Below are 46,453 nucleotides of genomic sequence, written 5' to 3' on the forward strand. Positions count from 1 at the left end.
ACTCGGTGTTCGCCTACAAGAACAAGCCTGCAGCGCTGGCGGACGTCGCGCGCGACCTTGGCGTCCGCTTCGTTGTCGAGGGGAGCGTCCGCCGCACCGGCGAGCAGATCCGCCTCAATGCCCAGCTCATCGATACGGCAACGGGCGACAATCTGTGGGCCAACCGGTTCGACCGTGGCATGGCCGGCGTGTTTGCCGTCCAGCACGAGATGAGCGGCGAGATCGCCAAGGCGCTTGGCATGCAACCTTCGGCAGCGGAAAGCGAGCGCATGGCGCGGCCGCCGACGAGCAATCTCGAGGCCTATGATTACTATCTACAAGCCGAGACGGCGTCACGCAGCGTCCTGCAGGCCGGCCTGCGGGAGGCGCTCACGCTCTACGACAAGGCGGAGGAGCTTGACCCCGCCTTTGCCGAAGCCTTCGCGGCCGACGCGCGCACCACAATCTATATCTGGCGGGAGGCCTTCAACGACGTCATCCAGAGCGCGCCAGCACGAAAGAGAGCATATGAGAAGGCGAGCCGAGCTTTGGAACTCGACCCTGACCTTTCGTCGCCCTATGCAATTCTTGGGATCATGCAGGTCGTGAATCGCCGCTACGAAGATGCGATTGCCTCTGCCAAGAAGGCTGTTTCAATCGGTCCGGGCGATGCAGAGGCGCAAGCAGCCCTTGGATATGTTCAGTTATACGCCGGCAATCATGCCGAGGCAGCCACTGCGGTCGAGACGGCGCTCAGGCTCGACCCCGACCTCTCAGCGATCAACCGGGAAACTGCTGGGCTGGTTTTTCTGCTCCAGGGCAATGTCGAGAAAGCGATCGAGACTCTCGAGCACACACGCGACGATGCGTCCACGGTTGGCAACTTTCGGTTTACGCTCGCTGCGGCGTATGTCCGCGGCGGCCGCCTACCGAATGCGAAAGCCGCAATCGCCGAGGGGCTCCGCCTCGTAGCAGGGTCCAGCTACGTGGACTCTTTGGCTGGGTGGGAGATGACTCATGCACATTTTCGGAATCCGCAGGATCTGGCGATACTCGTCGCCGCACTGCGCCAGGCGGGCCTCCCCCAATGGCGCTTCGGCTTTACCCCGGCCGAACAGGACCAGTTACAGGGTGCCGAGATCGCGTCCCTCGTCATTGGCCATACACTGCAAGGCCAGATCGAACCCGGTCTCCAACCAGCCTTCCTTCAGATCGGAAGCGACGGCAAGGCGGCCTTCCGCTCTACGACGCGGCTAGTCACCGAGACCGTCTACGTCGATGGCGATCTGTTGTGCGAGCAGAGCGAGAACCTGTTCGGTCGCCCCGACTGTGGTCCCGTCTACAGACGCAACGACGCAGCCGGCAAAAGCTACTCCTATGCCAATACAAGCAAGGTGTTTCACTTCACCGTGGTTCGGTAGACGCACACGCGCGTCTCAATGATAGTGATCGAGTTCCAAATTGGCCGCGACCTTCGGCCAGTTGGCATCGGCTTTCGGGATATTTTCAGCTGCATGCGCGGCGAAATCATCCGCATTGTCGACGTCGTAGATCAGGTAGAGCTTGCCGTCGATAATCTTGAATGCCTCAGGATCGACATTGACCGTGACCCCCCCGCCCACGACTTCGCCGGCGCAGTACCCGCCATATTGAGGAGCGTACTTGACCGGTTCGCTCATGAACATTTCCTGGTGTTTCTTGCTGGCGAAATGCCAAGGTGTCCCCAGCCATTCATAAGTGAACTCTTCGGAGCCCTTCACGGCCTTGCCGTCAGTGAAGTAAGCGACCGTGTCGTAGCCCATGATCGCCACACCACCAAAATAGCCGGTGTTTACCGAATCGTCGGCACATGCCGATCCCGCGCCGGCGACCACAGCTACCGCGACCAGGGCAGCCGTCCCCAAACTCCGAACCAGTCGTAGCTTGATCATCGTGCTCATCTGTATCCTCCGTTAATCGTGGATCTCGGCGCACTTCGCCGCGTTCGCCTCGCCAAGAATTTTGGCTTGGCAGGTAGCACCATGGCGTTTGAAAAGTCGTATGATATCCGTGTTGCCCTTCCAGAATGCGCGCGTTATCGGCATGTAGCCATGCCCCTCGGCATGGTTCACATTGGCACCTTTCGCAATGAGGAACTCGGCCAGTTGAATGTGGTTTTCCTCGCCGGCCACCAGCAACGGCGTAGCACCCGCCTTGTTGGCGGCATCGTCGAGCACCGCGCCTTTTTCCAGCAGCAGCTTGGCGATCGGCAGGCTGCCCGAGAAGGCCGCCGCATGAAGCGGGGTAAAGCCGCCCGAGTTACGCGCCATGATGTCGGCACCCTTGGCCAGCAAGAAGTCGGCGATTTCCGGCTGGTTATCGAGCGCTGCAGCGATGAGCAGCGTTGCCTGGTCGCGCGCCCGGCTGTCGACGTCGGCACCGCCTGCCAGGGCTTGCTCCACGGCACCCTTGTCGCCGGCGGCGATGGAGTCGAACAACTGCTCACCTGCGGCTGCTGTTGTAGCCGCCAAAACCAGCATTCCAAGTGCCAGCAATCCGCGCATTGTGCAAGGTAGCATATTAGCTTGTGGTCATACAAGCTGTCCTGGGCACATCAGGTGGATCCAAGGCGGACGGCGCGGCCAGACATAGCGAACGCGGCCCAGGGCGGGAAGGCGTTAGTGCTACTGGCTTCGTCAGTACGGCACCGGTCCAGGCTGAATTTTGAAGAGCGTCGATTACCGAGGCGCCGAGCGGCGTCGAACGTAACCGCCTGTTGCTCCGTTGGGATAGCCGGTAAGCGCAAAGGTGGCCGTTGGCGGAAGTGTCCGCTTTCGGATGCAACTATGGCTTGCTCAATGACCGACATGGGGCGCAAAGCTGCCATTCGTAACCGGCGTACACATAGGAAGTGCATAGGACATTTCAGGAAAAGGCCCATTCCGCATCGGACGGCGTGACCAACCCCTGCCGCAGTCGGCTGTGAAGTTCATTCCACGACGGGTCTGTCACGAAGCCTTTCATGCTTCCACAAGCCTCGGCGAAGGAAATGTCGCCCAAACGGCCGATGAGATCACTCATCGCGCCGTTCCTGCCCTTCAGGAATAGCTCGAGCGGATCATCATCACACTCAATTACCCGATGTCCCCAAGCACCCGGTACGTCGTCGCTTGCGAGAGCCTGCTGAAGATCTTCATCCACGCCTGTGGCCTCAAGCGCCCGGGAGACGACATAGCGCATCAGGGGGTAATAGATCGGCTGATAGCTGCCTCCAAGCGCGCGCACGCCGGGCAGGATCGACAAAACCAGAAACATCAGCAGGAGATTCGGGACAAGGCTGCGATTTGCCAGCCGCTCAAGGATATCGGGGGCTGTGAAGCACGCCACCTTCATACCGGTCGCGGGATCGATGAGCTCTCCGGCAACCAGACGCAGCGGAAGGCGTTTGCCATTTTCGTAGAGCCAGAAGAAGTCGGTACCGCGCGCGAGCCAGCCACTCCAGGGGCCGGACGCGAGCCCATCGATGCCGGCAAGGATATTGGAGGCGAACTTCGGGTCTTCCAGCAGTCTCATGCGTAGCCAGGAATTTTCGTCCGACAGATGGTCGGCCACCAAGTCGGCGATATCCTCGTCGTCGATCTGCAGGAAGGCAAAGCGGTGTCCGAACATTCTTGGCCAAAGGATGAGATTGGCTGCCTTGATGGCATGCGCCGGCCGGTCGAATTGCGTTTTCGGCAGAAGGCTACGAAGCAGCGTGAGCGCGTCTCCCCCAGTATTTGGCTCCCTCGGTAACAACTCGAACCTGTAAGGTCCCGGCCCGGCTAGCAGGCTGTATCCGATCATCCGGCTTCGGCTCAGGCCAAAGACGTTGACCGGCTTGCCGTCAACGGTGATCCAGCCTGGTCCCTTGCGTGGCTTTTCGACGAGATTCACCGTCGAAACGGCGTAGGAAACGTAGGTCGAACAGCCATGCGCCGAGAGACCAAGGAGGCTGAAGATATGCGTATAATAGGCTTCCGGCTCCAGGAGGAGAAACAAATGAGGGCCTGTCTGCAACACGCGGCGCCTTTGGAAATCCCTGCAGATTTCCAAGGCGGTATCGGCAGACAACCCGTTTCGTGTCGCTGCCTTCCTGATGATGTCGAGTAGTTTGGTGAAGGCTCGGAGCCGGATTTCTGGCATGGGAACCGAAGCCGGCGCCGTAAACAGGCGAAACGCATAATCACGGATCGGCCGGGAATGGTATGGGCTCATCCAGGGGTAGAGTGCCGTCAGCGACCCCAGGACTGCCTGTTTCGCATCTACGCCTGCTGTTAGCTCTTCCACCTCACGTTTCACCTTTTTCTCGTGTCTGAATTACACCCACGCTCAAACACAAAATACTGACGAGGAGCGCCACGCCAAAGCTCAAGAAAATCGTCGAAGGAAATGCTCGATCTCCGACAGCGGCGGCGATGCCGAAGATGAGTAACCCGAGCACCACGGCCACACTATGCATAATGCCTTTGGCCCGGCCCAAAAGATAAATGGATACATGCGACTGCAATGTGACTTCAACGCTGACGCGTCCAAGATTGTATAGAAATCCGAGCGCGACAAAAAGGATCACTGTCCAGGGCGTGGGCAGAGATGCCAGCGCCATGAGTACCAGCGCCGTTAAGCCCAAAAGCATGAGATGCCGCACGTGGGTACTCATCGCTCTTTCAATCCGGAACAGAGAGACCGCACCGATCAGTGAGCCCGCCGACCATGCAGCCTCAAGGTAGCCGAAATCCGCGGCAGTACCCTTCTGCTCCTGGAAGACGAAGCTAGATCCCATGACGCTGACAAGCACCGCGCTTGTGTAGAGAAGCGCGTAGACGCCGATGAGACGACGCAGGCTTGGATCTAATTGTGCTGCCGAGATTTTGGCGAAGCGGACATCACGCGAAACCGGTTGCAGCCGCATCAAGGCTAGGCAGCCCGATGAAAACAAAAAGAAGGCAGCAATAACGGTGAATGGCAGGACTGGGGAGCGATCATGCAGCAAAGGCCCTGCAAGCAAAGCTGCGCCGAGATTGCCGACCTGCATGACGAAGAAGACGGCGGAATTCGAGGCTACAAGATCGCGGCCGTCAGCTATCACGGGGATCATTGATTGAGAGCTTGTAAGCGCGACACGGTCGCAAAACGAAAAGAGGGCCGCTGACAGACAGATAATCACAAACACGTCCATGTCGAGAAGCGCGCAAGCGGTAGCCAGCATAACGACGAAGCGGCTGAGGTCTGCCGCAACGTTCAAGCATCGCCTGTCAAATCGATCCGCCGCTACACCGGCCAGAGGGCTCGCGATGAATTCGACAACGCTGACGATCGCAAGGAACGTCGCCACGCCGGCGGTTCCGTACCCTCGCTCGACGAGAATCCAGGCGGATGCGATGTAGTAGCCGTTTCGGGCAACGGCCGCCGATAGCGTGCTGGCCAGGAATCCGAGGCAGGGACTGGACCGGCCGGCCCGTCCTTTGCCATGATGAACTCGAACCAGGTTTGACATGAGCGGCGTATCCGGCTGACCGCCGATGGATACCGTCTTCCGCCAAGCCTGCTTTACTGTGATGTTGGGGTTTTCCGATACTTGCTGAGAACCGACAAGCGGGGGGCTAGATTCTGCAGTTACGACGAAACTCCGTCGGGACCGCGCCGAATGCCCGCTTAAAGGCGGTCGTGAAATGGCTCGAGCTGCCGAAACCACATTCCATCGCGATTTCCGTCGCCGACAGACTGGTCGATCGCAGCATGTCCGCGGCCTGCTCCAGCCGTCGCTGCGCAATGAATGCGTGCGGCGTCATGCCTGTCGACTGCTTGAAGGCCCTCCAGAAATGGAACCGGCTAACCCCAATTTCTTTCGCCAGATCGGCGAGCGTAGGTCTGCCGTCCGACAACGTCTCGATCATGTCCACCGCCCGCTTGAGATCGAACGATGACAAACCGCCTTTTGCCGGCTCCTGATGGAAGCCGTTCAACCTCAACATTTGGCCGAGCAATTGCGTGGCGTGGCACTCCACCATCGTTGCGCTGATGGGGTCAGGCTGCTTGAGCTCCAAGGCAATCCTCTGCAACGCCAACTCTACAGTGCCGTCCCGAAACCCGATCGACGGCGGCAGCACTGCCGGGCGATGGCGAGCCGTTCCCGCAAACACATCGTCGGCGAACTCTTTTGCAATCGAGACTAGGAGGTAGGAAGCGGTCGCGTCCCCCTCGTCCCACCCATTCCAATCACTGCCGGCGGGCATGAAGATTATCGAACCGGCCCGGCGCGGCAAAAAGGCAATCCGGCGCCCATCCACGATGTCTTCTCCGCGGCACGCCGTGCCCTTCAGGTTCATCAGGAACAAATGGTTTGGCTGCAGGATTCTTGTTTCCTGGCGCTCAAGCCCGGTTCTTTTGACCACGTCCGCCCGCACGCTCCCCCAATTCTCATATTTGTGTGTAAGCGACTGGTGCCGGGAACGGCGATTCTGGGTCGGGTCGAGCGCAAGAGTATTCACGTATCCGCAGCCTCCTTACTGGCGAGCGGCCAGTCGGCGCATGATGTGGCGAACCATGGGTTGCTGAACAACACGCAAATAACTCTGGATTGGTAGAAGATGTGACTTTAGCGAAAAAATGGCAAACGAGTGAAAGCCGCCTGTATCCGGCAGGCCTACCAGTTGGCTCAGCCAATACTTGAGCCCGGTGAAATATTAGACCCCACTTATCTTGGTGGAATTTCCCCCATCGACGTATCGGCATCTCACCAATGGAACGGTGCTGGAGGCATACTGCGATGCGTGGACTCGACGACTTTCTGGCTGAGTGCGACCACGGCCCACGGATCAACGGACTGGCAGGCTTTTTCGCGGCGACCGCCGCTGGCAAGAGCGGGATGCCAATCCGCAAGCCCGTCGCCGACGCCCGGCTTCTGCCGAGCGATGAACTGCTGCGCGGCCTGGTCAGCCTGCATGCGGCACGACAAGGCTTTTTTGACCAGCATTATCACGGCAGCATTCCCTACAGATTGGAGGAGGAGTGCCGGACGGCCTACGCAATGCTGAAATACGCACGGGATCGTGGTGGTCCGCATTCGCTATACAGCCTTGGAACAGCGGAAGGCACGATGGCGAGGACACTGTCCGAACTGTCGGAGGGACAGATACGCACACTGTCGTGCAGCCCGAACGCGGAGAATTACAATTGCTTCATGGCTTATGGCGAACCGCCGCACGCTGACTTCTTCGTCGGCCCCTTTCATCATTTGACAAAGGACGTCCTGCGTTCAGATCCGCGACTGGCAAATTTTGCCCACGGGTTCGACATCATTCTCGAAGATACGACCTTTCAGATGTACTCGCCCAACAGAGCAAGCCAGATCGAATTCGTGACCCAGCACCTCAAGCAGGACGGAATCTTCGTCTTCGTCGAAAAGTTCCGGGCAACCGAGGAGCCGGACTACAGGCGTCGCGAATACCAGAAGGATTTTGGGTTCAAGGCGCGCTATTTTCCCCCAGATGAAATCGAGAAGAAGCAAACCCTCGTTCTGGATACGATGTTCGGCAATGAGGTGACTTTGGCACAGATGGCCGACGCCATACGCCAGCATTTCAGCTACTGCTCACTGACGTGGAACAGCGGAAATTTCTGTAGCCTGGCGGCGAGCAATAGCGAGGAAAACCTAAACCGGTACCTCTCCCAGATGGCCACTCCGGCCATTCCGCACGAGTACGTCTACGAAACGAGCTTGTGTCCGCCCCTGCCCGTTAGCGTCCCTGCCGCGCAGGAATAGGCTCCTGCGCCTTGGGACAGGTCGACAACACGCTCCGCCGTTTGGACCATGTCTTCGCAGCTGTCGACCATGGCAGCCTCAGGCAGGCTGCAAGAGTTCTCAGAGTGAGGGAATCCTGTGTCAGCCGCAACATCGTAGCTCTCGAGCAGTTGCTCGACATGCAGTTGTTTGACCGCGACGTCCATGGCGTTCGGCTGACCGAGGCAGGCCGGGCCTGGGTCGATCTTGTCCGGGCCCATTATGAAGGCTTGCAGGATGCACTGGCTGGAGGTAGTCGCGGTCACCAGGATGTCAAAACGCTCAGGATAGGATTATGCGCCCAGATGGGGCGCACGTTCGTGACACGTCTCATCGATCGTTTTGGCCGTTTACATCCAGACGTGTGCGTCGAGATCGAAGACGTTCCACTCGAACAGTGCCTGGCGGCTATACGCCGCCGGCGCCTCGACATCGTCTTCACGCACGGGCTTGAGAACGCCGCCCTGTGCCGAAGCGAGATATTTGCGCACGAGCGTTTGTTCGTTCTCCTGCCCTGCTACCATCCGCTTGCAGAAAAGCCTGCGGTCAGATGGGCAGATCTTGCAGATACGTGTCTGCTGGTTTCAGGCGAATCCTCCCGGGATCCGCAATTGCTGGAGCATATCGCTGCGAATGGTGGCCCCGCTATCCAGATATGTCGCGCCAGCGAAGCAACGGTCATCCTCAAGGTGCAACTCGGTCAAGGCGTCACTCTGGCGGGCGAGGGTTTTGCCAGGACAGTCGCCATCGACGCCACAGTGTGGAAACCGATCCGTGGGCAGAGCAGCATCAGTTGGATCAAGGCAGTGTGGCTTGAATCGAACCCAAAGCGCGCGCTCTTGCGGCTGGTTGGGACCGCAAGAAACATGGCGACAGCAGCACGACCCGGGACCTGTCAATGGAGGAGCTCGCCGCGGCGCGATTTCTGAAGTCACGCCATGAATGGGAGGCGCGACTGACCGGTTCGACTTCGGTCCCCAGGCCCTTAGCCAGCACTTTCCGAACGCTTTGCCCTGGCAAAGCCCCGATCCGTCGCAATGAACCGCTCCAACATCGCAACGATGAGGCGCGGCGCATCGGCGGGCCGGTGCCCCGCTTCGCGGCCGAGGATCTCGGCATAAGCGGTCAGGTCACGGTGCAATGCCGCGGGAAGCTCCACCATGACCTTGACAGGTTTGTCGTCAGCGATTGGCCCCAGTTTCAGCTTGGCCATTTCAGCCTCCATAAGGTTCAAGCACGAGATCGCGCGTGACGATGACGCGCACCGGGTATCCCGGTCGGATGGTGAGTGTCGGCGCTATATTGAGCTGCCGCTGCACGATCTGCTGGCCTGTCTGGCTGATGCTGTCGGAAGCACCCTGACGAAGAGCGCGCATGATGTCGCTCTCCTGGCCCGATGAGCCTGCCTGCGCGCCGATGCTCAGAACCGTGGAGAGCGCTGCAGCCTTGAAGAGCTCGCCCCAGTGATAGTCAACGCCGTCCTCGAGCCCAGCATAGCCTTCCGCGTCCGCGCCAGGCTGACGTTCCAGAATGATGGAGCGGCCGTTCGGAAAAATCAGTCTGGTCCAGACCAGCAACACGCGACGCTGGCCGAAGCCGACACCATTGTCATACTGGCCGATGAGGCGCGTCCCCTGCGGAATGAGACGGACTTGTCCGGTGGGGCTGTCATAGACATTCTCCGTCACCTGCGCGGTAATCTGACCCGGCAGGTCGGAGCGAATGCCGGTGATGAGGGCGGCCGCGATGACAGCGCCCGCCTGCAGGACGTTTTTCGACGCCGGCGCCGCGACGCGATCAGGCGAGACGGTTCGCTTGTCCGCCGGCTGATCAAGGAACGCGCGCTGCCGGTCCTGCGCCGAGGGCGTGGCCGGCTGCGGCGCGAACCCAAGGCTGGAGAGATCAGGCCGTGGCACGGTTTCTGTCGTGACTTGAGCGACGGTCGTGTCACTTGCAGGCCGCGTTTGCGTGGACGCGAACAAGCGCGCCGTCCTCGCCGCTTCCAGTTCCTGCTCCCGGCGCTGCTCCTCCTGGTCCAGTCCAACGGGACCTGTTGATAGCGCGGGGCCGCCATTCTGCGCGGCGAGGATCGGGCGGCCGAGATCGCCGGGAAGCGGTGGGCCAAGCTTTGGGACGCCTGCATAGTCCTTTGGCAGGCCGGCGAGCCCATCGGGCGTCGAGCGATTGTCGGTTGAGTACAGCTCCTGACCCTGGCCTTGTTGACGGTTCTGCAGCGCGTAGATCAGCGCACCGCCGACAGCGAGGCTTGCGGTGAGCCCCAACGCGGCCAGCGCCTTGCGGGACAGACGCGTCACCCGCGGTTGCTCGGCGCGCAGCCGCATGGCTGCGGCCGGCTCGCCTGTCAGGGGCCGGGCGTCATCCTCGACCGACGCCTCCGGCCGGGCGTCATCCGCCGGCCCCCGGCCCTCTTCCTTCCCTGGATCCAATCTGTCGCTCATGATGACGACCCTCCCCTGTTTGTTCGGAGGGACGTCGCTTGCGGGGTCTCACCAGGGCCACGCATCCATGAAAATCGACTGCTCTTCACCCCATCGGTGCGGGAGATGCGGATGCGCTGCTGGTTCTTGCCGGCGCCGAAGCGCAACTCGGCGGCGGCAAACAGCCGGTCGACGATCATGTAGTTGCCGCGCACGCGATAGTTGACCAGCTCGGACGTGTCACCGTCCGGCCCGACGACGAAGAGTGGCGGCATCTCGCCCTGGCCGATGCCCCGCGGGAATTCGATGAACACCTGCTTACCATCGTCGAAGGCGCGCAACGGCCGCCAGGGTGCGCGATCGCCAGTCACGTCGTAGCGGAAATTGACGCGAGAAAGATCGATGCCCGTCGAGACCGGCTGCACAGCTTCAGCCTCTTGGTTCTGACGCCGCAAAGCGATGAGTTGGTCCTGCGGATATTGCCAGGAAACCGATGCCATATAGGTCGACGGCGTCGAGCGCAGTTCCATGTGATAGGTCCGCCGATCGGTGTTGATGACGAGATTGGTGAGAAGGTCGGCGCGCGTCGGCTTGACGAGGATGTGGACCTGCTTGGCGCCGCCCGTACCGCTCTCGGTATCGCCGATGATCCAGCGCACGGTGTCGCCGGCGGCGACGGGACCGGAGCCGACGAGCTGCTCGCCGGGCTGCAGCGCGATGTCGGTGATCTGCCCCGGCGAGGCATAAACCTGATAGAGCGCGCCATCGACGAACGGATAGACCTGCATCGAGTTGATGAAGCCGTTGCGGACAGGCTGGACGCGCGCGGCCGCATTGGCCAGGTTCACGCGCGCGGCCGGATCGGTCGGTTCCGGGTCGGGCTTTGCGGCCTTGCCGACCGGCTTCAACTGGCCTGGAAGCGGCAGCGGCTTGGACAGCTCCACCACCTTGACGGGCGGGGGCGGATCGACCGCCTGCACGGCCGGGACCGGATCGTCATAGGAAATCTCCGGCGGCTTCTGCCTGGTGGCACAGCCCGCAAGCGCCGAGGTCAAAAGCAGAAGTGCTGGAAAGGCCATTTTGCGTAAGGCCGGCATTGCGCGAACGAGGAAAGCCGGACACCCCCGGGGGGCGGTGTTGCAGAGTGCGGGCATCATTGTCCAAGCTCCTTCGACCAGTTGATGGCGTTGATGTAGATGCCGAGCGGATTCTTCCTCAGCGTGTCGGCGTCGCGCGGGGGCTGCATGACAATGGTGAGAATGGCCGACCAGCGCTCCGTGGAAGCGAGTGATCCATCCTGATAGCGGCGTTCGATCCAGGCGATGCGGAAGCTCGCCGGCGATGCGCGGATGACCGACGACACGTCGACGGCGACCTGCTGTTTGCCGACCTTGGTGAACGGGTCATTGGCGCGCGCATAGTCGTTGAGGGCCAGCGCCCCGCTCTTCGTCGCGAAGTCATAGGCGCGCAGCCAGTTCTGCCGCACGATGACCGGATCGGCGGGGATCGACCTCACCTGTTCGATGAAGTGTGCCAGGTAGAAGGCAATCTGCGGATCGCTCGGCTGATAGTCGCCGATCGCGGGTCCCACGGCCTGCGCCTGGCCGAGACGATCGACCTGCACCACCCAAGGCACGATCGAGCCTTTCGCGGATTGCCAGATGAGCGCTGCGAAGAAGCCCGCGGCGAGCGCCAGGCAACCGAAAGCCATATACCGCCAGTTGCGCGCCTGCACGCGAGCGGAACCGATGCGCTCGTCCCAGACCTGCGCAGCACGCTGGTAGGGCGTCTCGGGTTGTGGGGATCTGCCGTAGTGCGTGGACGGTCGTTTGAACATGCTTAGTCTCTTTCAGAGAGGTTGATCGAGGAGCCGCCGCCATGGCTGTCGCCACTGCGGACAGCGTGGGCGGCGGCCTGGACGCCATGGGACATCTGTTGCGAGCGCTTCATGCGCTTCGCCCAGGCAGGCTGACTTTCAGTGGCGGAGGACGCAACGGGAGCGGAGCTGGCTTCGGGCGCGTTCGCGCCGATTGTGCCAGCCGTGGAGGATCCGCCTGTCGTCTGGAAGGCAGCGCGAGCGCCGGACTGGAAGCTCTGCTTCATGCTGCCTGCCGCATTATTTGCCGCTCGCTTCAGCGGTGAGATGGCGCCCTGCGCGCCGGCGCTGATGACACCGCCGAGCCCGGATGCGACGCCGGAAAAGCCTGACTGTCCCGCCGCGCCGAGGCCGTAGGCTGTGGATGCCCTGCCCGCGGTGGCGGCACCGCCACGGGCCGCCGTTGCAGCACCGCTGCTGACAGCCACGCCTCCGGACACGATGGCGCCGCCGGCCGCTGTGCCCACTGCTGCCATGCCGCCGGCGGCGAGCCCGGTGCCGACCGCCGCACCCGCGCCGAGCTGCGGGCCGCCGGAGACGAGACCGTTGGCGATACCAGGTCCAAATATGCCAAGGCCGAGCAGCGACAGCGCGGCCAGCACGATCGCCATGGCGTCGTCGATCGACGGCGTGGTCCCGCCGAATCCGGAAGTGAACTCGGAGAAAAGGGTTGAGCCGATGCCGATGATGACGGCGAGCACGAGCACCTTGATGCCGGACGAGATGACGTTGCCAAGCACCCGCTCGGCCATGAACGCGGATTTGCCGAACAGACCGAAGGGTATCAGCACGAAACCGGCGAGCGTCGTCAGCTTGAACTCGATCAGGGTGACGAAGAGCTGGATCGCCAGGATGAAGAAGGCCAGCAGCACCAGCGCCCAGGCGAAGAACATGCAGGCGATCTGGATGAAGTTCTCGAAGAAGGACCAATAGCCCATCATGTTCGAGATCGAGTCCAGCAACGGCCGGCCGGCATCGAGCCCGGTCTGCGCCACCTTGCCCGGGCGCATGAGATCGTTGACGGTAAAACCCGTACCCGAGGCCTTCAGGCCAAGCCCGGCGAAGCTTTCGAAGACGATGCGGGCGAGATTGTTCCAGTTGGAAATGAGGTAGGCGAAGACGCCGACGAAGAGCGTCTTCTTGACGAGGCGCGCCATGATGTCCTCGTCGGCACCCCAGGACCAGAAGAGCGCCGCCAGCGTCACGTCGATGACGATCAGAGTTGTGGCGATGAAGCCCACCTCGCCGCCGAGCAGGCCGAAGCCGCTGTCGATGTAGCGTGTGAAGACTTCGAGGAAATGGTCGATGACGCCCATGCCACCCATGTCAGCGCGGCTCCGGCCGAGGCGGCTCGACCTGCATCGCGGGAGCGGTCACATCCGTCCCCTCCCCTTCTTGCCGGTCGCCTGACGCGGGCACATTCGGAAACAGCGTTGTCGGCGCTACCGGCGCAGGCGCGGTTGCCGAGTCACGTTGACGGAGAAACCGGCGCCGGCTCTCTGCCCAGGCTTTCAGACAACCGGGATCGCGAGGACCGGCCTCGCCGATCCCGGAACAGCGGCGCAATTCGAACGCGAGCAGGTCTTGTGACGCGGTGGAACGGTCCCGTGTCCCAAGGGCGTCAGGCTCATCGTCCTTGCTGCTCATCTCGATCGCGGTCACTGTCAAAGCGACCGCGATGAAGACGACCGCACTGACACGAGCGAGGATCTTGCCATCCATCGCTCCGGCCTCAGTTCTTGCCATAGAACATCTGCGCACTGCCGGGTTGGTAGCCCGAGCCCTGCGTCAGGAAGCGGCGGCGCTGCTCCCGGCCCTGGTCGGCGGCGGTGGCCTGCTCGGCCGATTGCAACGCTTGCGCCCGACCATTCGCGGCGACGACAGCGGTGAGATCGGCAAGCTGCTGCGCCTGAAGCCCGAGGAGCTGGTTGCCGGCCTGTGTTGCCTGAAGCGCGCCCGTCGCACCCTGGCTTTGGCCGACCAGTGCCGACATCTCACTGCGATTGGTGTCAATGTTGCCGACGACGCCCGCCTGCACACGCATGGCATCCTGAAGGCCACCAACCGTGTTGCCCCAGCGCGAGCGCGCGTCGGCGACGAGTTGCTGATCCGAAGCCGATAGCGAGACGTTGCCGTATTTCTGCTGGAAGGCCTGATCGATCTGCCGCACGTCATAGGCAACGTTCTGCGCCTGACTGAGCAGTTGCTGCGTACGCTGCACGGACTGCTGAAGCTGTTCCAGCGAGGAGAACGGCAGGCTTGCGAGATTGCGCGCCTGGTTGATGAGCATCTGCGCCTGGTTCTGGAGCGAGGTGATCTGGTTGGTGATCTGTTCGAGCGAGCGCGCTGCCGTCAGGACGTTTTGCGAATAGTTCGAGGGATCGAAAACGATGATGGCGTGTGCCGGCGTCGCCAGGAAGGGCGAGAATGCGGCGGGTGCGACAAGCAGTGCGGCGGCGAACCGCATGCCAAGGGAACGGCGCAGTTTCATGGGGACTTCTCCTTGTTGGTGAGGGCGGGGCTGGTTAGGGCGGGAACAAGTTCAGCGGCCCAGCCGACGCCACGATGGCTAAGCCAGGCTGCGAGGAATCCGTCGCGGCCGTGCTCGGCGAAGATGCGTGCGATCGCGGCCTGGTCGGTCTTCGAGGACACAGCGCAGAGCGCGAGCCCCACATCCGACAGACCGAGCTCGAACAGCCGGTTGCCGCGTCGGGACTGGCAGTAATAGTCGCGCTTCGGCATCGCCCGCGCGATGATCTCGATCTGCCGATCGTTGAGGCCGAAGCGACGATAGATCGCCGTGATCTGCGGCTCGATGGCGCGCTCGTTCGGCAGCAGAAGACGGGTCTGGCAGCTCTCGATGATCGCGGGCGCGATTGCCGAGCCGTCAATGTCGCTGAGCGACTGCGTGGCGAAGATGACGCTGGAGTTCTTCTTGCGCAGCGTCTTCAGCCATTCGCGGAGCTGGCCGGCAAAGCCCTCATCGTCCAGCGCAAGCCAGCCTTCGTCGATGATGAGGAGGGTTGGCGAGCCATCGAGCCGGTCCTCGATGCGATGGAAGAGATAGGACAGGACCGCGGGCGCAGCACCCGTTCCGATCAGCCCTTCGGTTTCGAATGCCTGGACCGACGCCGATCCGAGTTGCTCGCGCTCGGCATCGAGCAGGCGGCCGTAGGGACCCCCAACGCAATAGGGGCGCAGCGCCTGCTTGAGATCATTTGATTGCAGCAGGACGACCAGACCGGTGATGGTGCGCTCCTCGACAGGCGCGGACGCCAGGGAGCTCAACGCCGTCCAGATATGCTCCTTGACCTCAGGCGTCATCGCCACGTTCTCCCGCGTCAGGATCGACACGATCCAGTCGGCGGCCCAGGCGCGCTCGGGGACATGATGAATGCGGGCGAACGGCTGAAGGCTGACGCTGTCGATCGCCCCATCACTGAGATCGCCGCCGAGATCATGCCAGTCGCCGCCCATGGCGAGTGCCGCCGCGCGGATCGAGCCGCCGAAATCGAAGGCGTATACCTGGGACCCTGCATAGCGGCGGAACTGCAGCGCCATCAGTGCCAGCAGCACGGACTTGCCCGCGCCGGTCGGGCCGACGATCAGCGTGTGGCCGACGTCGCCGACGTGAAGCGAAAGCCGGAACGGGGTCGAGCCTTCGGTCTTGCCGAAGAGCAGAGGGGGCGCTGCAAAATGCTCGTCCCGCACCTCGCCCGCCCACACCGCGGAAAGCGGAATGATGTGGGCGAGATTAAGCGTGGAGATGGGAGGTTGACGGACGTTGGCGTAGACGTGACCCGGCAGGCTGCCGAGCCAGGCGTCAACGGCGTTGATGGTTTCGATGATCGCTGTGAAATCGCGGCCCTGGATGACCTTTTCGACCCGGCGCAGTTTTTCGTCGGCGGCGTGGGGATCATCGTCCCACACCGTCACCGTCGCGGTGACATAGGCCATGCCGGCATAGTCGGCGCCGAGCTCCTGCAGCGCCATGTCGGCGTCGGCGGCCTTGTTTGCGGCGTCGGTGTCGACGAGGACGGACGCCTCGTTGGTCATCACCTCCTTGAGGATCGCCGCGACCGACTTGCGCTTGGCGAACCATTGACGGCGGATCTTTGTCAGCAGCCTGGTGGCATCGGTCTTGTCGAGCAGGATCGCGCGTGTCGACCAGCGATACGGAAAGGCCAGCCGGTTCAGTTCGTCGAGCAGACCCGGCGTGGTCGCGGTCGGGAACCCCGTGACCGTGAGAATGCGCAGATGCGACGCTCCAAGCCGGGGCTCGAGCCCGCCGGTCAGCGGCTGATCGGCCAGCATGGCATCGAGATACATCGGCGTTTCGGGCACGCGGACACGGTGGCGATTGGCCGAGACGCAGCCATGCAGATAGGTGAGCGTCTCGGCGTCATCGAGCCAGCGGCACTCCGGCATGAAGGCTTCGACAAGGCGCAGGACGCGGTCGCTGCGGTCAGTGAACCCGGTCAGCACCGCATTGGGGTCGAGGCCCCTCTTCTCGCGGCCTTCGTAGAGCCAGCTTTCCGCTCGCGCAGTATCTTCGGCGGGCGCGAGATAGGTGAGCGTCAGGAAGTAGCTGGACTCGAAATGCGCGCCAGCCTCCTCGAAGCCCGCCTTGCGCTCCGCGTCGACCAGCGTCGAGGCCGCATCCGGAAAGCTGCTGTCGGGATAACGGGTCGAGGCATGGCGCTGCGCCTCGACGAAGATCGCCCAACCGGAGCCGAGACGGCGGAAGGCATTGTTGAGGCGGCCGGCGACGGCAACCAGTTCGGCCGGAACGGCGCTGTCGAGATCGGGACCGCGAAAGCGCGCGGTGCGCTGGAAGCTGCCGTCCTTGTTGAGGACGACGCCGGCGCCGACCAATGCCACCCAGGGCAGGAAGTCGGCGAGCCGGCTGCTACGGTTACGATATTCGGCAAGGTTCATCATCGGCGCGACCTCGCTTAGGCCGTGAGACGCGCGGGGATGCGCAGATGCCGGCGAACGACGTCGACGAAGAGCGGATCGCGCTTGGCGGCCCAGACGGCGGCAACATGGCCGATCGCCCAGATGACGATGCCGACGAGCCACAGACGCAGCCCCAGCCCCACGGCGCCCGCAAGCGTCCCGTTCATGATGGCAATGGCGCGCGGGGCGCCACCGAGCAGGATCGGCTCGGTCAGCGCCCGGTGCACGAGGACCGCATAACCCGGCACTGCGTAGTCCGGCATTGACCCGCTCTGTTCGACCGAACCCGCCATCAGACCAGCGCTCCGCCGCCGAACGAGAAGAACGACAGGAAGAAGCTCGACGCCGCGAAAGCGATGGACAGGCCGAACACGATCTGGATGAGCCGGCGGAAGCCGCCCGACGTGTCGCCGAAGGCGAGTGTCAGGCCCGTGACGATGATGATGATCACCGCCATGATCTTGGCGACCGGGCCCTCGATCGACTGGAGGATCTGTTGCAGCGGTTGTTCCCACGGCATCGACGAGCCGGAGGCAAAAGCGGGCGCGGCCATCCCCAGGATGAGCGTGGGAACGAAAACTGTCATGGCGAGAGGATGGCGAGCGAGGCGCAGGCGTTGGATCACGGATTTTCTCCTTCAGGGCTTTGGATGTGCAAGGTCGGGCTGTCGCCGCTCGCGAGGACGGCTGGCGCGACCTGGTAATCGCCGTCCGGGCGCAGGCCATCGACACGGGCGAGTTCGGACAGCCGGCGCGCGGAACCGCGGCCGGAAAGGACGGCAATCAGGTCGATCGTCTCCGCGATCAAAGCGCGCGGGACCGTGACGACGGCTTCCTGGATGAGTTGCTCCATGCGTCGGAGCGCGCCGGTGGCGCTGCCGGCGTGGATCGTGCCGAGGCCACCGGGGTGGCCGGTGCCCCAGGCCTTGAGCAGCTCGAGCGCCTCGGACCCGCGCACCTCGCCGACCGGAATGCGGTCGGGGCGCAGGCGCAGCGATGAGCGAACGAGATCGGAGAGTGACGCGACGCCGTCTTTCGTGCGCATCGCCACGAGATTTGGCGCGGCGCATTGCAGTTCGCGCGTATCCTCGATGATGACGACGCGATCGGCGGTCTTGGCCACTTCAGCGAGCAGCGCGTTGATCAGCGTGGTCTTGCCCGTGGATGTGCCGCCAGCGACGAGAATGTTCGCCCGGTTGGCAACGCCCTGGCGCAGCGCGTCCGCCTGCTGCGCCGACATGATCCCCGCCGCGACATAGTCCTCAAGGGTGAAGATGGCGACGGCGGGCTTGCGGATCGCGAAGGCGGGCGCCGCGACGACGGGAGGAAGAAGCCCCTCGAACCGCTCCCCCGTCTCGGGCAGCTCGGCCGAGACGCGTGGCGCGCCGGCATGGACTTCGGCACCGACATGATGAGCGACGAGCCGAACGATACGTTCGCCGTCCGCCGCCGACAGACGCTCTCCAGTGTCGGATAGTCCCTCGGACAGGCGATCGATCCACAAACGCCCATCGGGGTTGAGCATCACTTCGACGATGCCCGCATCGTCGAGATAGCGCGCGATCGCGGGTCCAAGCGCTGTGCGCAACATGCGTGCGCCGCGCGCCAGACCTTCTGAATTGTGAGGCGAAGCTGCCATCCTGTCCCCGTTTCGATCCGGGGGAACATGGGCGGCCCCTGGACGGGGATGATTAAGAGAGCCACATCTCGAGTGGTTTCAACACCTATGTCGAGGCGTAGTGGCGTAGCGTGCAAATACAGGCGGTCGGCGGGATGTCCGGCGACCAGCATTGACGATCTCGCCTCAAATCTCTTAGGCGTCACTTAGCTCTGGGCAATTCTTCTGCTCGGTTCCAGCATCCAGGTAATCCACTGCCGGTCCCTCCTTTCCTGCCAAGCTCTCCAGATTGGGACAAAGCTTCGGCTCGGAACCCGCCATGGGGATCCGCCAAGCCGCGCCAATCCGCCTGCCAGTTACGTGTCTGCATTGCTGCCCTGGCTGACCAAGCGACACCATTGGAGGTCAGGAGGCGCTTCAGGCTTGCGCCTCTGGAGGAAGGGAAGCTCCTCCCGTCGATCTAAAAAATGTTGGTCACCAGTTTGTCCAACCGGGAGTTCTCGCGGTAAGCCAATCGCACCACAATGGCCCCAAGGACCCCAGTGATGGCACCGCCGATCACGTCGGTGACATAGTGGGTGCCGATATAGATTCTCGACCAGCAAATCAGGAATGCCATAATGATGAATGCCAGCGCCCGGCGCGGCAGAGCTTGCATCGCGAAGGCTGCAACGATCGCAAAGCTTGCAGTCGCGTGGTCTGACGGGAACGACCAATCGGCGCTGGGCGCAATCAACAGATGCGTGACTCCGGCATCGTAGGGCGTACCCGATGCACGAACAGAAGAATGAGCTGGTTGATCGCGAGACCCAGCAGGAACGCCAGACCGGTCGACAAGGCCGCGTGTCGAACGTGATAGCGGTCGACTTTCACCCACCACTGCAGAACCACAGCCAGCACCATGACCGGAACGCCTATTTGTGAGACGCCGATCATTGCCCTATCAAGCACCGGGTGAAGCCCGGCTACCGCGTTGATCCAATGGGTGAGAGTTGCATCCATTCTTGCTTGCTTCCGTTGTTGTCGATCGCGAGGTGAATTTTGTCGACGAACGTCGCATTCATCAGATTTTTGAAGTCAGCGTCTGGCTCAAGGGTGCGCACGCCCTGATCGAATGCCTTGGCGGGGTCCTGCTTTATCTCGTCAGCACAAACACCATTGCCTCGTGGGTCAATGCCTTCACCCAAGACGAATTGATCGAAGATCCGAATGATTTCATAGCTGGCTATCTGTCGCAGATGGCACGCCATTTTTCGATCGCCAGCAAGGAGTTCTACGCCTTCTACCTCCTTAGCCACGGCCTGATAAAGCTGCTCCTGGTCGTTGGGCTTTTGCGAGACAAGCTGTGGTCGTATCCGGCTTCGCTCGCGGCGCTGGGAGCGTTCATGATCTATCAAGTCTACCGCTATTCCTACACCTACTCTCCGGGCCTACTCGTGCTGACCGTCTTCGACGCGGTCGTCATGGTGCTGATCTGGCACGAATGGGGTGTAATGCGGCGGCACAGGCTCGCATAACAACGGGTTATCCGCCTTGCCTTGTTCACGGTGATTGACCGCAGACCAGCAAAGAATGGCCGAGGCGGGCCGACCCACTATGCTGCAAGAACGTCGGTGGGATAGAAATCAATTGTGGGCTCTTCGGCAAAGCCGTCTGTTCAAGCGGCCTCAGCACGAGTTGACCGTCGAGGCTTGTGGCGAACCACCACGTCGACCTTGTAGTCGAGCCGGTCCAGACACCTAACCAGCCTGTCTATTGAAAACTTCCCCGTTCGTCCGGTGACGATCGCGGAGACGTCCGGCTGCTTCATTCCGAGCAGTTCAGCCGACTTCGCCTGGGTCAGGCGCCGGCGCTTGATAATGGCGCGGATCTCGCGGGCCAGCTTGGCCTTGAGCAATTCCTCTTCGGGATTGTCAAAGCCGAGGTCCGCAAACACGTTTCCGCTGCTCACTTCGGCGGTGATGTCTTCTGTCATGACTTTGTTCCTTTCCCATAGTTTTCGCGGTAATGCGCCTCGGCCGCCTTCAATCGCACTGTCACGAGATCGATTTCTTGCTTGGGCGTCTCCCTGCCCTTCTTCGACTTCTTCTGGAAGCAATGAAGGACATAGATCATACCAGCGAAGCGGACGGTGTAGACGGCGCGGTAGGTATCTCCGTCGAAATCGTCGACCACCTCGAGGATGCTGCGGCCCCCAAACCCTTTCAGGGCTTTGACAGCCGGGTGCTCCTCGCCATTCTGGGCGTCGTTGATTGCGACACCCATCAACCGGCGAACATCGACCGGAAACTCGCGCAGATCATCCTTCGACGACCCCATCCATACTGCGGGCTTTTGGTTTTTCATTCTTCCTTGCCTTATAGCATACAGACTATAATTCTCAACGAAAAATCCTGATCGAGGTTTGCAAAATCGCGGTCCGCCCGCCCATTTATCCCACGGGCCTGCCGGGCTGGTTTGCGTCCACGCCGCCATCGATATCCTCGGAGATCTCCTGTCGGAGCTTTGGACCTCTCGCCAGGCGCCGGCCGAGCGCGGTGACGAAGGCATCATAGCGCTCGCCAGCCTTGGCGTGGGCGGCCTGCGCCGCGGGCTCGGGCAAAGACGGCGTCGTCGCCAGCCAGAAGCGGACGAAAACTGCGAGCGTCTCCACGGCAATCGCGACATCGCGCTCCTGGCGTGTCATACGGCGATCGAGCTGGTCAAGCCGCTTGGTGATCGCCGCCTCCTGCCGCTCGGCGGCATCGGGTGAGAGAAACGACTCGATGGCCGCCTCCGCGACGAGCGACCGTGAAAGATCACGGCGCGCCGCATGTTCGGCCAGCCTGCTCATGACCTTCGGATCGAGATAGACGGACAGGCGTTGCTTGCGAGGTGGCTTTACCATGGCAGCCTCACATATCCACGCCGTCGCCGGGGTCGAGCGACGCCTGCCGCGCAACGCCTTGCATCAGGCGCGTCAGTCGACGGTTGCGGGCAACCTCGTCCTCTACATCGTCCAGGTCGATCTCGAATTCATTCCCGGTCGAAGGCTTCACGACCTGCTCGACGCGACTGAGCTCGGGTTGCCGACGACGCTCGGAATCAGTTGTGTCGTCATCCGTGGCCAACGGCGCCGACATGGCTTCGGCAATCTGCGGACGGGAAGGCAGAGGCAGTCTGGTCCAGTCGTCGGGCCTCCCCTCCGCCGCCGCTGCCAGCACCGGCGGCGGCAGGATACGCTCCCGGAGGCGAGCATCCTCATGATAGCGCGCCTTTTTGGCCCGGATCGGCGGAGCACCCGCGACCATGACAATCTCGTCGGTCGCCGGCAGCTGCATGACTTCACCCGGCGTGAGCAGCGGGCGAGCCGTCTCGGAGCGGGAGACCATGAGATGACCGAGCCACGGCGACAGCCGGTGGCCGGCATAGTTCCTCATGGCCCTCATCTCGGTCGCTGTTCCCAGCGCATCGGACACCCGCTTGGCGGTGCGCTCATCATTGGTCGCAAAGCTTACCCGGACGTGGCAGTTGTCGAGGATCGAGTTGTTGGCGCCGTACGCCCGCTCGATCTGGTTGAGCGATTGAGCGATGAGGAAGCTTTTCAGGCCGTAGCCGGCCATGAAGGCGAGCGCCGACTCGAAGAAATCGAGGCGGCCAAGCGCCGGGAACTCGTCTAGCATCAGGAGCAGCCGTTGCCCTTTCGCCCTCACCTGCAGATCTTCGGTCAAGCGGCGGCCGATCTGATTGAGGATCAGGCGAATGAGCGGCTTGGTCCGGTTGATGTCGGACGGCGGCACGACGAGGTAGAGTGTCGTCGGATGCTCGTCGATAAGGTCGCTAATGCGCCAGTCGCAGCGGCGCGTGACCTCGGCCACGACAGGATCGCGATAGAGGCCAAGGAAAGACATGGCGGTGGAGAGGACGCCAGAGCGCTCGTTGTCTGATTTGTTCAACAGCTCCCGCGCGGCGCTGGCGATGACCGGGTGCGGACCGGCTTCACCCAGATGCGCCGTTTTCATCATCGCAGACAGCGTCGATTCAATCGGACGCTTTGGATCGGAAAGGAAACCGGCGACGCCGGCAAGCGTCTTGTCCCTCTCGGCGTAGAGGACGTGCAGGATCGCGCCCACCAGCAGGGCATGGCTGGTTTTCTCCCAATGGTTCCGCCGCTCGAGCGAGCCTTCCGGATCGACCAGAATGTCGGCGATGTTTTGAACATCGCGGACCTCCCATTCGCCGCGCCGCACCTCGAGCAGCGGGTTGTAGGATGAGGATTTCGGATTGGTCGGATCGAACAGCAGGACACGGCCATGCCTGGCACGGAAGCCCGCGGTGAGCTGCCAATTCTCTCCCTTGATATCGTGAACGACGGCGGAGCTCGGCCAGGTCAGCAGTGACGGGACGACGAGGCCTACACCCTTGCCGGAACGTGTGGGCGCGAAGCACAGCACATGCTCCGGTCCGTCGTGGCGCAGATAGGCGCCGTCAAACCGGCCGAGCACCACTCCATCGGAGCCGAGAAGGCCAGTTGCCTTGACCTCCTGCTTGTCGGCCCAGCGGGCGGAGCCGTAGGTCTCGACCTTCTTGGCCTCGCGAGCCCGCCAGACCGACATGCCGATAGCGACGGCGACGCAGGCGAAACCGCCGGAAGCAGCGATAAAGGCTCCCTCCACGAAGATCGACGGCGCGTAGGCATCGAAGCCATACCACCACCAGAAGAAGGACGGCGGAAGGTAAAACGGAAAGCCCAGGACATGGAACCAGGGCCTGCCGAGCTCGGGCTGGAATGCCAGGCGCCAGGCCACCCATTGCGTCGCGCTCCAGGTGGTGATCAGCACGATCATCAAGACCGCGAGGATCTGGCCCCAGAGAATCTTGGTGGCGGACATAGAAGCGGTCCTTTCTTCAACATGAGGTTAGAGGCCGAGGCCTCGCTTGCGGCCGAAGCTCCAGTCGATGCCGCCATCATCGCGAGCGGTGCCCGAGACGTGGCGGCCAAGATGTTTTTCGAGGGACGGCGTCCAGGGCACCAGTTGGAACCCGAGGCCGTCATCGATCGCGGCGAAGCGGCCCGACGCGAGCGTGAAGCGCTGCCGGTAGGAACCGGTGACATATTCGCCGCCGCGGGCGCGGTTGAAGGGCTGGCCGGTTTCGGCCGAGAGCTTTTCGCCGAGCGTCTCCAGTTCGCGGCGACGCAGCGTGTCGATGAGGCTGCGGGTGAAGGTTGTGCGTTGGCCATGCCGCTCGCCGAGGCCCCGTTCGACCAGATGGTCGGCGCGGCGCTGCATCGCCTGCCGCACCTCGGCGCCGAAGCCGCCTTCCGACAACGCAGTCGGTTCGCGGGCGATGTTCTGGCGGTCAAGCCAGGTCGCGCCGGCGGCGGTGACCTGCCGCTCAATATCGAGATCGGAACGGACAGCGAGTGCTGCGCGCCCATGTCCCTGCGCGTCATGGAACTTGCGCAGCTCAACGATGGAACCCGGAGCGCTGTCGCCGGCGGCATCGAGATCGGACAGCTTGATATGATGGGTGCGGCCGTCGGTGCCATCGACCACGGCGTAGGCACTGCCCTTCAACTCGTCATCGAGACCGCGGTCGACCAGCCGACCGACGATCGGCGTGTCGAGGCGCTCCGCCGCCAGCACATAGGTCGCCGAGCCGCGCTCGATGCCCTGCTCTGTCAGGGCGCGGTGCATCCGCTTGATGATGTCACCGCGCTCGCCAAGCTCGCGCAGCGTTGCCTCGGCCTTGTCGTCGATCATCCATTGGCCCGGGCCGACCTGTTCGGCAAGGCCAAGGGTTTCGAGCTTGCGCACCCGCCCGACCTTCAGCACGTGTAACTCATCGGGCTGAGCGTTCGCCGGGGACCCAAGATCGACAACGCCTGTGTCGCCGCCGTCGCGAACAAGCTGCCGGTCAAGCTGGGTCCAACGTTCGGCCTCGACCTGACGCTGCAGATTGCGGCGGATGTCGAGATCGGTGCGTAGGCCGAGCTCCTGGGTGACGAGGTCAGCGGCGCGGGCGCGCATCCCCTCCTTGATGTAATCGCGCGAGATCACGAGATCCTGCCCGTCATCAGTCTGGCCGCGCAGGATGATGTGAAGGTGCGGGTTGTCAGTGTTCCAGTGATCAACGCCAGCCCAATCCAGTTTCGTGCCGAGGTCCTTTTCCATCTGCCCCATCAGATCGCGGGCGAAGGATTTGAGGTCCGCCATGTCGGCGGCATCTTCCGGCGAGACGATGAAGCGGAAGTGGTGCCGATCATCGCCGCACCGCTCGGCAAAAGCACCGCCATCCACCTCCCCGGTCTGCGGCCCGAACAGCCTGGCCTTCTCCCCGTCACGGGTGACGCCCTCGCGGCGCAGATAGGTGAAATGGGCGGCAAGCGGCGCGGCGCGCGCGTGATGGCGCACCAGCCGTGTCTTGATGATCACGGCGCGCGAGCGGCCGGTGAGGAGACGATTGGCGCGCACGCTCGCCGAGCGGCCACGCCCGAAGGTCGAGCGATTGCCCGGGCTGATCCGGCCGGAGCGAGAGATGCGGGCGCCGGCCTTCTGGGCGGCGGCAAGCGCCTGCGCGATGAAGGGTCTGGCGCGCTGGGCACTGGGCGAGCGGATGCGGCCGGGCCGGATGCGGAAACCATCCTCGTCAGTCATCGTGAAGATCCGCACATCGTCTCAAGGCACCGAAATCACAGGTGAAACGGTGTTCCGGCGAGGCGCGCGAAACCTTCGCACCTCGCGGAAATCCTGCATAACCTATTGAAACAGCAAAACCGATCGACGCCGCACCTCGCGGCCTTTTATCTCGCCATCTTCCGGTTGTTCTGCCCACCTTCCGCCTCCACCCACGCCATGGTGCGCTGGAGCTTGCGGTTGCGCGAAGACGCCCATGTGCGCTCATGGCTGTATCCCTTCGCCCGCTCGCGCCACGAAGAGGCCTTCGGACAGCGGCACGATGGCGGACACATCGCGCACGGTGGGCGCAGAGCTCGCGTCATTTGGTGGTCGCTCGGTTGGCACCCGAGCGACAGCTTGTTTGCGATCCGGCTGACCGACGAACAGCGAGCCGCGCTTCCAGGGAATGGCCTCGACAGACGTAACGGCGAAAGGGCGCATACCCTCGCTTTCACCGATCAGGGGCGCAAATGCGGCGACATAGGCGCGGGTCTCGGCCGGTAACGGACGCCCAGTGAGGTAGGCCTGGTAGCGTGCAGGTCCCGCATTGTAGGCGGCCAGAAATCCCGGAGAGCCGAAGCGATCGTGCAGTTCGCGCAGGTACGCCGTTCCAGCCAGGATGTTGTCCCGGGGATCGAATGGATCGCGGCCAAGCGACCAGCGGGCGCGCAGATAGTCCCATGTTCCGGGCATGATCTGCATCAAGCCGCGGGCGCCTGCGCTGGACACGGCGCGCATATCGCCCGCACTCTCCTTGCGCATGATGGCGCGGATCAGCGCGGTCGGGACGCCGAAGCGGTGCGAGGCTTCTGCGATATGCGCGCCGAACGGATCGCGTTGAGAAGACCGGGCAACGGCCAGGTCCTGCGCCACTGCCGCCGGCATGACGGTCGCGACGGACAGGCCGCAAAGGAGGAGCAGAGCCATGCGCCAGGCAGCGCGAAGCGGCCCGGGCGCACCGCGATGGCTCGTCGACGGACGGCGAGCGCGCATCGTTCAATCCTTCTCGCTGCGGTCGCGCGGCCGCGCCCAGTGCAGCGACCAGGACGTCTTGTCGTCTCCATTGCGAAAGAGGTTCGCGCGTATTGGCTGCGCGAAGGTCGGGTCGTCGAGCTGGATCGAGACATAGTCTCCGGCCTTTTCGCTGGAGCGTTTCCAGCCGGCGCCGATCTCGGGGCCGTCCTCGCTTGCGGCGTGAACGCGGTAGTCAGGCGCATTCTCCGTTTCGCTCGCCTCTGCCGCCACAATGGCGATATCCAGGTTGAGACTGAGCGTGTGGATGCGCCCGCCATAGCCAGTCTTCTGGCGCGTGAATTCCCCGATCTGTTGCATGTCTGGCTCCTGTTTTCAGTTGTGCGGTGATGAAGACTGGCGCCACGACGCGCGCCGTTGGTCGCGCGCTCACCGCGTTGGCGCGCGCCATTCGAAGCGGCCGTTGCCGTCCTCGTCTGTCCACAGCGGAACGGCGCGGCCGATGATCCGTCTGGTGGAGAGGAGGCCGAAGTAGCGGCCGTCGAAGCTGTCGCGGACATGCCGGTTCATCAGGAAGACTTCGCCGCTCGCGATGCGGCGGCAACCCTGCCAGACCGGCAGGTCACGACCGGCCCGGTCACGCGTCAACGCCATCCCCGCCTCGTTTCCATCGACCGTGATGGTGAGGTTCGAGCGACAGACCCGTTGCCCCGATACGCCAAGGATGCGCTTCAGGAGTGGCACGCCCCTCGGCAGATAGCCGCGATCGGCGAGGAACGCCGCGAGCGGCTCGGGCGCGTCGACGGCCACAAGATCGGTGACCTCGAAGGGTCCGTCGAAGTCGATCGTGTAGAAGCCGATCGGTGCGCTGGCTGACGCATTCCAGATGAGCTTCGCGGGCATGGAAGTGAGGCCGGGATAACCGACGCCCATGGTTGCGATAACGCTGGCTAAGATGATCCCGGCGCGCGTCACGGCTCAGTCCTCTTGCGCAGCAGGAAGGCACGATGTTGGTCGAGTGTGTAGCTGCGCGGCGCATGGCCGGCGGTTTTCCGGTTGTGGATGTGCCGCCAATGATCAGGCGACACCAACTCAGGCTCGATGCCGAGGCGCTGGATGGCGTCAATCGCCTGCAGCACGCGTTCGACCTTGGGCCAGCTCTCGACCTTCAGCAGGATGTCGCCGCCGGGTCGCACGAAGGGCAGCGTCTGATAGGCTTCGCCAGACGCGACCGCACGGACGATATCGATGCGTGAGAAGATCGTTCCGAAGTCGTTCGCGGCCCAGCGCACGAATGCGAAGACCGTGCCGGGGCGAAAGGACAGGATGCGCCGGCGACGATCAACGATCTGTTCGCGGGCGTGCGTGCCGAAACGGATCCAGTTCTCCTGTCTCTTCTCGACCCAGGTCAGTTCGACATGGACGAGATCGTCGCGAGCGTGGTGCGTGGCCGGGAACGCGTCGCGCATGCGGGGAGCCGCGATGCCAATCATTTCGGTTCTCCTGATGTGGTGGGAAATTCGCGCGCGAGCCTCGCCCGCAGCGTGTCGGCGACGATGATGTCGTGCTGGAGAGCGGCGATGCGGTCGCGCTCCTGAGCCGTCAGCTCGGTGGTCGGGCGCACGACGAAGGTCGCGAACTTATTTCCCTTGGAGGTCAATTCACGGGCGAGATGCAGCGTCAAAGTTGCATTGCCAACACGGCTCTTTTGATTGAGGGGTGCGGCGCTCATCGGGTGGCTCCCGAGCGCGGATCAAGCGGCGGAGTCGGACCTTCGGAAGCGCTGGTTGCCGTGATGCGACCGCCAGAAACCGATGGCGCATTGGAGGTCTTGTCGGTCTCTATCCCGAGTGCGTCGCTGGTTCGGCGGATCAGCCTCTGCACATTGCGCGCGCGCTCTTCAAAGTTAGAATCTGGGTTAGAGTCTAAGTTAAGGGCACGATTTCGGCTTTGCTTTCCTAGGGTTAGGCCCCGTTTCGGTTCCTGATAGCACGAGCCTGCGGTTCCCGATGGCACGATAGGTCCGGTTCCCGATAGCACGAGGCCGTCCACAGGCCTTCCACAGGAGCCGATCCGCTCGAAGGCAAGCAGAACCCGGCCGCCCAGCTCCACTTCGAGGAAGAGCGTGTAGCCGGGCAGCGGCTGGCGGCGGATGATGTCGCGCAACTCGAAGGCAAAGCGCTTGTAGGGCGACAGGCTGCCGGATTTTTGGTGAAGGTGGCGGAAGTCGAAGCGCCAGCCATCGCGCTGGCGTCCGCCATGCTTGCGCACCAGCCGATAGAGCCAGCGCTCCAGCCCGCCAGTCAGGTCGAAATAGGCGCGATCGATCGTCAGCACGAGCGCGTCATCGAGGACTGCCTGGTAGAACCAGTCGGGGACGATCAACTCGATCCCCGCGGGTTTGCCATGGCGATCGATGCGCTCCTGCCACTCATTGATCCATGAGAAGCGGTGACGCCGGCCTTCGGCGGGCTGACGAATCGTCGTCGAGACGGTGGTCGACTGCAGCCGGTCAAGCCCCGCCTTCAAGCGCTGATAGTCGCGCAGGCTCTTGCCCCGGCCCACGAACATGAGGATCTCATAGGGCGTGGCGGCCATCAACCGCGAGGTGCGAAGGCCGGCGTCGCGCGCCTCGACGATCTGGCTTGCGGCCCAGATCAGGATGTCGGCGTCCCAGATGGTCGCCATCCCATGATCGGGTACGGCTTCGACCCGGATCGTGACGTTGCCGGCCGTGAAGTCGATTGGCGCGGCTCGATGGGTCTTGGAAAGGGAGAAGAACGGATAGGCCATGAGATCCTGCGCGTCTCGTGGGGCGAAGTCGCCAGGCAGCGCCTGGAACAGGTCGAGTTGCCCGCGCTCCGAAAGGGATTGGTTTCGCGCCACCATCTGGAAATCCGCGCGCGGTCAGCGTGCGTATCGTCCGCCATGCGCCGGCGGCGTCGGTGTATGACGCTTGGCCGGCAGGACCGACCCACGCGGATCGGATGTCGAGGTGACGGCGCCGCGTTCGGCCCAGGCCTGAAGGTCGTCGACGGCATAGACGACGCGGCCGCCGAGCTTTCGGTAGGAAGGACCAGTGCCATAGGTCCGGTGCTTTTCGAGCGTGCGGGCGGACAGGCTGAGGAAATCCGCAGCTTCCTTGGTGCGCAGGAAGCGCGGCGGCAAAACGGCGATATCGGGTCGCATGGGTCGAACCTCCGTGGGTTTTGGGCAGCCGCTGGCGTTCAGCGGTAGACGGAGACCACGGTGGCGGAGAGTAAGCTTCGTCAGGGATGGGGAAATTGAGGGGGGTTAAAACTCCACCCCTTTTGCGCGGCCAGACCCCGCTAGGATCGGCGGCGATGACGCAGGATTTGCAAATAGCCGCCGCCGATCATGGCGGTGGCGCCTTCGACGAGACCGATCACCGCATCGCGCAGCGCGGAGGTCTTCCAGGGATCAGCGGCGACGCGCTCAGACCCGTATAGGGCGACGCCAATGTCGCGGTAGCTCGCGCCGTTGGCACGGGCGTCTGCGGCCTGCATCATCAGACGAAACCGGCGGCGCTGCTGTACTGTCATACGGGTGTCCGAATGTGTGGGGCGCCCCTGCAAGGAGCGCCAGAATCGGGTGAGTGCTTCGATCCGTCCCAACGTTTCTGCATCCAATGGGATCAGCGCCGCCAGGTCGCCGTGCGGGTCACTGCCGGGCAGAAGGAGAAGTTGGGTCGCGACACCTGCACTGTGGACAGTGTGACGTCCTTCCGGGCTGTCGCGGAGCACGCCCAGGGCGGTCAACGGCGCCGATCGCAAGGAAGACAGGAATTCCGGCGCCGGCACGAGAGAAACCACAGCTGGATCGATGTCAGGCGACCAGAGAATGTCTTGCGCCAAGGCGGACAAATCCGGCCTGGCCGGGAAATCGTAACCCCCACAGCCGCTGTGTCTCAGGCTGGAAGGGTGCTTTTTCGGCTCTTGTGGTCAGGAGCGCTTGGTAGTGCCGTTGATAGGGTTCGTGACGCCGCAGACACTCCCAGGCGAGCCCCTCGATGGGCAACGTATCGAAATAATCATAGCTGTCATTGTCTCGCCAATGCGACGTATCCGGCCTCATCCAAGAGCTCCTCGCAAACAACGCATAGACCCCGCCTGCAAACGATTCCGGGTTGTAGCGATTGGCGGAAGACCCTCGCCGGGCATCGGGTGATGCCGCTCCGGCATCACCCGGGAACCGCAGGCGCTGTGGTGCTAGTTGCCGGGCCGACGCAAGAGATGACGGTAGCCTGCACGCGCCATCCAGCGCGCTCGCGCCAGATGGCTGTCATGGATGCGCCGGGCGCGTTGCGGCTCCTTCGTCAGATCAATGCCGAAGAGAATTTCGACCACCTCGCGCCAGTCCGCGCCGTCATCGGCGGCGTCAAGCAGGCGCATATAGAGCTTGACGTGTTCCCGATCGTATTCGGTGAGTTCGTCACTGGTCGGCGCGGTTTCGCCAAACGGCTCGATCATCGCTTGCCTCGATTCCCAGAGTGAAAGCCTGCATTTTACAGAACAATTCTGCCAACGGAGGCCGGTTGATCAGCATCAGGCGATGCGGCTTCGGCATCGCTCTCGGCTTGAGTGAACCGAACCGGACCGTCCGCGGAAGAGGCCCCGGCCTTCCGGCCGGGGCCTGCGCGGGTCCTCAGTCACCCCGCCGCGCGTTCGGGCGGGACCAGATGAGCGAGAAACCCTCACCTTCCTCGTCGTCGAAGAGGTTGGCGTAGATCGGGGCGTTGAAGCTCGGATCGTCGAGCTTGAGGCCCAGGTAGTCGCGGCCCTCGTTGGAGGTCTTCGACCATGCGGCGCCGATCTCGGCGCGGCCGACCAGCACCCGGTGGCTGGGAGCGTTCTCGCCAGTGGCGCGGGTGTCTGGGACGATGCGCACGTTCTTGGCCTGGACGCTGAGGGTGACGATTTCACCGGTGAATTCGTTCGAGGCGGACTTCTTGAAGGTGCCGATGGTAGCCATTGTAAGTCTCCGTTTTCTGTTCCGAGCCCGCACCATGCGGCCTCGATGGCGATCACTTGGCCCGAGGCGACCGACGACGCATCGCTTGCGACCGGAGCAAAGCGGAGGACGGCGCAGGAACGGCTTTCTTGTCTCGCGAGGAATGGCGGCGCTCGGGGTCCCCATGCGCTTGCGGCATGGGGTGGGCGCCGGCAGGGGAAGAAAGTCGAGACGCGCCGTTGCGGCTCAGGCGGTCGAGGCTTCAGCCGTCCTTCGGCCAGATCAGCCCATTGAAGAGGCCGTTTGGAGCGCTCTTGGGACAGATTGGCAACGGAGACGTTGGCATGCAACGCGCCTCCTGCACTTCGCTACAGGCTTCACCGCATCGCCCTCGCATTCCAGGCACAGATTCCGCGCACCTGCAACGCCGCCGCGACCGCCCGCTGCCGTCCTGCTACCGACTGGTCGGTCTGCCATGGGCATCGACTGAAGAAAGTCCAAGGCCATAGACGGGGCCGCGCCGGCACGTGGCCGTTGCTCGATTCTGCCCTGGAACCCGATTGCTCCAGCCACCGATAATGAGGTGGCTAGGCCTTCCTCGGTCTGGTCCATCCGCCTCGTCCGCGCGGGTCTAGGCGCGAACCACGTTCCTGCCGGATCCGTCGGCGGCTGTCATGCCCACCACCCGGAGATATGCCGTGACGCCGACGACGGCGGTCGCGCCAATGACGGAAAAGACGACCTGCCAGGTTTCCGAAGTCATTATGTGCTTCGCGATGCCATGGGAGGCATGGCAGCCGGTAACGATCGCAGGCGCGATGAAGACCAGCGTGATCGCCACCTTAGCCCACATGGGGCTGACAACGCCAAGGAGGATTGGCCGACGCCGAGCGTCAACCCGGCTGCGAGGCTTCCGACGAGGATCGCGTCAAGCCAGCCGGCACCGGTGTTGAATGCCCACGTGCCTGCGCTGACCCCGACGAACAACGGAAGGACGAAGATAGCAAGGTGAAGAGCAACCAGCACAGGATGCCGATGGCCCGCGGTACAAACGAACATGCCGAGGATCATCATGGTGGTCTCTCCGAGAGAATAGCTCTGGCGATTGCGCCTTCCACCACCACCTCGGCGCAGCGCAGAGCATAGCAACGAAAAGCACCGGCGAGATGCCAAAGCTCTGTTTCGCCAGCGGCAATGTTCGCCCCGTCCTGGGGCGAACGGTCGATTTCGCCGACGATGGCGGTGTCGTCGCCGTCATACTCGTCCGTGGGAACGACGAGAGAGTGCCATCGCCGGCACGAAAATGACGATGGCTACCATGAGGTGGCAGCGAGGCTGAAGGCGAAGACCGCAATCACCGCGAAGGCGAAGCCGGAGCGGCGGCACGCTTCGCGCAGTCCGACCCCTTGCGGGTTGATGGCGTCAGGCCGTCGGCTGAACCAAGGATCAGCGTCGTATGGCAGGGGTGGTGCTGTGCTCCTGGAAGTGAGGGCCGATCTCTCGAAGCCGCCCGCCCCATTCCTCGCGCACGAACGCTGCACCTCGGCTCGAAGCGTGTCGAAGACTGATGTCCCTGTTCGGCGGAAAGCCGTCCACATTGCGCCTGGGGTGGTCATCGGGCGCCAGTTTCGAATGATCGAAGTGGGGCCGAAACCAGACTTACGGCTTCGAGGCTCGGAATGTCAGGAGCGGACGTTCAGCCACCCTGCGTCATCGACCTGAGCTGACCAAGCTGGCACGAACGGAGTGATACGATCGCGCCAGAAGCGATCATTTTTCTTGCTTATCGAGCTGCACAAAATGTCAGAGATCCCTCACCCGGCAGAAAAAGTCGTCCGCGCCCATTTGACCGCCCTTCAACGCAAACTCTATGCGCCCGCCCTGGCGGAGCAGACCGTAGCAAAGCGGCGCACCGGGAGAGATAGGCGCAGCAATCTGCAGCGCGGTGATGCCAAGCGCTCGCGTTACAGTCCCGGAGGTGTCGCCTCCAGCAACTGCAACCCTGGTGAGCTTCAAGGAATCTACGGCAGCAGAAAGTATGCGCCCCAGTCCGACGCCAATCCGTTCGGCTTCCGAGCGCAGGTTTATGTCGCCGTCGCCAGGGAGCAAGTCGGGCTCGCCATGTGCGGTATAGACAATCGCGGATCTTCCCCCTGCCAATGCCGCCAGTGCGGTGTTGGTCGCCTTAGTGCAAGCCTCCTCCCAGGCTTCCTGATTTGCGAGCGCTGCGGCTGAAACTGGAATCGGTGTAAAGCCGGCACCAACCGCGACGTCGATCTGGCGCGCTGTAACTGGCGAGCAACTGCCGGAAACCACAAGGATCGGTCCGCGATGGCTTGGGTTTTCCGTCGGCGCTGGCGCGACGGATCGAGTCTCCGCCGACATAATTGGCGACAGAGCTGTTTCTACGGCGCTCGACCCGATACAAAAGACGGGTGTGTCCCGGCTTTGCTTGCCAAGCCAATTCCCAATCGCAGTGAGTTGATCAGCAGAAACGGTGTCGAACAGGATTGCCCTCGTATCGCCATCGATGACTGGCCAGTTCCCCGCCTCCATATCGATTATGCTGATATGGTCGATCGGGATCTTCGTCTGTGCCTTGAGATGCAACCGGAGATCAGCCTCCTTCATAGGAGTTACGGGGTGCCGGGCCATGACCGGATGACGATCGATCCGATGAATGGTCGGCGCCGACCCTGCGCGAGCGAAGAGGTTGGCAAATGCCACGAACCTACCCAGACGCGGGGCGCCGACCACAATAGGTACGCTGCCGCCGCCTAGCGTTGTCAGTCCGATTTCCATGGCCCTGCCAATGCTGCCCGTTTCTGGTGAGGAATCAAAGGTCGAGCATACTTTGTAGTGAATGATACGGGGCTTCAGATCCGCCATCCACCGGAAGGCCTGCGGCAATTCCTTATCCATCTCGGTAGGGGACATGGCGCGGGTGGTCCCTGCCAGACCAACGGCCTGCACACCGGGAAATTGAGACAACACATCCTGCGACGGATCGAGAATCAAGACCGCGGCGACACCGGCAGCTGTCAACGCATCGAGTGCATCAGTGGAGCCTGTGAAGTCGTCTCCATAGAAACAGAGGTATGGATTGGTGTCAGCCATTGCCAGTTGCTCTCATCTGCCTGAGATTTCCGAAAAAACCGATCGAGCTTGCCAGCGCCTCGTGTGAGCGGGCGTAGTCAACAAGGTCTATGCCGAGCCTTGCCGCCTCCCAGGCCTCACTTATGGCGCGCACGCCAGCCGCAGGACCGAGCGGGTGCCCAAGGATTCCACCGCCGGCCAAGTAAATGACATCGTCACTGCCGAATGCCTTGAATGTGACGGGTGCCTGGCCGCCCCATTGGCCTGACGAAATCACCGGCATGATCGGCGCGTGATCGCCGAATGGGCCAAGACACGCTCGTGCTGATTGGGTGACGGTAGCATCTACTTCGGAGAACTTTCCTTGGATGCCACCGATATGGATCTGGTCGATGCCGGCTAGGCGCCACAGCTTTTGATAGGCCGTAAAGCTCAATCCGAGGGCGGGGTGCCTGGTCAACATTCCCCAGCCGGCTCGATGGGCATGGATCGGCAGCGAGGCGTGGCGCCGCAATTGGGCGATGGCGGCAGGGCCGCAGGCGTTGAGCGAAACCATGACGCAGGTTCCACCGCTGTTGGCGACCAGGTCATGATTGCGGCACATGCGGTCACCGTCGTCGCTGATGTTGAACGCGTACATGACTTTGCGGCCGTGCCTGTCGGCCAGGCGATCGAGAACCGGGGCGATCGCCTCGACGCGCTTCGAGAACGGCGCGGATGGAGGATCGGTCATGCATTCGTCGTCCTTGATGAAATGGATTCCGGAATCGCCGAGCATCTGCACCAGATCGGCGATGGCTGCGGGTTCAAGTCCGAGTTTCGGCTTGACAATGGTGCCGATGATTGGGCCCGAGACGATGCCACTCAATCGACGCGTTCCGGAAATGCCGAAGGCCGGCCCCGGAAACCGGTCGGCAAAGCTCGCGGGGATATCGACATCCTCAAGTCGGACGCCGGTCAGTTCCTGCAGCTCGAAGAGGTTGCCGAGCAGGATGGCGAAAAGCGATGGAAGGTTCGGGCCGAAATTTTCGACAGGGAACGATATAGTGGCTATCGCCCGGCTGCACCGGGAGCGTTCGTCGATGCCGGGCAGCGATGTTGTCAAGCTTGGAGGCGTGTCCTCGGCGACGACACGCAACTCGTCCACACGGCCGCCGAAGCGTTCGATGATCTCGTCTGTCTCTCCGGCGACCCGGGTGAAGGAGCCGATCGACTGTTCGCTTGCCAGCAGCTCGGCGGCCCTGCCGATGTCGATTGGAGATTCCAGCAGATAGGTGCATCGGATACGATCGGGCACAGGCTCTTCTCCGCGGCAAAAGCCGCTATTTGAGTTCGTTGACAGTTAGACTTGCGCCGAGCCATCGCCCGGGGCGCACCGCTTGAAAAGGCTCGGATAGTCGCGGACGAGGCCGTCCTCATCGACATCGAGCTCGGCTTGGAAGTTTCGGAAAATACCTTCGTAGCGGTAGCGCTCACGGGGCTTCAGGCAGGTATAGGCCTGCTCGGCCGCCGCCACCTCGAGGGAAGGAATGGCGATATAGGCGACCCGGATCGGCCGACGCTCGCCTACAGCGAGCCGTAGTCGCCGGATCGGCAAGGTGTTGGTGAAGGGTGTCGCGGAAATGTCGACATCGATGCATCCGGCAAGATCGGCACGGATGATCCCGTTGGCGTCCCGCCATTCGCCGCGGCCATCCGCTTCGAGGCGTATCTTGCCGCCTCCGACGATGTCGATCGCCACCTCCCGAACCGTCCAATCCATTGCGCAGCGGAGGCGGTAGCGCATGCCATAGGCTTGCCCTTGCCGCTCTCCGATCACTGTGCCGTCAGCGGTAACGCCGGCTGCGTCGCGATCGAAGACAAGGTGTTCCAACCCCAGCCCATTTTCCGATTTCCAGCGAATGACACCCACATGAATCTCCAGTCTCAAACCTGAAACATATAATAATTAATTATTTTCTATTGACAAGAGCGCCCTCTCGCTTTCATTTGAGGATGACTTGGGCAATCGGCCCAGGTGCATCTCAAAACGAACCAGGGAGCGGCCATGACCGTATTCTCCAGGGACTACTCGGTTGCCCCGATACGGATATCGCGCGGCGAGGGCGTGTTCATTCATAGCGACGACGGCCGGGTTTACCTTGATGCGATGGGCAGCGCTGGGGTCGTCGGCATCGGTCATGGGAGAACTGAGATCGCCCAGGCTCTTGCCGACGCCGGCGACAGCGTCACCTTCGTCTATACAGCGGGGTTCACGCATCCCTGGCAGGAGCAGCTCTCGGCGTCAGTGCTCTCGGTCGCGCCGAAAGGCATGGCTTCGGTGTATTTCGTCTCGGGTGGCTCGGAGGCCAACGAGACAGCGGTCAAGCTCGCCCGCCAATATCACCTGGAGCGGGGCGAGCCGCGACGCCACAAGATCATCACCCGGTGGCAGAGCTACCATGGCGTTACCCTCGCCACGTTGGCGATGTCGGGTCGAACCAGTTGGCGCAAGCCCTACGACCCGTACATGTTGCCGGTCATTCATATCGCACCGCCCTACGAATATCGTTGCGCATACTGCGCCGACAAAAACGGTTGTTCGCTCGATTGCGCCGACGAGCTCGAGAAAACGATCAATCTCGAAGGGCCGGAAACGATCTCGGCCTTCTTCGCCGAGCCGATCATCGGAACGACGTGTTCAGGCGTCGTGCCCCATGCTGGCTACTACAGGCGCATCCGCGAAATCTGCGACCGCTATGGCGTGCTGTTCGTCGCCGACGAGGTCCTGACCGGCTACGGCAGAACCGGCACCCCCTTCGCCATCGAGCAATGGGGCGTGCTGCCGGACATGATCACCGCCGGCAAAGCGATCGCCAGCGGCTATGCGCCACTTGGCGCAGTGATCGTCAACGACAAGATCACCGAATTCTTCCGCTCGGGAAAGCGCCGCTTCGTCCACGGCTTCACCTACAGCGGACACGCCGCCTCATGTTTCATAGGCCAGAAGGTCTTCGAGATCATGACGAACGAGCAGTTGTTCGCTCGCCCCGGAATCATCGGACAATATCTCTTCTCCCGTCTGGATGCTCTGCAGCAGCGCCATCCCTGCATCGGCGAGGTTCGAGGTCGCGGCCTCTTTGCCGGCCTGGAGTTCGTGGCGGATCGCAGTTCGCGCGCGCCCTTCCCGGAAGATGCCGGCTTCACAGCGATGCTGGCATCGGAGATGCGCAAACGCGACGTCATCATCAACCCCGGCGTGCCGGGCGTCAATTTCGGACGTGGTGGCGATCACATCCAGATCAGCCCGCCCTTCACCATCAAGGAATCGGAGATCGATCAGATCGTCGACGCGCTGGACGACGTGCTGACCGCAATGCCTGACGCCTTTCGCGAGAAACCACCGCAGCCCAAAGGAGATGTCTGATGCTGAAGAGCGAGATTGGAAGTGGCGTTGGCGGTCGCGTCATACTCATGGATTCGATCACCAAGGTGACCCTGGAAGATGAGGGCGCCATCGTTGTGTCCGCCTCTCATGGCGGAGCCAGTTCGGGGGAGTTTGCCCTGGCCGTGCCGCTTGGTGGCGTGTTTTTCAACGATGCCGGCGTCGGCAAGGAAAATGCGGGCATCGTCGCGCTCGACATGCTGCAGACCAAGGGCATTCCGGCAGGCGCCGTCGCTCACATGAGTGCGCGCATCGGCGACTCCCAGGACATGTGGGACAACGGCGTCATCTCCTATGTAAACGCGGCCGCTCGCGCGCTTGGTCTGGCGCCCGGATCGAAACTTCGGGCGGCCTTGGATGACCTCATTTCGCGTTGAGACGCATTACGCAGTGCAGGCCGGCAACGCGGACAAACCGCTTGCCGGAAACATGAACCAAAGGGGAACCACGATGAAAGCAATTCTCAAGACTGTCATAGCCGTATGTCTCATCTCGACGGCGAGCATCGCGTGCGCCAATGCAGAACTCCATATCCGCGTCGGCGGTACCGGCACCCCGGAGTCGCCCGATACGAAGGTCATCGAGCTGTTCAAGCAGCAGGTCGAGGCGGCGCTCGGGAAAGATGTCACCGTCGAGCTGTTTCCGGCATCACAGCTCGGAACCTGGAGCGAGATGGTCGAGCAGGTCAAGGGTGGAGTGCTTGAATGCCTTTATGAAAGCGTCGGCGACCTTGGCGACTTTGCTCCGGCGGCCAACATCGAAGGCGTGGCTTATCTCTACCGCGACGATGACCATTTCTTCCGCATCTGGCGCGGCCCCGTCGGACAAGAGATCCTGGACACAATAGCGAACGAAGCCGGCTTCCGCGTACTCGGGCCGGGATTTCGCGGCTTTCGCCAGTTTCTGGTCAAGAAGCCGGTCGACAGCCTTGCCGACCTGCAAGGCATGAAAATCCGCGTGCCGGGAATCCCTGCCTATGTGACCTCCATCCAGGCGCTCGGCGTCAGCCCGACTTCCGTCGCATTCGAGGAAGCCTATGCAGCGCTCCAGCAAGGCGTCGTGGACGGGCTCGAACAGCCTCTGGTCGCGATCAAGGATCATCGCTTCTACGAAGTGGCCAAGCATCTGGTTATGACCAACCACATGGCCGAAACGATGGGTTTCATGTGCGGTGAGCCCTGGTACCAGAAATTGGATGCCCCAACCAAGGCAGCGATCGGCAAGGCTGCTGACGCTGGTGCCGACTGGTATCGCAAATACACCAAGGAGAACACAGACCAGATCATCACCGAACTGAAGGCGGCCGGCGTGGTCGTGCACACGCCAAACCTTGATGAATTCGCCGAGCGAGCCAAGACGGCGACGTTCGATGCGAAACTTCAGCCGATCATCGACAAGATCCGCGCGGTTCAGTGAGCGATCAATGCCTGCCCGTCACTCGTGTGGACACCGTTCCATCGGAGAAAATCATGTCGAACATGCTGCGCCGGCTCGGCGACGTTTTGAGATCGGTGTTGGGCCACGCGGTGGCTGCGCTTCTGGGCGTCATCATCATACTCGTCTTTGTCCAGGTCCTCGCCCGCTACATCACTCACAGCTCGACCTTCGAATTGGCCGAACTATGCAGGATACTTCTCATCTGGCTGGTGTTCATCGGCGCCGCTGTCCTGGTCAGTCAGCGTAAGCTGATCGTCATTGATCTCATGCATGGCCGGCTGAGCGGACGGCTATCGAATAGTCTCGGCATTGGGGTCGACATTCTCACGGCCATACTTCTGGTCGCGTTCGCCATCTACGCGGCGCAGCTGATCGACGTCGTGAAACTCAAGATAGCGCCGGCCACCGGCCTTTCGTACCGCTGGTTCTACATGCCGCCTATCGTGTTCAGCGTTTGCGGCCTGTTCTTCATCGTCGAACGCCTCGTTTGCGGCGCTACCGATGATGCCACCGAAGTCGAGGATTCCGTCGCTTACGCTCACAAGGGATTGTGACAATGGTAATGCTTGCAACGCTTTCGATCGTATTTTTCGCGCTGACCATGTTCGCGGTCCCGATCGCCATTGCCATGGCGCTCGCCGCACTCGTCGTCATCCAAATCTGGGGCATGCCCGGCTTCCTGTTCGCGCAGAAAGTGGTCAACGGCATGGATTCATTTCCCCTGCTGGCAATCCCGTTTTTCATTCTGGCGGCGTCGGTGATGAACAGTGGCGGTGTCACCACCCGAGTCATAGACCTGTTTGCCGGTGCCCTCGGCAGGGTGCGTGGCAGTTCCGGCATCGTCAACGTCGGAACCAACGTCTTTCTCGCCGGAATATCCGGGTCAGCCGTCGCCGATGCGGCGGCGAGCGGGGCGTTGCTCATCCCCGAAATGAAGAAGGAGGGCTATTCCGGCGCCTTCGCGGCCGCGTTCACCGCCGGTGCCGCAATCATCGGCCCGATCATCCCGCCCAGCATCCCACTGGTCATCTACGGGGTGATAGCCCAGGTCTCGATCACACGGCTTTTCGTCGCTGCCTATATTCCCGGCCTGATCATTGCCGCAGTGCTGACGGCCTACGTTCTTTATGTTGCGCGCCGCCAGAACCTGTCGTCGCGCGGCAGCATGGCCTGGTCGGAACTGGGTTCCAAGTTTCGCGTCAGCGCCTGGGCCTTGAGCATGCCGATCTTGTTGATGGTGGGCGCCAAGGGCGGCCTGTTCACGGTCACCGAACTCGGCGCGGTTCTGGTGTTCTACGCCATCTTCGTGGGTTGGGTGATCCACCGCGAATTCAAATGGCGGCAGCTACCGGGGATGCTCACCGATGCCGCCCTGCAGACTGCCAACATCATGCTGGTCGTTGGCGTGAGTTCGTTCGTTGCCTATCTGATCGTCATCCATGGAATTCCAAAAGACATCCAGTCGGCATTGCATAACAGCGATCTTGGGCCGATCGAATTCTTGCTCATCGTCAACGTGGTTTTCCTGATCGCGGGCATCTTCCTGGATTCGACCCCGGCGACAATCATATTAGTGCCGATTTTCCTGCCTGCCGCTCTCAGCTTCGGCGTCGATCCTACCCATTTCGGACTCGTCGTGGTTCTCAATCTGATGATCGGTCTCATTCATCCGCCGATCGGCCTCAACCTGCTCATCACCCAGGCTATCTCACGGGCTCCGATGAAGGAGGTGGTCTGGGAGAGCCTGCCGATCATCGGCATCATGCTGGTGGTTCTCGGCGTCATCACCTATGTGCCGCAAACGGTGTTGTGGTTGCCCGAACTGATGGGGGTAAATTGATCTGTCATTGTCTGTGATGGCTGGCGGAACTTGCCAGCCCTCCACATTGTTGATTATTCATAATCATCGGATGATAAGGGACATTATGGTTCGTGCAATTGCTGCAGACAGGCCCGGCCTGGACGTTGTCGTCGCCGACGGCATCCGTGAGAAGATCCTCAGCGGTCAGCTTGCCGCCGGTGCTCATCTGGTCGAAGCAGATTTTGCGCGTGAGTTCGAGGTGAGCAATGGCACCATCCGGTCAGCCTTGAGACATCTGCAAGGCGAGGGACTCGTCGAATTGAAGCCACGCAGGGGTGTCTTCGTTTCTGCAATGGACCCCAGCGACGCCTTGGAGCTGTGCACCTTGCGTGATGCTCTTGAGGCGCTGGGGGCTAGCTTGGCCGCACAGAATGCCACCAAGTCAGAAAAAGATGCGCTGCGAAAGCTCATGACGGAAATGCAGGGCGCGGTGAAGAAGCGTGACCGGACTGCATGCATGATGCTTGACCTGTCCTTCCATAGGCTTGTCGTCGAGATGTCAAAGCACAAACGCCTCATACAGACGTATGGACTTTTGGAGGCACAGATACGGTTGTTCATGGCGCTGACCGAATCCATGCATGTCGATCTTTTCGCGGACATGATTCCGATCCACGAGCCTATCGCTGAAGCGATATTGGTGGGCGACGCAGAAACCGCTGGCCGTTTGTCTGCCAGGCACAACCAGGTCGACGGAGAGGCACTGGCACGGAGCCTCGCTCAAGAAGCTCATTTGAAATCGGCATAGTCGCTATCATCTCGACTGGGTAGGATTCGCGGGCCGCCAGTTTGCGGGTACTTGCGAAAGACGGCCGCGACCTCCGGCGCGGACGCTGGTAATGTCCGCTTTAAGGCCGTCGCAAACCTAACTGCAACGACCGAGATTGGGCGCAAAGCAGACCTTCCGGTTGGCTTCCCAATGCGGACAGAAGGCTTCGTCTCTTTCCTCCCTAGTGGGACTTTGTCGCATCACGAGATCGGTCACATATCGAGAGTTTATTGCCGAGAAGAGGCCAGCGCTTGACACGCGGCGACTCCCTCTGGCCTGCCGGCTTTCGTCATTCAGAAAGCCGAGCAATTGGCTTTCTGTCCGCTACGCGGACCACTCCTCAACCCCCTCAAGGGCCCCTCAAGGGGGAGATCAAGCTCCACCCGTTCCCGACCGCAGCTCTTCCCTGCCCTCGTCATCACGGCGCAGCCTGGAATCGGAGATCAGCACCACCGGGCACGGGCAGCGCTGCAGCAGGCCGGTGGCCGTCTCGCCGAAGAAGAGCTCCTCGCCGGTGCGCCGCGCCACGCCCATGACGATCAGTGCCGCTCCCCTGCCCGCCTGGCGGGGAATGGCATCGGCGGCGGCGACGCGGCTGCGGATGGCGGTCTCGATTTCGACGCCAAGCGGTCGGCAAGTGCTACGATATCCTTCAGCACCGCCTCCCTGCGGCGATGCGATATGAAGTCGCGGCCGCCTCGTCCGCGAGCACCTTGGCAGGCGCTTTCTTTTCGCGCGATATTGCTTCGTTTTCCTTTCCATTCGAGGGGGCTCAGCGTGTGAGGCGCAAGCGGGAGGGTCGGGATGCAGATTTTCGATCACATCGAGGCGCTGCTGGATGCGGGTAAAGTCTCGACGGCACTTAAGGAAGTGCGGGCGCTGGTGCATCAATTTGGGCCCGGGTCCAATGTCTTGGCGGGCGCGGTCGGTGACCTCATTATTGACCTGTCGACGCTATCATTCGTCGCCGATGCTTACGGAGGCCGCATCGCAGAGGCGGCGCGCATTTTGGCCCGAAAAAGACTATTGAAAATCAAGTTGCTCGCACCTCGTCAAAGCGTTGAAGCGGTCAGCTAGAGATTGGTGGTCGCTACGAAAAACGTGTAGACCTGCTCGGTGCTCCGACGCATCGAAACCTCTCGCCATCATCGGTTCCGTACGGACGAAAGAGCCGCCTGACCCTGCGACCAGATGAAAGCTTGGACTTGCGGCAGACCGCAAGCAGTTGGAGCTTGAATTGCCGACACACTCTCAGGAACCGTTGCCGGGATCGCACTCCATTGGTCGTCGGCCCAGATCCGGCGCGCCTCGCTTAAGGTGCCGGTCGAATATGGCCAGCTTCTCTTCGTAGCCGAGCCGCACTCTGGACCTGCAGCTATCGCATTTGAAACCGGCAATCGTTTTCAGCCAGGATCCCCTTCTCACCATAGGGCGTGAACAGGAGGGGCATTGGAATTCTAAAGGTACGTCGCGCAGTTCGTTTGATAGAGGCACTGTGCATGTTCTCCTCAGCGGCACGGCCACTGCAACAAAGTAGAAGGAGAAATGTTTCCGGCTTCGGCCATTTGCGCGAAAGAATCGGACCTAAGTCTAAATGGTGAGCGGCCTGAAACCCATTCGCCTTGCCATCGGCCTTTGCGTCGGAAATTGAAATAGCGAGGGTGATCGAAGGCGGCCCCGGGCGTGAGGCTGGCAAGTGGGGCCAAGACAGCGGCGGTAAAGCGGAGCCTGTGACGATCAAATAACCGGTTTGCCCAGAATCTCGTTCACCCAGCTCATAGTTCTCAGCCCGTATGCCATTCCGGCGCAGTCGGCAAACCAGTCGAAGACACTCATGTCACGGCCTGTGACGCATTGAAGGATTTCGATCGCTGCGCCCGTTAAAGCAAGTAGAACCGCCAGCCGGACCACCTGTTGGGGCCAGCCGAGGCTACCCAAAGCCGACAAGGTGGCGAACGCGGCGGCGTGGTTGAGCTTGTCGTGATGAGACGTAAGGGCCAATCCGAGGGCGTGCAGCAAGTGGTCTGGCAATAGCGCGAGCAACAGGACGACCGCCAACGTGGAGAGAAAGGCAGCCCTTGCCATGCGCTGATAAAAGCTCCACTGCGGCAATCTATCCGCAGCACTCCCGGTTCCTAGTTCTCGCTTCCGATACTGGTGCACTAGGCAGAGCTCCAACCTGCATCTGAGCTACGAGCGCGAACAACTGGCATGCTTAACAGGCCTCCTGATGTCATCAGGAAGTTGCATGAAACAGCCTATGTCACTCTGGATGGTTCCATAGGGCGCTGCGAATGTCGCCCTCCATTGTGATGAGGCCGAGGGTTTCCTGCCGAAAAGACGCGGCGGAATAGGCGAGCCATTGGTACCGCTTGCGGCCAGGTGCGATGCGTATCGTGCTGGGCGGGAGCGGAACTCTTCCAGCCTTGGCCCGGCTGTCTGTGCACCCTGATGTTGGGCAGCCGGGCCGACGCCCTTCTGAATTCAATTATCGCCGGCGTCGCGGCTAACAGACGAAACCGTTATTTAGTCTGGTCATCCCTGCCTTGGTGATCTCGCCTTTACAGATTCCAATCCTGGACGCTAGGCCAGCAGCGGCCACTCGCTGCTGTCCAATCACCAAGCCCCAAACATCAGGGCGCGGTTATATACAAAAAAGCCGGCCACCTTTCGGCAGCCGGCCAGTGCAAACAAGGAAGGGAACGTTGCACTGATGGGGCAGTGCACCGTCCGAAGCGTTTCCAGGCGACAATGTTCCACCGATGAGAGAACAAAGAAGGCTTCACCGCCAGCGCACATTCCCCTTAGCCGCGCTGTGTTGCCGTCGCCTGGTGTCTAAAGGCCTTTAACCAGCCACGGATCGGTGTCGTATCCGAGGCGCGGCTTTTCCGGCGTTCCATCGGCCGGCAATTTGGCGGTTCCGGTCGGCCTGCAGTCCAGCTCGAGCACCTGCTTCTTGGCCGACTGCTTCGTAGAGCAAAGGTCCGTGGCGTGACTCACCACCACCTTCTTCTCCTTGGCAACAGCGACACCAGTCCCAGCGATCACGATCGCCGCGCAAAACACAGCTAATCTCATCATACTCCCCACCGTTGCTCCTCCCCAAAAACGCTGAGCATGACGTTACGGCACATTTAAATTAGCGCAAGCGAATATTATCTGCCTAGTCCCTTCACATCGGCTCTGGTCGCCTCCCCCTTGCTGCCGGCGCCTTGCGATACCGGCAGCGCGATATGGTAGGATGGGCGCATGCCTGCTCATGATCGGAGGGCCGATGTACATGACTTGACCTACATCGCAGAGGGCTGCAACCGTCAAGTTTCCCAAGTCGTCGTGGCGATGAACGATCGCGTCGAGGATCGCTTACTAAGCGGCGTTTACTAGGTTCCGCTGGTCTAGCCCTGCGCGATCACACCATAACCACGTGATGACAAATCAGCCATGTGTGTGGCGCGGCGGGCTTGTTCCACTTGTGGCCGGCGCCTACCCACCCGGGTTCCCCAACCATGGCGTCGGCCATTTTCGTTCTCTCAGCGAGTATAGGCCTTTGCTATCGGCCTATGTGTTGGCCTTGGATGGCGAGATCGCGGTTAGATCGCCTCGTTCGTTTGGATGTTTCGCTGGCGTTGGCAGGAGGCGCATATGTTCGCCAGCCGGCGGATACCACACCGCCCCACCGGTCAGGCCCAGCGCGTCCGCTGCAAAGTCCCCGCAGACCGCTGCTGGGCCGCTGGCGGGCAGCGGCTACTTGCTGACGATCCAATCCACCAAGCCAGTTTCGATCAGCTCGCACCCAGTGAAATCGCGCACCAGGGCCTTGGCTAAATCGCGCCATTGACACTCAGGCGTACCCGTTTCCCCTACTAGGGCTCGGAATGCAGAGCGGAGAACGTCGGCTTGAAAGGCGGAGACGGCAACAGTAGACGGGTCGGCATCTTCCCAGCCTAGCGCCACGTCGCGACGACGTGACCAAGGCGCTTCAGAAGCTCGCGTGAGGCTCGGATGGCCCTGCGCGATTGATCCATGTCCCGGCGAAATGTGGCGGGTTCCGCCATGGACTTCTGGCGCATCAGCAAGGTGGCCGTAGTGGCCGCTCGAGCGATATCTATGGGCGTTGCAACCATCGCAGCCTCCCAGAAAAGGCAATGGCAAACGACACATTAATAAGCTCGCCGAAACTCTCTCCGCAATGAAAAGAGTTGTACGAATTTTACCAACCCGCACCCTTTCAGTGATGCCGGGCCGCTGCTGTCCTCGCTCTTGTTCTGTCATCGTAATGAAGGACGACATCTCCGAGCACCCGTAGCACACCTGTTGCATGGAAAAAGCTGTAGGCGTTTATAGGTGCCCGGGCACTCCGCCATTTGTTTGCGTTGTGGAGCGGGACAAAGCAGGTTTCCTCACTCAGGCCGCCTACCGTGAAGCGGGGCACAAGCCCGACTTCGACGCATTGCCTTGGGAAGCTGAATACAGGGCCGCCAACTCAATGAAAGCCGGTCGTACGCCTAGCTAGCAACCAGGGGCACCGTGACGGTCGTGGCGTAATTTATCGGATACTGGTCGAAATACGGGAAAGCGATGACGAAGGCATAGCTGG

General features: G+C 61.9%; 52 protein-coding genes. 11 read left to right on the top strand and 41 right to left on the bottom strand.

Annotation, left to right across the window (positions count from 1 at the left end):
- The coding region (locus NKJ64_RS27800; RefSeq protein ID WP_352463669.1) for a tetratricopeptide repeat protein at positions 1–1,400 on the top strand (1,400 nt) is incomplete at its 5' end.
- A gap of 15 nt (positions 1,401–1,415) precedes the next feature.
- Here the strand turns inward: NKJ64_RS27800 and NKJ64_RS27805 are convergent.
- The 5 genes from NKJ64_RS27805 to NKJ64_RS27825 form a co-directional block, all read right to left on the bottom strand.
- Positions 1,416–1,919 (bottom strand): YHS domain-containing (seleno)protein, encoded by a 504-nt coding sequence (locus NKJ64_RS27805; RefSeq protein ID WP_023716196.1) that lies wholly within the window; start codon positions 1,917–1,919, stop codon positions 1,416–1,418.
- A 12-nt stretch (positions 1,920–1,931) separates the two neighbouring features.
- On the bottom strand, positions 1,932–2,522 hold the full coding sequence (locus NKJ64_RS27810; RefSeq protein ID WP_352463670.1) for an ankyrin repeat domain-containing protein: 591 nt from the start codon (positions 2,520–2,522) through the stop codon (positions 1,932–1,934).
- A 361-nt stretch (positions 2,523–2,883) separates the two neighbouring features.
- Positions 2,884–4,296 carry a hypothetical protein gene (locus tag NKJ64_RS27815; protein WP_155923635.1) on the bottom strand — a complete coding sequence of 471 codons (1,413 nt, stop codon included), beginning with the start codon at positions 4,294–4,296 and terminating at the stop codon, positions 2,884–2,886.
- Positions 4,286–5,491 (bottom strand): MFS transporter, encoded by a 1,206-nt coding sequence (locus NKJ64_RS27820; protein WP_023673783.1) that lies wholly within the window; start codon positions 5,489–5,491, stop codon positions 4,286–4,288. The genes NKJ64_RS27815 and NKJ64_RS27820 overlap by 11 nt, the downstream gene beginning before the upstream one ends.
- A 106-nt stretch (positions 5,492–5,597) precedes the next feature.
- Entirely contained in the window at positions 5,598–6,485 is an 888-nt protein-coding gene (locus NKJ64_RS27825) for a helix-turn-helix transcriptional regulator (RefSeq protein WP_023829990.1), read from the bottom strand.
- 278 nt (positions 6,486–6,763) lie between these two features.
- On the opposite strand from NKJ64_RS27825, the gene NKJ64_RS27830 reads away from it, so the two are divergent.
- Entirely contained in the window at positions 6,764–7,759 is a 996-nt protein-coding gene (locus NKJ64_RS27830; protein ID WP_023694972.1) for a class I SAM-dependent methyltransferase, read from the top strand.
- Between the two features lie 11 nt (positions 7,760–7,770).
- Positions 7,771–8,706: a LysR family transcriptional regulator gene (locus tag NKJ64_RS27835; RefSeq protein ID WP_023716199.1), complete on the top strand. Its 936-nt coding sequence runs from the start codon at positions 7,771–7,773 to the stop codon at positions 8,704–8,706.
- Positions 8,707–8,762: 56 nt separating this feature from the next.
- Here the strand turns inward: NKJ64_RS27835 and NKJ64_RS27840 are convergent, their stop codons facing one another.
- The 13 genes from NKJ64_RS27840 to NKJ64_RS27900 all read right to left on the bottom strand — a co-directional run bounded on the left by NKJ64_RS27840 (position 8,763) and on the right by NKJ64_RS27900 (position 19,669).
- Positions 8,763–8,990 carry a DUF2274 domain-containing protein gene (locus tag NKJ64_RS27840; RefSeq protein ID WP_023716200.1) on the bottom strand — a complete coding sequence of 76 codons (228 nt, stop codon included), beginning with the start codon at positions 8,988–8,990 and terminating at the stop codon, positions 8,763–8,765.
- A 1-nt stretch (position 8,991) separates the two neighbouring features.
- Positions 8,992–10,236: a TraB/TrbI/VirB10 family type IV secretion system protein gene (locus NKJ64_RS27845; protein ID WP_023694970.1), complete on the bottom strand. Its 1,245-nt coding sequence runs from the start codon at positions 10,234–10,236 to the stop codon at positions 8,992–8,994.
- Positions 10,233–11,372, bottom strand: coding sequence for a P-type conjugative transfer protein TrbG (gene trbG / locus NKJ64_RS27850; protein WP_023829991.1), 1,140 nt, complete (start codon positions 11,370–11,372; stop codon positions 10,233–10,235). The genes NKJ64_RS27845 and trbG overlap by 4 nt, the downstream gene beginning before the upstream one ends.
- Complete coding sequence (gene trbF / locus NKJ64_RS27855) at positions 11,369–12,052, bottom strand: conjugal transfer protein TrbF (protein WP_352463671.1); 684 nt, start codon at positions 12,050–12,052, stop codon at positions 11,369–11,371. Before trbF ends, trbG begins: the two co-directional genes overlap by 4 nt.
- A gap of 2 nt (positions 12,053–12,054) precedes the next feature.
- Entirely contained in the window at positions 12,055–13,416 is a 1,362-nt protein-coding gene (gene trbL, locus NKJ64_RS27860; RefSeq protein ID WP_286487420.1) for a P-type conjugative transfer protein TrbL, read from the bottom strand.
- A gap of 1 nt (position 13,417) precedes the next feature.
- On the bottom strand, positions 13,418–13,813 hold the full coding sequence (gene trbK-alt, locus NKJ64_RS27865) for a putative entry exclusion protein TrbK-alt (RefSeq protein WP_023731538.1): 396 nt from the start codon (positions 13,811–13,813) through the stop codon (positions 13,418–13,420).
- 10 nt (positions 13,814–13,823) lie between these two features.
- On the bottom strand, positions 13,824–14,582 hold the full coding sequence (trbJ, locus tag NKJ64_RS27870; RefSeq protein ID WP_023825257.1) for a P-type conjugative transfer protein TrbJ: 759 nt from the start codon (positions 14,580–14,582) through the stop codon (positions 13,824–13,826).
- A complete protein-coding gene (gene trbE / locus NKJ64_RS27875) occupies positions 14,579–17,032 on the bottom strand; it encodes a conjugal transfer protein TrbE (protein ID WP_352463672.1) in 2,454 nt (817 codons plus the stop codon). The genes trbJ and trbE overlap by 4 nt, the downstream gene beginning before the upstream one ends.
- A gap of 14 nt (positions 17,033–17,046) precedes the next feature.
- Complete coding sequence (locus tag NKJ64_RS27880) at positions 17,047–17,343, bottom strand: VirB3 family type IV secretion system protein (RefSeq protein ID WP_352463673.1); 297 nt, start codon at positions 17,341–17,343, stop codon at positions 17,047–17,049.
- Entirely contained in the window at positions 17,343–17,636 is a 294-nt protein-coding gene (locus tag NKJ64_RS27885) for a TrbC/VirB2 family type IV secretion system protein (RefSeq protein ID WP_352463697.1), read from the bottom strand. Before NKJ64_RS27885 ends, NKJ64_RS27880 begins: the two co-directional genes overlap by 1 nt.
- Before the next feature lie 35 nt (positions 17,637–17,671).
- A complete protein-coding gene (gene trbB, locus NKJ64_RS27890; protein ID WP_352463674.1) occupies positions 17,672–18,688 on the bottom strand; it encodes a P-type conjugative transfer ATPase TrbB in 1,017 nt (338 codons plus the stop codon).
- A gap of 439 nt (positions 18,689–19,127) precedes the next feature.
- The gene (locus tag NKJ64_RS27895; RefSeq protein WP_352463675.1) at positions 19,128–19,403 is read right to left on the bottom strand and encodes a phosphatase PAP2 family protein; all 276 of its coding nucleotides are present in this window, start codon (positions 19,401–19,403) and stop codon (positions 19,128–19,130) included.
- Positions 19,400–19,669: a phosphatase PAP2 family protein gene (locus NKJ64_RS27900; protein ID WP_352463676.1), complete on the bottom strand. Its 270-nt coding sequence runs from the start codon at positions 19,667–19,669 to the stop codon at positions 19,400–19,402. Before NKJ64_RS27900 ends, NKJ64_RS27895 begins: the two co-directional genes overlap by 4 nt.
- Before the next feature lie 2 nt (positions 19,670–19,671).
- Here NKJ64_RS27900 and NKJ64_RS27905 point away from each other — a divergent pair, with 2 nt between their 5' ends.
- Positions 19,672–20,184 carry a DUF2127 domain-containing protein gene (locus NKJ64_RS27905; protein ID WP_352463677.1) on the top strand — a complete coding sequence of 171 codons (513 nt, stop codon included), beginning with the start codon at positions 19,672–19,674 and terminating at the stop codon, positions 20,182–20,184.
- 140 nt (positions 20,185–20,324) lie between these two features.
- On the opposite strand, the gene NKJ64_RS27910 is transcribed toward NKJ64_RS27905, so the two are convergent.
- From NKJ64_RS27910 to NKJ64_RS28005, 20 genes are all read right to left on the bottom strand, one after another.
- On the bottom strand, positions 20,325–20,642 hold the full coding sequence (locus tag NKJ64_RS27910; protein WP_023707464.1) for a helix-turn-helix domain-containing protein: 318 nt from the start codon (positions 20,640–20,642) through the stop codon (positions 20,325–20,327).
- Entirely contained in the window at positions 20,639–20,986 is a 348-nt protein-coding gene (locus tag NKJ64_RS27915; RefSeq protein ID WP_502902893.1) for a type II toxin-antitoxin system RelE/ParE family toxin, read from the bottom strand. Before NKJ64_RS27915 ends, NKJ64_RS27910 begins: the two co-directional genes overlap by 4 nt.
- 112 nt (positions 20,987–21,098) lie before the next feature.
- A complete protein-coding gene (locus NKJ64_RS27920; RefSeq protein WP_352463679.1) occupies positions 21,099–21,554 on the bottom strand; it encodes a ribbon-helix-helix protein, CopG family in 456 nt (151 codons plus the stop codon).
- Between the two features lie 7 nt (positions 21,555–21,561).
- A complete protein-coding gene (locus NKJ64_RS27925) occupies positions 21,562–23,538 on the bottom strand; it encodes a conjugal transfer protein TraG (RefSeq protein WP_352463680.1) in 1,977 nt (658 codons plus the stop codon).
- 27 nt (positions 23,539–23,565) lie between these two features.
- Positions 23,566–25,305, bottom strand: a complete 1,740-nt coding sequence (locus NKJ64_RS27930; RefSeq protein WP_352463681.1) for a relaxase/mobilization nuclease domain-containing protein — start codon at positions 25,303–25,305, stop codon at positions 23,566–23,568.
- Between the two features lie 243 nt (positions 25,306–25,548).
- Positions 25,549–26,319 carry a lytic transglycosylase domain-containing protein gene (locus NKJ64_RS27935; RefSeq protein ID WP_031214327.1) on the bottom strand — a complete coding sequence of 257 codons (771 nt, stop codon included), beginning with the start codon at positions 26,317–26,319 and terminating at the stop codon, positions 25,549–25,551.
- A gap of 3 nt (positions 26,320–26,322) precedes the next feature.
- The gene (locus NKJ64_RS27940; RefSeq protein ID WP_352463682.1) at positions 26,323–26,658 is read right to left on the bottom strand and encodes a DUF736 domain-containing protein; all 336 of its coding nucleotides are present in this window, start codon (positions 26,656–26,658) and stop codon (positions 26,323–26,325) included.
- Positions 26,659–26,727: 69 nt separating this feature from the next.
- Positions 26,728–27,273, bottom strand: a complete 546-nt coding sequence (locus tag NKJ64_RS27945; RefSeq protein WP_023715503.1) for a S26 family signal peptidase — start codon at positions 27,271–27,273, stop codon at positions 26,728–26,730.
- The gene (locus tag NKJ64_RS27950) at positions 27,270–27,791 is read right to left on the bottom strand and encodes a DUF2840 domain-containing protein (protein WP_352463683.1); all 522 of its coding nucleotides are present in this window, start codon (positions 27,789–27,791) and stop codon (positions 27,270–27,272) included. Before NKJ64_RS27950 ends, NKJ64_RS27945 begins: the two co-directional genes overlap by 4 nt.
- Complete coding sequence (locus NKJ64_RS27955; RefSeq protein WP_023715501.1) at positions 27,788–28,030, bottom strand: hypothetical protein; 243 nt, start codon at positions 28,028–28,030, stop codon at positions 27,788–27,790. Before NKJ64_RS27955 ends, NKJ64_RS27950 begins: the two co-directional genes overlap by 4 nt.
- Positions 28,027–29,187 carry a replication initiator protein A gene (locus NKJ64_RS27960; protein ID WP_352463684.1) on the bottom strand — a complete coding sequence of 387 codons (1,161 nt, stop codon included), beginning with the start codon at positions 29,185–29,187 and terminating at the stop codon, positions 28,027–28,029. Before NKJ64_RS27960 ends, NKJ64_RS27955 begins: the two co-directional genes overlap by 4 nt.
- A gap of 18 nt (positions 29,188–29,205) precedes the next feature.
- Entirely contained in the window at positions 29,206–29,487 is a 282-nt protein-coding gene (locus tag NKJ64_RS27965) for a helix-turn-helix transcriptional regulator (protein WP_023808373.1), read from the bottom strand.
- 140 nt (positions 29,488–29,627) lie between these two features.
- Complete coding sequence (locus NKJ64_RS27970) at positions 29,628–30,173, bottom strand: DUF2285 domain-containing protein (RefSeq protein ID WP_352463685.1); 546 nt, start codon at positions 30,171–30,173, stop codon at positions 29,628–29,630.
- Complete coding sequence (locus tag NKJ64_RS27975) at positions 30,145–30,393, bottom strand: transcriptional regulator domain-containing protein (RefSeq protein WP_352463686.1); 249 nt, start codon at positions 30,391–30,393, stop codon at positions 30,145–30,147. The genes NKJ64_RS27970 and NKJ64_RS27975 overlap by 29 nt, the downstream gene beginning before the upstream one ends.
- A 134-nt stretch (positions 30,394–30,527) precedes the next feature.
- The gene (locus NKJ64_RS27980; RefSeq protein WP_352463687.1) at positions 30,528–30,788 is read right to left on the bottom strand and encodes a DNA -binding domain-containing protein; all 261 of its coding nucleotides are present in this window, start codon (positions 30,786–30,788) and stop codon (positions 30,528–30,530) included.
- A 175-nt stretch (positions 30,789–30,963) separates the two neighbouring features.
- Positions 30,964–31,290, bottom strand: a complete 327-nt coding sequence (locus NKJ64_RS27985) for a DUF736 domain-containing protein (RefSeq protein ID WP_023731557.1) — start codon at positions 31,288–31,290, stop codon at positions 30,964–30,966.
- Positions 31,291–31,900: 610 nt separating this feature from the next.
- Positions 31,901–32,110 carry a hypothetical protein gene (locus NKJ64_RS27990; protein ID WP_352463688.1) on the bottom strand — a complete coding sequence of 70 codons (210 nt, stop codon included), beginning with the start codon at positions 32,108–32,110 and terminating at the stop codon, positions 31,901–31,903.
- A 962-nt stretch (positions 32,111–33,072) separates the two neighbouring features.
- On the bottom strand, positions 33,073–34,386 hold the full coding sequence (locus NKJ64_RS27995; protein ID WP_352463689.1) for a four-carbon acid sugar kinase family protein: 1,314 nt from the start codon (positions 34,384–34,386) through the stop codon (positions 33,073–33,075).
- Positions 34,379–35,662, bottom strand: a complete 1,284-nt coding sequence (locus NKJ64_RS28000; protein WP_352463690.1) for a RuBisCO large subunit C-terminal-like domain-containing protein — start codon at positions 35,660–35,662, stop codon at positions 34,379–34,381. Before NKJ64_RS28000 ends, NKJ64_RS27995 begins: the two co-directional genes overlap by 8 nt.
- A gap of 45 nt (positions 35,663–35,707) precedes the next feature.
- Positions 35,708–36,277: a putative glycolipid-binding domain-containing protein gene (locus NKJ64_RS28005; protein WP_352463691.1), complete on the bottom strand. Its 570-nt coding sequence runs from the start codon at positions 36,275–36,277 to the stop codon at positions 35,708–35,710.
- A gap of 135 nt (positions 36,278–36,412) precedes the next feature.
- Between NKJ64_RS28005 and NKJ64_RS28010 the strand changes: the two genes are divergently transcribed.
- The 6 genes from NKJ64_RS28010 to NKJ64_RS28035 all read left to right on the top strand — a co-directional run bounded on the left by NKJ64_RS28010 (position 36,413) and on the right by NKJ64_RS28035 (position 41,835).
- Entirely contained in the window at positions 36,413–37,771 is a 1,359-nt protein-coding gene (locus NKJ64_RS28010) for an aminotransferase family protein (protein ID WP_023807799.1), read from the top strand.
- Complete coding sequence (locus NKJ64_RS28015; RefSeq protein ID WP_031208714.1) at positions 37,771–38,166, top strand: hypothetical protein; 396 nt, start codon at positions 37,771–37,773, stop codon at positions 38,164–38,166. Before NKJ64_RS28010 ends, NKJ64_RS28015 begins: the two co-directional genes overlap by 1 nt.
- Before the next feature lie 73 nt (positions 38,167–38,239).
- Complete coding sequence (locus NKJ64_RS28020) at positions 38,240–39,205, top strand: TRAP transporter substrate-binding protein (protein WP_196814118.1); 966 nt, start codon at positions 38,240–38,242, stop codon at positions 39,203–39,205.
- Between the two features lie 53 nt (positions 39,206–39,258).
- The gene (locus tag NKJ64_RS28025) at positions 39,259–39,780 is read left to right on the top strand and encodes a TRAP transporter small permease (RefSeq protein WP_023807797.1); all 522 of its coding nucleotides are present in this window, start codon (positions 39,259–39,261) and stop codon (positions 39,778–39,780) included.
- Between the two features lie 2 nt (positions 39,781–39,782).
- A complete protein-coding gene (locus tag NKJ64_RS28030) occupies positions 39,783–41,066 on the top strand; it encodes a TRAP transporter large permease (RefSeq protein ID WP_352463692.1) in 1,284 nt (427 codons plus the stop codon).
- A 16-nt stretch (positions 41,067–41,082) separates the two neighbouring features.
- Complete coding sequence (locus tag NKJ64_RS28035) at positions 41,083–41,835, top strand: GntR family transcriptional regulator (protein WP_081725514.1); 753 nt, start codon at positions 41,083–41,085, stop codon at positions 41,833–41,835.
- Positions 41,836–42,228: 393 nt separating this feature from the next.
- On the opposite strand, the gene NKJ64_RS28040 is transcribed toward NKJ64_RS28035, so the two are convergent.
- Positions 42,229–42,618, bottom strand: coding sequence for a universal stress protein (locus NKJ64_RS28040; protein WP_352463693.1), 390 nt, complete (start codon positions 42,616–42,618; stop codon positions 42,229–42,231).
- 42 nt (positions 42,619–42,660) lie between these two features.
- Here NKJ64_RS28040 and NKJ64_RS28045 point away from each other — a divergent pair, with 42 nt between their 5' ends.
- Positions 42,661–42,933 (top strand): hypothetical protein, encoded by a 273-nt coding sequence (locus NKJ64_RS28045; protein ID WP_352463694.1) that lies wholly within the window; start codon positions 42,661–42,663, stop codon positions 42,931–42,933.
- A gap of 660 nt (positions 42,934–43,593) precedes the next feature.
- Here the strand turns inward: NKJ64_RS28045 and NKJ64_RS28050 are convergent.
- Together NKJ64_RS28050 and NKJ64_RS28055 are read right to left on the bottom strand one after the other, a co-directional pair.
- A complete protein-coding gene (locus NKJ64_RS28050) occupies positions 43,594–43,968 on the bottom strand; it encodes a VanZ family protein (RefSeq protein ID WP_352463695.1) in 375 nt (124 codons plus the stop codon).
- 723 nt (positions 43,969–44,691) lie between these two features.
- A complete protein-coding gene (locus tag NKJ64_RS28055) occupies positions 44,692–44,937 on the bottom strand; it encodes a hypothetical protein (RefSeq protein ID WP_352463696.1) in 246 nt (81 codons plus the stop codon).
- Between the last annotated feature and the right edge of the window lie 1,516 nt (positions 44,938–46,453).

Source organism: Mesorhizobium sp. M0062 (assembly GCF_040323125.1).
In the GTDB taxonomy this organism is placed as follows: Bacteria; Pseudomonadota; Alphaproteobacteria; order Rhizobiales; family Rhizobiaceae; genus Mesorhizobium.

Excerpts from the sequence above, each read along its gene's own strand:
- NKJ64_RS27935 (WP_031214327.1), bottom strand. The coding sequence starts at position 26,319 with ATGCGCGCTCGCCGTCCGTCGACGAGCCATCGCGGTGCGCCCGGGCCG.
- trbK-alt (WP_023731538.1), bottom strand. The coding sequence starts at position 13,813 with ATGGATGGCAAGATCCTCGCTCGTGTCAGTGCGGTCGTCTTCATCGCG.
- NKJ64_RS27975 (WP_352463686.1), bottom strand. The coding sequence starts at position 30,393 with ATGAGGCCGGATACGTCGCATTGGCGAGACAATGACAGCTATGATTAT.
- NKJ64_RS27980 (WP_352463687.1), bottom strand. The coding sequence starts at position 30,788 with ATGATCGAGCCGTTTGGCGAAACCGCGCCGACCAGTGACGAACTCACC.
- NKJ64_RS28045 (WP_352463694.1), top strand. The coding sequence starts at position 42,661 with ATGCAGATTTTCGATCACATCGAGGCGCTGCTGGATGCGGGTAAAGTC.
- NKJ64_RS28025 (WP_023807797.1), top strand. The coding sequence starts at position 39,259 with ATGTCGAACATGCTGCGCCGGCTCGGCGACGTTTTGAGATCGGTGTTG.
- NKJ64_RS28015 (WP_031208714.1), top strand. The coding sequence starts at position 37,771 with ATGCTGAAGAGCGAGATTGGAAGTGGCGTTGGCGGTCGCGTCATACTC.
- NKJ64_RS28055 (WP_352463696.1), bottom strand. The coding sequence starts at position 44,937 with ATGATGAGATTAGCTGTGTTTTGCGCGGCGATCGTGATCGCTGGGACT.
- NKJ64_RS27840 (WP_023716200.1), bottom strand. The coding sequence starts at position 8,990 with ATGGCCAAGCTGAAACTGGGGCCAATCGCTGACGACAAACCTGTCAAG.
- NKJ64_RS27900 (WP_352463676.1), bottom strand. The coding sequence starts at position 19,669 with ATGGATGCAACTCTCACCCATTGGATCAACGCGGTAGCCGGGCTTCAC.
- NKJ64_RS27915 (WP_502902893.1), bottom strand. The coding sequence starts at position 20,986 with ATGGGGTCGTCGAAGGATGATCTGCGCGAGTTTCCGGTCGATGTTCGC.
- NKJ64_RS27965 (WP_023808373.1), bottom strand. The coding sequence starts at position 29,487 with ATGCGACCCGATATCGCCGTTTTGCCGCCGCGCTTCCTGCGCACCAAG.
- trbF (WP_352463671.1), bottom strand. The coding sequence starts at position 12,052 with ATGTTCAAACGACCGTCCACGCACTACGGCAGATCCCCACAACCCGAG.
- NKJ64_RS27955 (WP_023715501.1), bottom strand. The coding sequence starts at position 28,030 with ATGAGCGCCGCACCCCTCAATCAAAAGAGCCGTGTTGGCAATGCAACT.
- trbG (WP_023829991.1), bottom strand. The coding sequence starts at position 11,372 with ATGATGCCCGCACTCTGCAACACCGCCCCCCGGGGGTGTCCGGCTTTC.
- NKJ64_RS27820 (WP_023673783.1), bottom strand. The coding sequence starts at position 5,491 with ATGTCAAACCTGGTTCGAGTTCATCATGGCAAAGGACGGGCCGGCCGG.
- trbE (WP_352463672.1), bottom strand. The coding sequence starts at position 17,032 with ATGATGAACCTTGCCGAATATCGTAACCGTAGCAGCCGGCTCGCCGAC.
- NKJ64_RS27805 (WP_023716196.1), bottom strand. The coding sequence starts at position 1,919 with ATGAGCACGATGATCAAGCTACGACTGGTTCGGAGTTTGGGGACGGCT.
- NKJ64_RS27940 (WP_352463682.1), bottom strand. The coding sequence starts at position 26,658 with ATGCAACAGATCGGGGAATTCACGCGCCAGAAGACTGGCTATGGCGGG.
- NKJ64_RS28030 (WP_352463692.1), top strand. The coding sequence starts at position 39,783 with ATGGTAATGCTTGCAACGCTTTCGATCGTATTTTTCGCGCTGACCATG.
- NKJ64_RS27925 (WP_352463680.1), bottom strand. The coding sequence starts at position 23,538 with ATGTCCGCCACCAAGATTCTCTGGGGCCAGATCCTCGCGGTCTTGATG.
- NKJ64_RS27830 (WP_023694972.1), top strand. The coding sequence starts at position 6,764 with ATGCGTGGACTCGACGACTTTCTGGCTGAGTGCGACCACGGCCCACGG.
- trbJ (WP_023825257.1), bottom strand. The coding sequence starts at position 14,582 with ATGAAACTGCGCCGTTCCCTTGGCATGCGGTTCGCCGCCGCACTGCTT.
- NKJ64_RS28010 (WP_023807799.1), top strand. The coding sequence starts at position 36,413 with ATGACCGTATTCTCCAGGGACTACTCGGTTGCCCCGATACGGATATCG.
- NKJ64_RS27920 (WP_352463679.1), bottom strand. The coding sequence starts at position 21,554 with ATGGTAAAGCCACCTCGCAAGCAACGCCTGTCCGTCTATCTCGATCCG.
- NKJ64_RS27950 (WP_352463683.1), bottom strand. The coding sequence starts at position 27,791 with ATGATTGGCATCGCGGCTCCCCGCATGCGCGACGCGTTCCCGGCCACG.
- NKJ64_RS27930 (WP_352463681.1), bottom strand. The coding sequence starts at position 25,305 with ATGACTGACGAGGATGGTTTCCGCATCCGGCCCGGCCGCATCCGCTCG.
- NKJ64_RS27985 (WP_023731557.1), bottom strand. The coding sequence starts at position 31,290 with ATGGCTACCATCGGCACCTTCAAGAAGTCCGCCTCGAACGAATTCACC.
- NKJ64_RS28020 (WP_196814118.1), top strand. The coding sequence starts at position 38,240 with ATGAAAGCAATTCTCAAGACTGTCATAGCCGTATGTCTCATCTCGACG.
- NKJ64_RS27995 (WP_352463689.1), bottom strand. The coding sequence starts at position 34,386 with ATGGCTGACACCAATCCATACCTCTGTTTCTATGGAGACGACTTCACA.
- trbL (WP_286487420.1), bottom strand. The coding sequence starts at position 13,416 with ATGGGTGGCATGGGCGTCATCGACCATTTCCTCGAAGTCTTCACACGC.
- trbB (WP_352463674.1), bottom strand. The coding sequence starts at position 18,688 with ATGGCAGCTTCGCCTCACAATTCAGAAGGTCTGGCGCGCGGCGCACGC.
- NKJ64_RS27810 (WP_352463670.1), bottom strand. The coding sequence starts at position 2,522 with ATGCGCGGATTGCTGGCACTTGGAATGCTGGTTTTGGCGGCTACAACA.
- NKJ64_RS28035 (WP_081725514.1), top strand. The coding sequence starts at position 41,083 with ATGGCTGGCGGAACTTGCCAGCCCTCCACATTGTTGATTATTCATAAT.
- NKJ64_RS27910 (WP_023707464.1), bottom strand. The coding sequence starts at position 20,642 with ATGACAGAAGACATCACCGCCGAAGTGAGCAGCGGAAACGTGTTTGCG.
- NKJ64_RS27885 (WP_352463697.1), bottom strand. The coding sequence starts at position 17,636 with ATGACAGTTTTCGTTCCCACGCTCATCCTGGGGATGGCCGCGCCCGCT.
- NKJ64_RS28040 (WP_352463693.1), bottom strand. The coding sequence starts at position 42,618 with ATGGAAAGGAAAACGAAGCAATATCGCGCGAAAAGAAAGCGCCTGCCA.
- NKJ64_RS27960 (WP_352463684.1), bottom strand. The coding sequence starts at position 29,187 with ATGGTGGCGCGAAACCAATCCCTTTCGGAGCGCGGGCAACTCGACCTG.
- NKJ64_RS27880 (WP_352463673.1), bottom strand. The coding sequence starts at position 17,343 with ATGGCGGGTTCGGTCGAACAGAGCGGGTCAATGCCGGACTACGCAGTG.
- NKJ64_RS27845 (WP_023694970.1), bottom strand. The coding sequence starts at position 10,236 with ATGAGCGACAGATTGGATCCAGGGAAGGAAGAGGGCCGGGGGCCGGCG.